This window comes from Klebsiella sp. CSG-1, from assembly GCF_056521145.1.
The window spans coordinates 286,419-344,089 of the sequence record NZ_JBWNLD010000004.1; the positions used below are offsets into that span (position 1 = coordinate 286,419).

The window sequence follows — 57,671 nt, forward strand, 5'->3', positions numbered from 1 at the left end:
TGGCGCAGGTATCTTTTTCGTACATCGCGCGCGCGTTGCGCCAGGCCTCATTGTTCATTACGCTGCTCCACAAGCGCTTTCTGGCGCAGTAAGGAACCGGGGCGATAACGCTCTTCGCCATAGTGCTGTTGCAGGTTTTCCAGCATGCGCAGCACGCGCTGCCAGCCCACCGATTCGCCCCACGCCAGCGGGCCATGCGGGTAGTTGACGCCCAGGCGCATCGCGGTATCGATATCTTCCGGGCTGGCGACCCCTTTTTGCACCGCGTCGAGCGCTTCATTAATCAGCATGGCGAGGGTACGCCAGACCAGCAGACCGGGATAATCGGCAATCAGCAGCACTTTCTTGCCCTGCTGCTGGAAATAGCGCACCGCTTTGTCGGTCGCCGACGCCGGGTTCGTCGCCGCCGTTGCCAGAACCACGGTGTCACCCGCGCAATAGTCATATACCACCACCGGGCAGCCATACTGCACGCTCAGCGCCTGGGCGGTTTCGCCTTCCGTTTCCAGCACACGAACGTCGTCCAGGGCGATCGTGACCCTGCCGGTGACACTGTCACCTGTTGTATGGACTGCTTTGGCCCCGCAGGTTTCAGCCACAGCGGCCAGCGCCGGCACGGATGCGCTCTCAAGGGGCCAGCGATAGACGCCCTGTCCGCTCTTCTTGCCCAGACGCCCGGCCAGCGCCAGCTCCTGCTGGACCAGCGACGGCAGAAAACGGCGGTCCTGCCAGAACGCGTTAAACACCGAACAGGTGACGGCGAAGTTGACGTCCTGACCAATCAGGTCGGTCAACGCCAGCGGCCCCATCGGGAAACCGCCGCCGTCGCGCAGCGCGGCATCAATCACCGCCGGGGGAGCCACCTGCTCCTCCAGCGCCCGCCACGCTTCGGCGTAGAACGGCCGCGCCACGCGGTTAACGATAAACCCCGGCGTCGAACGGCAGCGTACCGGCTGCTTTCCCCATGCCGTAACGCACCGGCACAGCTGTTCAACCACTTCCGGCGATGTCGCCAGACCACTCACCACCTCCACCAGTTTCATCACCGGCGCGGGGTTAAAGAAGTGCAGACCGGCCACCCGTTCAGGGTGCTTTACATCGGCGGCAATGGCGGTAATGGAGATCGATGAGGTATTGCTGGTCAGCAGCGTTGACGGGGAGCAGATCGCCGCCAGCTGGCTGAAAAGCGCTTTTTTGACATCCGGGCGCTCTGACGCCGCTTCAATCACCAGCCAGGCGTCGGCCAGCGCGGCTAACTCGGTGACCGGAACAAGGCGGGAGACCAGCGCATCCGCCTGGTCCGCCGTCAGCTTGCCTCGCGCCACGCGGGCGGCCAGACGCTGACGAATGCCTTCCACCGCGCGGGTCAGCGCCTCGGAGGCGATATCGTAGAGCAGGACAGGATGTCCGGCCGCGGCGGCCACTTCCGCAATGCCGGCCCCCATCGTGCCGGCGCCGATCACGGCGACGGTTTGCAGTGTTTGGCTCATGGTCTATTTCCCGCTGAACTGTGGAGGACGCTTCGCCAGGAAGGCACTGACGCCTTCCCGATAGTCATCGCTGCGTCCGGCCAGACGCTGATAGTCGCGCTCAAGATCCAGCTGCGCATCGAGGCCATTGGTCTCCGAGACCTGGAGCGCTTTTTTGATAAGCCCCAGCCCGAAGGTCGGCTGCGTCGCCAGATGGCGGGCCAGCTGACGACTGGTATCGGCCAGCTCGGCGTCCTCCACCAGCTGCCAGATCATCCCCCACTGAGCGGCCTGTTCGGCGCTGAGCTTCTCACCCAGCAGCGCCAGCCCCATTGCCCGGGCGCGCCCGGCCACCCGCGGCAGGAACCAGCTACCGCCGCAGTCGGGTACCAGCCCCAGCTTGCTGAAGGCCATCACAAAATTCGCCGACCGCGCGGCGAGAACAATATCGCAGCCCAGGGCGAGGGTGGCGCCCGCGCCGGCCGCCACGCCGTTCACCGCGGCAATCACCGGCTTCGGCAGCGCCGCCAGACGGCGCACCAGCGGGTTATAGAAACGCTCAACGGACAGGCCCAGATCCGGCGCCGGACCGCTGGGGTCGACGTTGCGATCATTTAAATCCTGGCCGGCGCAAAAACCGCGTCCGGCACCGGTTATCAGCAGGCAGCGCACGTTGTCATCGCGCTCGGCCTGAGTCAGACAGGCCGCCAGCTGCTGATGCATAAGATCGTTAAAGCTGTTAAGACGATCCGGGCGGTTAAGGGTAATCGTCATCACACCCTGTTCTACTTCGCTGAGAATAAAAGCGTCCACGATTAGCGTCCTTTAAATTCCGGGGTTCGTTTTTGTAAGAAGGCGTCAATACCTTCGCGGCGATCGTCGGTGGCGCTCAGCAATGTAAACAGCTGGCGCTCCTGTTGAAGACCGGCCTGAAGGCTCACTTCCTGCGCCTGGCGCAGCGACTGTTTCGCCGCACGCAGCGCCAGCGGCGAATGACCGGCGATGGTCGCCGCCAGCTTCAGGGCATATTCGTCGGTCAACAGCGCCGGGGTTATCTCACTCACCAGACCGGCCTGTTGCGCCCGCTGCGCATCAATACTTTCGCCGCTCAGCACCATCCGGCTGGCCAGCGCTTTCCCTACGCAGCGGATAAGACGCTGGGTGCCTCCGGCGCCAGGCATAATGCCGAGGGTGATCTCCGGCAGGCCGAAGCGCGCGTTATCGCCCGCCACCACCAGGTCGCAGAGCAGCGCCAGCTCGCAGCCCGCCCCAAGGGCGTAGCCGTTCACAGCGGCGATCAGCGGTTTCGGAAAGGCATCAATCCGCGCCCACAGACGCGGGCGAATATCGTCCATCGTGGCGGGCAGGTCTTTTTCCGCCATTTCGTTCAGGTCGGCGCCGGCGGCAAAGAAACGGCGGTTGCCGCCGATCACGCAGGCACGGATATCCGGGTCAGACGCCGCCGCGTCCAGCGCGTCGGCAATCTGCGTCAGCAGCGCGTTATTCAAGGCATTACGCGCCTGCGGACGATTCAGGGTCAGCAGCAGGACCCGCTGGTGACGGGCTATCAGCAGATCGCTCATGCCATTCCCCTTGCGTCAAAGTCGACCACCACGTCGCCGCTGGTCGGCAACGCCTGGCAGCTCAGCACATATCCGGCAGCCAGTTCGTCCGCTTCCAGGCTGTAGTTGGCCGCCATCGCCACTTCGCCGCGCAGCACTTTACATTTGCAGGTGGCGCAGACGCCGCCTTTACAGGCGAAGGGCAAATCCGCCCCCTGGCGCAGCGCCGCATCCAGAATGCTGTCATCTTCCGCGGTGAGGGCAATCTGCCGATCGCGGCCGTCCTGACGAATCGTGACGGTGCGGCCTTCAGCCTGCACGCCGGTGGCGCGTTTAGCGCGACTTCCGGGGGTATTAAAGCGCTCAAGATGAATCTGGTTTTCCGCCATCCCCAGCTCGCGCAGCGCCGCTTCAGCTTCATCCATCATCACCGCCGGACCGCAAATAAAGGCCTCGTCGAAGCGGCTGAAATCGAGCAGTCTGGCAGAGAGCGCGCGCAGTTTGTCGCCATCAATGCGCCCCTGCAGCAAATCACTGTCCATCGACTCCTGGCTGAACAGATGCACCACCTGCAGCCGCTGCGGGTAGCGGTCTTTTAAATCCGCCAGCGCCTGACGAAACATCATGCTTCTGCTACTGCGGTTGCCATAAATCAGGGTGAAGCGGCTATGCGCTTCGGTGGCGAGCGTGGCGCCAATAATCGCCATCATCGGCGTGATACCGGATCCGGCGGCAATCGCCAGATAGTCAGCCTCGCGCCCGGCCTGCGGCTGGTAGCCGAAATGCCCCTGCGGCACCATCACCTCCAGCACCATGCCCTGGCAGATATCGCTCTGCGCATAGCGGGAAAAACGTCCGCCGTCGATGGCTTTGACCGCCACGCTGATTTCCGCCGGCGAGCGGCTGCGACAGATGGAGTAGCAGCGGCGCAGCTCTTCCCCGCCGAGGCGGGCTTTCACGGTCAGATGCTGGCCCGGACGGAAGGCATATTCCGCCTGCAGCGCGTCGGGAATCGCAAAGGTAATGGTCACCGCATCGCGGGTTTCCGGCTCCACTTTCGCGACGGTAAGCGAATGAAACGTCGTCATGGCAACCTCAAATACATTTAAAGTAATCAAAGGGTTCACGGCAGCTGTCGCAGCGGTAAAGCGCTTTACAGGCCGTCGAACCGAATTCACTGATCGGCGTGGTGTGTACGCTGCCGCAACGCGGGCAAACCACCTCATCCGGAAGACCGGCATGGCAGGCGTGCCCCTGCGGCGGGCTGATGCCGTACTGGCGCAGACGCTCGCGGGCATCCTGGTTCATCCAGTCGGTGGTCCACGGCGGGTCAAGCTGCAGGACAATCTGCACCGGCGTATAGCCGTGGCGGGCCATCGTTGCGCGAATCTCCCCCAGCAGATGCTCGGTCGCCGGGCAGCCCGAGTAGGTCGGCGTAAAGCCAATCACCCAGCCTTCACCGTGCGGTGTCACGCTGCGCACCATGCCAAGGTCGGTAATGGTCAGCACCGGCACTTCCGGATCGGGGATCTCACTTAACAGTGCCCAGATAGCGTGGACTTCTGCGGGTGCGATAGCGGCGAGACGTTGCATAGCCACCTCCTGTTACCACTGCTGACCGGGATAAGCGCGTTGCAGATACTGCATTTCCGCCAGCAACGGCCCGAGATGTTCACTGTGCAGTCCCTGTTTGCCGCCGTGGCGAAACGCCGCCTCTTGCGGGATCTGCAGACCGGCATCAAGCAGCGCGGTGTGAACCGTGCTCTGCCACTCCGCCTGCAGGTCGCGGGGGTCAACGGCGATACCCTGCTCAACAAGGGCAATCTCCAGCGCGTCGGCGAGGAACAACTCCCCGGTAAAACGCCACAGATCGTCGACCGCCTGCTGCATTTTCTGCGCCGATACCTCAGTGCCATTGCCCAGACGTTCCAGCCAGCCGCGGCTAAAGCGCAGGTGATAGCGCACCTCCTTGAGCCCCTTGGCGGCGATGGCGGCAATTTGCGCGTCACGACTGTTTACCAGCCGGGTAAACAGCGCCACATGCCAGGCATCGATAAAGAACTGGCGGGCGATGGTATCGGCAAAGTTGCCGTTCGGCTGTTCCACCAGCAGGAGATTGCCGTACTGACGTTCATCCCGGCCGTAGGCCAGGGTATCTTCATCGCCGCTCCCCGCCAGCTCAGCCGCATAGCTGAGGAAGTTGCGCGCCTGGCCCAGCAGATCGAGGCCGATATTAGCCAGCGCGAGGTCAATTTCCAGCTCCGGGGCATGGCCGCACCACGCGCCCAAGCGCTGGGCCAGCACCAGGCCGTTATCACCGAGACGCAGCGCATAGGTTGCAACGGGATTGAGGTTGTTCATCGTTGCCTCACATATGTTCCATGCCGTCCGGCACGCTGTAGAAAGTCGGATGGCGATAGACTTTGCTCTCCGCCGGATCAAAAAACTCGCCGCGTTCTTCCGGCTGGGATGCGACTATCTGGCTGGCTTTCACCACCCACAGCGAGCAGCCTTCGCTGCGCCGGGTGTAGACATCGCGGGCATTTTCCAGCGCCATCTGGTCATCGGCGGCGTGCAGACTGCCGACGTGACGATGGGATAATCCCTGCTTGCTGCGGACAAATACTTCATATAACGGCCAGTAAACGTTGCTCATCATGCTTCTCCTTATGCCGCGTCGCGGGAGTGTTGTTTTTGCGCATGCGCCAGCGCGGCTTCCCGCACCCATGCCCCCTCTTCCCAGGCTTTACGCTTGGCGGCCAGGCGTTCGTGGTTACAAATGCCGCGCCCGTTGATCACTTCATTCAGTTCCTGCCAGTTGATTTCGCCAAAGCGGTAGTGCCCGGTCGCTTCATCCAGCTGCAAATCGGCGTCCGGCACGGTCATGCCGAGGATCGCGACCTGCGGTACGGTGTTATCGACAAAGCGCTGACGCAGTTCGTCGTTGGAGTGCAGTTTGATTTTCCACGCCATGCTGCGGGCGCTGTTCGGCGAGTTATCGTCGCTCGGGCCAAACATCATCAGGGCCGGCCACCAGAAGCGGTTAATCGCATCCTGCAACATCTGACGCTGCGCTTCGCTGCCCTCGGCCAGCGCCATACAGGCTTCAAACCCCTGACGCTGGTGAAAGCTCTCCTCTTTGCAGATTTTGACCATCGCCCGGGCGTAGGGACCGTAGGAAGTCCGGCACAGCGCCACCTGGTTGACGATAGCGGCGCCGTCGACCAGCCAGCCAATCACGCCGATATCCGCCCAGCTCAGCGTCGGGTAGTTAAAGATCGAGGAGTATTTCATCTGCCCGTCGAGCATCTTCTGATACAGATCTTCCCGGGCGCAGCCGAGCGTCTCCGCCGCGCTATACAGATACAGGCCGTGTCCGGCCTCATCCTGCACCTTCGCCAGCAGAATCGCCTTCCGACGCAGCGTCGGCGCGCGGGTAATCCAGTTGCCCTCCGGCAGCATGCCGACAATTTCCGAGTGCGCGTGCTGGCCAATCTGGCGGATCAGCGTCTTGCGGTAGGCATCCGGCATCCAGTCCTGCGGTTCGATGGCCGTATCCTGCGCGATACGCTGGTCAAAGCGTTGTTCTTCTGTCACGTCATCACCTTTATGATTCCGATAAATTCAACAAATGCGTATTTGTGAATCACTTTGTTTTATAAAAGTTACACTCAGGTTAAATAAAACCACAAATTTTGTTTGTGTTTTTTGTGATGATGACGACAAAAAATCGCCACCAGACCGCGACACCGCAGGCCGGAAGCGGCAGGGCACGACGCGCCCGCGATCACAATGTTAATAAATTATTAAATAGTCGCTTGCATTTCATGATTCATAAAATAACTATTTATAGAGATTTCACGTAACATATTGGAGATTCACCATGCAGCAGTTAGCCAGCTATTTATCCGGCACCTGGCAGAGCGGTCGGGGCCACGCCCGCCCGCTTCGCCACGCCATCAGCGGTGAGACATTATGGGAAGTCACCAGCGAAGGGCTGGATATGGCACAGGCGCGCCGTTTTGCCATCGACCGCGGCGCTAAGGCGTTACAGGCCATGACCTTTATCGAACGCAGCGCGATGCTGAAAGCGGTAGCGAAACACCTGCTGGCAGAAAAAGAGGCGTTTTATGCCATTTCAGCGCAAACCGGGGCGACCCGAGTCGATAGCTGGGTTGATATTGAAGGGGGGATCGGCACGCTGTTTACCTACGCCAGCCTCGGCAGTCGCGAGCTGCCGGACGATACGCTGTGGCCGGAAGATGAACTGATCCCGTTGTCGAAACAGGGGGGCTTTGCCGCCCGCCACGTCCTGACCTCAAAATCCGGCGTCGCGGTGCATATCAACGCCTTTAACTTCCCCTGCTGGGGCATGCTGGAAAAGCTGGCGCCAACCTGGCTTGCCGGCATGCCGGCCATCATCAAACCGGCAACCGCCACCGCTCAGCTGACCCAGGCGATGGTCAAGTCTATCGTCGAGAGCGGACTGGTACCGGACGGGGCCATCAGCCTGATTTGCGGCGGCGCGGGCGATCTGCTTGATCATCTGGATAGCCAGGATGTGGTGACCTTTACCGGCTCCGCCCATACCGGCCAGCAGCTGCGTGTTCACCCTAACCTGGTCGCGAAATCGATCCCCTTCACCATGGAGGCCGATTCGCTGAACTGCTGCGTGCTCGGAGAGGACATTACTCCCGGGCAGCCGGAATTTGCCCTGTTTATCCGCGAAGTGGTGCGCGAGATGACGACCAAAGCCGGGCAGAAATGTACCGCTATCCGCCGCATCATCGTTCCGCAGGCCCAGCTTCATGCGGTCAGCGAAGCGTTGATTGCCCGTCTGCAAAAAGTGACCGTCGGCGATCCGGCGCAGGAAGGGGTGAAAATGGGCGCGCTGGTCAGCCATGACCAGCGCCAGGATGTACAGGACAAGGTGAACGCGCTGATTCAGGCCGGGTGCGAAGTTCTGCTCGGCGGCAAGGCCGATCTTAACGCCGCCGGCGCCTTCTTCCCGCCGACGCTGCTGTTCTGCCCGCAGCCGGATGAAACGCCGGCGGTGCATGCCATCGAAGCCTTCGGCCCGGTTGCCACCCTGATGCCGTATCAACATCGTGAGCACGCGCTGTCGCTGGCGCGCGCCGGGGAAGGCAGTCTGGTCGGAACGCTGGTGACCGCCAGCGGCGAGCTGGCGCGTGAGTTTATCCTCGGCGCCGCCCGTTCACATGGCCGTATCCAGATCCTCAACGAGGCCTCTTCCGTCGAGTCCACCGGTCACGGTTCACCGCTGCCGCAGCTGGTTCATGGCGGACCGGGTCGTGCCGGCGGCGGCGAAGAACTCGGCGGTTTGCGCGCGGTAAAACACTATATGCAACGCACCGCGGTTCAGGGCAGCCCGACGATACTGGCCGCCATCGGTCAGCAGTGGGTTCGCGGCGCCGAAGTCAGCGAGGACCGTATTCATCCGTTCCGTAAATATTTTGAACAGATCCAGCCTGGCGATAGCCTGCTGACCCCGCGTCGCACGCTGACCGAAGCGGATATCGTCAATTTTGCCTGCCTCAGCGGCGATCACTTCTATGCCCATATGGACAAAATTGCCGCCGCGGACTCCATTTTTGGCGAGCGCGTGGTCCACGGTTACTTCCTGATCTCCGCGGCAGCCGGGCTGTTTGTCGATGCCGGCGTCGGGCCGGTCATCGCCAACTATGGCATGGAAAACCTGCGCTTTATCGAACCGGTGAAGCCGGGCGACACCATTCAGGTGCGTCTGACCTGCAAGCGTAAAACGGTGAAGCGCCAGCGTAGCGCCGAGGAGAAAGCGACCGGGGTGGTGGAGTGGGCGGTAGAGATATTCAACCAGCACCAGCAGCCGGTGGCGCTCTATTCCATCCTGACGCTGGTGGCCCGTCAGCACGGCGACTTCGCGGTTTAACCGATGCCTGTCCCCGCCGTTCCGGCTAACGCCGGGCGCGCCGGGCCGGTACCCGATGCCTCTGCGGAGGCATTTTTTGTGCCCCGCCCGCTTGCTCCGGGCATAACTGGCAAATCTGACAAACAACCTGGCAAGAGCACACAAACGCCAACCGACCAACCGCTGGTAGGTTAAAGCGAGTAAAGCCGGCATTTCGCAGCGGCAAGCGACAACACAACTCGCCGGAATCATTGGCGTTGCAGACAATCAGCAGGGACGCGTGGTCACCGTAGATGCAACCCAAAGCATGACGGGAATATAAATATAAGATGAGGTCACAATGGCAAATAACTCAATTCGTTCCCCGCGTAAAACAGCCTTAGCTCTGGCCGTTGCGCTGTTTTGTGCCTGGCAATCACCGGTGTTCGCGCACGGCGACGAAGCGCATATGGTCCCAATGGACAAAACGCTGCAGGCGTTTGGTGCCGACGTGCAGTGGGATGATTATGCCCAGATGTTTACCCTGATGAAGGATGGCGCCTACGTCAAAGTGAAGCCCGGTGCGAAAACGGCCATCGTCAACGGTAAGTCGCTGGATTTACAGGTTCCGGTGGTGATGAAAGACGGTAAGGCGTGGGTCTCCGATACCTTTATCAACGATGTCTTCCAGTCCGGTCTTGATCAGACCTTCCAGGTCGAGAAACGCCCGCATCCGCTCAACTCGTTATCCGCAGCGGAAATCAGCGAAGCGGTGACGATTGTCAAAGCCTCGCCGCAATTCCGCCCCAACACCCGTTTTACCGAAATCTCACTGCACGAGCCGGATAAAGCGGTGGTGTGGGCCTTCGCGTTAAAAGGAACCGCCGTTGAGGCGCCGCGGACCGCTGACGTGGTGATGCTCGATGGCAAACACGTCATCGAAAGCGTGGTGGATTTACAGAATAAGAAAATACTCTCCTGGCAGCCAATTAAAGACGCCCACGGCATGGTCCTGCTGGATGATTTCGTCAGCGTGCAGAACATTATTAACGCCAGTGACGAATTCGCCGCAGTGCTCAAAAAACACGGCATCACCGACAGCAAAAAAGTCATCACCACTCCGCTGACCGTCGGTTATTTTGACGGCAAAGATGGCCTGAAGCAGGATTCACGTCTGCTGAAAGTGGTGAGCTATCTGGATACCGGCGACGGCAACTACTGGGCGCACCCGATTGAAAACCTGGTCGCCGTGGTGGATCTTGAGCAGAAGAAAATCATCAAAATTGAAGAGGGTCCGGTGATCCCGGTGCCGATGGAATCGCGCCCTTATGATGGCCGCGACCGCGTGGCTGCCGCGGTTAAACCGCTGGATATCACCGAGCCGGAAGGCAAAAACTACACCATTACCGGCGACACGATTCACTGGCAGAACTGGGATTTCCACCTGCGGCTGAACTCCCGCGTCGGGCCGATTCTCTCCACCGTGACCTACAACGACAACGGGCAGAAACGTCAGGTAATGTATGAAGGCTCGCTGGGCGGGATGATCGTGCCTTATGGTGACCCGGACGTGGGTTGGTACTTCAAAGCCTATCTCGACTCCGGCGACTACGGCATGGGCACCCTGACCTCGCCAATCGTCCGCGGTAAAGATGCGCCGGCGAATTCGGTGCTGCTGGATGAAACCATTGCTGATTATACCGGCGCGCCAACCACTATCCCGCACGCTATCGCAATCTTCGAGCGTTATGCCGGTCCGGAATACAAACACCAGGAGATGGGGCAACCGAACGTCAGCACCGAGCGACGCGAGCTGGTGGTCCGCTGGATCAGTACCGTCGGCAACTACGACTATATCTTTGACTGGGTGTTCCACGAGAACGGCACCATCGGCATCGACGCCGGCGCCACCGGAATCGAAGCGGTCAAAGGCGTCATGGCGAAGACCATGCACGATCCGAGCGCGAAAGAAGATACCCGTTACGGGACGCTGATCGACCATAACATCGTCGGCACCACGCACCAGCATATCTACAATTTCCGCCTTGACCTTGACGTTGACGGCGAGAACAACTCGCTGGTGGCCATGGACCCGGAAGTGAAGCCCAATACCGCCGGTGGCCCGCGCACCAGCACCATGCAGATTAACCAGTACACCATCGACAGCGAACAAAAAGCGGCGCAGAAGTTCGACCCGGGCACCATTCGCCTGCTGAGTAATACCACCAAAGAGAACCGGATGGGTAACCCGGTGTCGTATCAGATTATCCCTTACGCGGGCGGCACTCACCCGGCGGCAACCGGCGCCAAATTCGCGCCGGATGAGTGGATTTATCACCGTCTGAGCTTTATGGATAAGCAGCTGTGGGTCACCCGCTATCATCAGTCGGAGCGTTATCCGGAAGGGAAATATCCGAACCGTTCGATCCATGACACTGGCCTTGGCGCCTATGCAAAGGATAACGAGTCGCTGACCAACCACGATGACGTGGTCTGGATAACCACCGGCACCACCCACGTGGCGCGCGCGGAGGAGTGGCCGATTATGCCGACCGAATGGGCGCATGCGCTGTTGAAACCGTGGAACTTCTTTGACGAAACCCCGACGCTGGGCGAAAAGAAAAAGTAGTTTGTCGCAAGGCCTGAGAGAGAAATCTGCCCGCCACCGGGGGTAACCTCGGTGGCGCTATCGCTTTTAGCACGCTTCTCAGTTCCAGAGCTGGACGTTAAAACGCAACGCCCCAGAGATCCCCGGCACCGAAGGCCGTTTATTGCCTTTGGTATCGATGGAGACACTTTCTACGGGAATCGTGACCTCACAGGCATTATCGGCGATTTGCTGCGGGTCCAGAATAATATCGGCGTTGGAAACCCCTGAGTCCTGCCAGGCATATTTTATCCGCCAGGGGCTGTCGTCATTTGCCGGAGGAACAATTTCAAGGATCAGAGAGTTGCGGAACAAATACCCCCCTTCATAGTGTTCGTTAAACCAGAATCGCTTTTCTATTTCGTAATCGGGAATTTTCACTCCCAGTACCAGGCTGTAGGCCAGAGAGCGCCGGGCTTTATTCACTCGCGCACGCCTGGACAAGAAGACGCTCGAGAGATATTGCGTAGCATGTCCCTGTGTATTCCACTCTTTTTGCGTCACACAGGCAACGGAATCTTCTTCGGCGACACGTCGGGTTAACGACCAGGGTTTACCCCGGGGAGAGGCAATAGCTTCTATCTGATAGATTGCGTCAATCTTATTCGCCTCTCCACCGGCCGCTTTTAGCGCCGCATCCGGAAGACGAATGTCCTTAAGTTCCAACCATATATCCACGCGGACATCGCCAAAAAGAAAGCGTGCCAGATTCTGGAAAGCTTCTTCGCTATTCACAATACCGAAATAGCCGGAATGGGCGCGATAGGTGAAGGCTTTCGCACAAGGCGCGCCGATTGAGCCATCATCATTAAGACCATTCAGCGTAGCATTCTCAATTTTTACCAGACCATCGCTGCCGTTCCCGACAAAGGTTCTCGAGAGTCCGGCGGCAACGTCATAATCAAGGCGATTGGTCCCTACCATAGTGAAAATGCGCGATGAGGGAAGTCGGGACTCAGGGATCAAATCGACCCGTTTATAACGCTGGTACGCATTCTCGAGGTCGAGATACTGCGCCATACGGTCACGACTAAAGTTAGCGACGCTACTTTGCCAGGGAAGATTCGGGATATTAATCTCCGCAAACTCAATCCCGTTATGTGGCGTAGCGTAGGTGAAAAATTTATCGACGCTTCTGGCCATCTGCTGCGGATCAAGCGCCTGATTTTGTAGAAAAGCCCGGCAAACAAGGCCTCCCATCGAGTGGGCCACCAGATAACAGCGAAAGTCGTCGGGCTCCTGCACGCCGCTGTTGGGGTTTGCCAGCAAAAGCTGCCTGATCGTGGCCAGCAGGCTTGACAGTCCAACTGCCGCCGTTGCTATGTCGGGCGTTTTACCCCTTCCCAGTAGCGTGGACGCATCGTCATAATAGCGATACACAATCACCGATTTATCATCCAGGATGTTTCCGGTAGGTTTACCCTCCGGATCCAGCGCCCAACCAGCGTCCGTGATATCCAGTCCCTGCTCAAAAACATCGCTATAACCAAACTCCGAGGCCAGACGAATAACGGGCGATTCAAAATAAAATTTCTTCGGGCGATCTTTCTGGCTCGCAGAGGCTCGCAGCATCGTTGAGCCAAGATTAAAACCATTAAAAGGATCGGCGGTAGTCTCATTAATATCGTGATTAGTCATCGCATAACCACGAACATAAATAATAGGGTAAAAAGGCATTTTCTTATTGGCCATTTTATTATCCTGTAGAATTTAAATATTATCAGGGATGGCGCGAGAGCCCATACAGTCCCTTAAACTTATCATTAGTTGCTGAAGCAACTAAAACTGACCATGAATAATGGAAGATATTCACTTTTGAGGGGTAAGCTCCACGATTACCTTCAATAGTCCACAAAATGCCATCGGCATAGCCTTGAACAATACCAACATGCCCCATCCAGGCAGTCTCTTGCTGCTTTTTAGGATCGACTCTCAACCAACAAATAATATCACCCGGCTGTGGTGGATTGCTCAATGAAGGGGTGTAAGAATAGCCTAATGACTTCATTTTATTATGCAATGCCTGAGCTGATGTTTGATAGCCGAATACCGCAGTTGCTCCCTGGTTAAAACAGTAACTGACAAAGGCCGCGCACCAGCTTTGCCCCTGGTTTCCGTACCCGGCGAAATATTTTTTAATATCAGGACCGTGATTATCCGAACCTTCTTCACCATGGCCGATCTCCGCCTGAGCGACTTTCAGCGCGGCCAGGCCCGCATGGCTTCCCCCTGACGGGGTGAACGTCGGGAGAGTCGGGTGTTGAAGCACAAGGCTGTGTTTACCCAAAGCAGCATCGAGAGCCCAACGGGTGTGTGGTCCTACTTTACCATCGACAATTAACGGTTGGCCTGAGGCATCCACGTTGGCCACCTGGAAAGCTTCTACTGACTTTTTTACTACCTGATCAAATTTATCCGTTGGCGCAAGACCGAATGATAGCTTGCGGAGATCGTCAACCAATTGTGCTACCGCCTTACCTTCATCACCGATTTTTAACATAGAGCCCCCGTAGCATTCAGGTGATTTAATAAATTCAGGTTTGTACAACGCATACAATAATTAGCAGCAACATTAATACTCACCAAAAATAAAATCTGGCCTCTCGATTACCTGCTGAGTCAGACTGTTATTTACAATGTTTGCCCGGAGTCATTTTTAATAAATATAAACAGGTTATCTTTAAAATAAGAGGCAGGTCTTGTCATGTGATACCTCGCTCAACGACACGATGAGTTACAGGCATAAATACCCCGGGCAACAACCAGGTCAGAGAATGAAATGAATATCCAGCATCAGAATGGTGCTACGCAAGAATTGCATTTAAACGCAGCGCTACTTTTTATGGTAGACAGCTCTAACAAGAGATCAAGTTTCTATGCTTCTCTTCGCCAAATATATTGGCAGCTTGCACATAGCAGGCTGAGATCAAACACAATTTTGGTGCGACGGTGGGACAGTGAGCAAGCAGATCTCCGCTTGTCAGCGCTCAAGGGGATAACATACACAGACGGCAACCGCGTTGCCAGTCACAGCGGCCAGACCTCGCGGAATGCCGCCTGCTATCCGGCGGCTGCAAGCGCCGCCGCTTTATCCCGTCAGCCCGGCCCGTCGCTGGCAGCTGCCAGCAGCGGAACGATAAGATCGCTCAGCGGCGTCGGAATGCCGTGCCGACGCCCGCGGCGCTGTACCACGCCGTTACGAATCTCCCACTCCAGCGGCCGCCCGCTTTCGCGGTCAATCTGAATCGAGGTACTGAGATCGGGTGGCGCACGATGAAATCCGTCGATAATTTCCTGCGGTACGCTGTCGCTCAGCCTTGCGCCTTCCGCGCGCGCGACAAGCAGGCATTCACGTAAATAGGCCAGCGCAATGTCGTTGATATCGCCACGGGCGAACATACCGGCACGGCGGCCCGTCAGCACCATCAGGCCAGCCACCGCATTTTGCAGCAGCTTGCGCCAGGCGACGGTGGTGAAATCATCGGCGAGATCCACGGCGCAGCGGGTCCCTTGCAGCGTTTGCTGTACCAGCCGGGCCTGCGGCAGATCCGGCAAGGTCAACCGGGGTGTCGCTCGCAGCCAGACGGAGGCATCGGGTTCGCGCTGCGCCGGAAACCACACCACCGCAGGCAACACCGTCGCCCCGGCAACGCGGTCGGCAAACTGCGCCTGCTGTTCGACGCCGTTCTGCAACACACACACCGCCGTTTTTTCATCGCACAATGCGCTCAGCCACGCGGAAATCGTAGGGTTCTGGGTGGCCTTGACCGCGACGAAAACCAGCGAAAATGGCCGCACAATGGCCGCCGGGTCGGTCAGTACCGGTCCGGGAAGCGTAATCTCTCCGCCATCGAATCTGAGCAACAGCTGTGCATGAGACGTTCGCCCGCACACCACCGGCGTGCGCCCCACTTCATGCAGCGCCGCGGCTATCGTGGTCCCAATCGCGCCGGGCCCGATAAGGGCAACGGTAGGCCCCTCCGACATCATATCCGCCTCCTGATGATAAGCTCCGCCACGATGGCGGGAAGGCATTAACAGTAGCGATAAATACTGTGATTCAGCAAGTCCTGTTCGTGGATAACGATAGGCACGGCGTTCAATGGCGCTTAGCGGGAAATCGTCAGGGAGACGCTGCCACGATTGTTATCATACATTTGCCACGCATCGTTGGCGTAAGCGTAAAAATAGCCGCTTTTGGCCGGTGTGAACCGGCATCCGCTGCCGATAACCACAATCTCATGCCGCGGCTCAGGCGCGTCGGGTGCGGGATCTGCGTGATTGGCAACTACACCAATCAGAGCGAACCACGGTGCCGTACCGACGCGTCGACTCAGCCAAAAATCCACATCCTGGTTTTTAGTCGCCCCCTTCCATAACGCTTCCAGTTTGTCGGAAACGGAGGCCATAATCTGCGCGGCCTCGCCGGGATAAAACTTACCGTCATCAGTCCCGCCCGCCTCGCAGGGCACCGAGCCATCCAGCCATTTCCCCGTGGCCGTAAAGCGATACTCCACTCCCGCTTCCAGCCAGATCCCCGTTGCATTCCAGCGCTCGCGCGCAAAAACGTCAAAGGTCGCCGGGTGTTCTGCCGTCACATCGGTGACCGGTCGGTAGCGACCGTGGAGCAGCATCGGCTGACTTTGCCGCTGTATCACGCTGGCATCAACATCGGGGCTTCCGGCGACAATCCGCGGTACGCTGCGCGGGCAGGTATGCAGCAGTTTAAAAATACCGGTGACCGAATCATGCAGCAGTCCATGGGGATCGGGGGCCAGCTGGGCATCGATACCCGGCAGCAGCATCAGTCCCAGTCCGGCTGCCTCTGTCATCATCCATTGCAGGGTGATATCCGATAATCCGCACTGCGCGTAGCCGCCGCCGACATCAGCATGCACGCCAGCAAACCAGCGCTGTTTCACCTGCGGGTTACCCGCCACATTGTCCCACAGCGTGGGAATGAAACTTTGCCGCTGCTCGTCCAGCGCCAGCGCATGGCGGGCATGTTCGACAATCGGGCTGAGTGACGTATCGTGGAAGGCATACTTTTTGGGATCATCCAGCAGATTGGCTAACGCCATATCGTCGGGAATACCCAGCGCCCCCACCGTTTCCCAGACGCCAATAAAATATATAGGGATGCTCTCCCTGGTCGGACGCCCCGTCGCCACCGAATAAAAAGGTCTACCCACGCTGGCAACGATCGCCGGCGCGCTGCCTGCAGGCTGGCGGTAATAGCTGAAGAGATCGTTGATATCCTCCCAGACTTTATCGTCGCCGGTTCCTGCCTGGCTGGCATTCAATAATCCGCAGCGCGAAATCATTCCGCCTAAACTCCTGACGGTATAAGCTCCGCGGCTAAAGCCAAACAGCCATATTTTATCGCCGGGCTGATAGCGGGTCGCCAGCCAGTAATAGGCGCTGATAATATTCTTATCAAGGCCTTCGCCGATGCCGCCGCCGATATAGCGATCGACCACCCCGCCATCGGTACCGACGCCGGAGTGGTAATAGACTCGCTGCTGGGTGTTTTCCGCCACGGCATTCCTGAGTTTGACCACATTGGTCGGCGCGGGTTTTCCATCATCAAGCTGTTGGGGCGTATTCCAGGTACCGTCGCAAAACACCAGTAAGTTCATAGGAACCTCATCGCAGGCTGCGTGAAAAGCGGTCAGGATTGACAAAGTAAAAATAGCAGACGGCAATCACCTCAGGAGGGCAATCGTCAAACGTGACTGCCATCATCGGTGCAGAGACTGACAGGTAGTGGTCGGCATGAAGGGAGATGATTGTTGATTTCTGGACTACCCACGAGGATACGTCACCAGGCATCATACCGATGCCCGCACTGCTGTTTCTCGTACTCTTCACGATAAACCGCGGCTAACTCAGGCATATGGCAAAAAGAATGAGAAGCGGGAGAGCGCCCGGCCCGGAGTTCGAACTCCGGGCGTCAGGCGCTGAGGCGAGAGTCAGTAACGCACGCAGACCGATTTCGTTTCGCACCAGTCGTCCAGCCAGTCCGGGCCAAAGTCGCGCCCGGTTCCGGACTGCTTCATACCGCCAAACGGCAGGTTGGCATCGATAAGCGTATGGCTGTTGACCCACACCGTCCCGGCCTGCAGGCGCTCGGTGTAGCTGAGTGCCTGTGTTAAATCGCCGGTCCAGACGCTGGCGGTCAGACCAAAATCACTGTCGTTAGCCAGACGCAGCGCCTCTTCGCCATCGGCGACGCGCACCAGGTTGACCACCGGACCAAAGACCTCTTCCCGGCTGAGTCGCAGCCCGGCGTCCGGATTAATCACCAGCGTCGGCGCGATATAATAGCCGTGCGTATCCGGCCCGGCCTGTCCGCTAATCAGTTCCGCATGCTGCTTGCGCGCCTCATCGAGGTAAGCCGCCACTTTCTCGCAGTGCCCTTTTGACACCACCGGGTTAATCTGAGTCGTTTCCAGCATCCCCGGTCCCACCTGCAGCGACTTCACCGCCTGTTCAAAACCGCTCACCAGGTTATCGAACAGCGGGGCTTCAATATAGATACGCGAGCTGGCGGCGCAGACCTGGCCCTGATTGAGGAAACTGCCGGTCATCAGCCCTTCGATTACCCACTCCGGGTTGGCGTCTTTCAGCACGATCGCCGGGTTTTTCCCCCCCAGTTCCAGCGTTACGCGGGTCAGGCGGTCGGCGGCCGTCCTGGCGATATGCTTACCGGTTGCGGTGGAACCGGTGAAGCTGACCTTCGCCACCTGCGGATGAGAGGTTAACGCCGAACCGCATCCGGCGCCGCTGCCGGTCACGACGTTAAATACTCCGTCCGGGATCCCGGCCTCGGTGGCCAGCTCGGCAACCCGCAGCAGGGTCAGCGGCGTGGTCTCCGACGGCTTGATGACGATAGAGCACCCTGCCGCCAGCGCCGGCATCACTTTCCACATCCCGATCATCAGCGGGAAATTCCACGGCACGATCCCGGCGACAACGCCGACCGGCTCTTTTCGCGTCCACGCCTGGTAGCGTGCTCCCTGCGGGAACGGAATCGACACATCGAGCGTACGTCCGCTGATTTTGGTCGTCAGTCCGGCGGTATAACGCATCCAGTTCAGCGTACAGCCCACTTCAAATGCGCGAGAAATCTGGATGGATTTCCCCTGCTCCAGCGTTTCCAGCTGCGCCAGTTCTTCGCCGTGCTGTTCGACCAGATCGGCAAAACGCAGCAGAATACGTTCGCGGTCGGCCGGCGTGCGCCCTGCCCAGCTGCGGGCGACGAAGGCGCGCCATGCCGACATCACCGCGCGATCGACATCGGCCGCGTTGGCATCCGCGGTACTGGCGATGGCCTGCCCGGTTGCCGGGTTCCAGACGGTCAGGCGCTGTTCGCTCTGCGACGCCTGCTGGGTGCCGTCGATATATAAGCCATGCTGGCGGTCTAAAAACTGTTGAACGCTGGCAAGCAGCGCTACCTGTGCTGTGGACATATCGCTTCCTTATTGCTCACGGATCGTGAATTCAGTCTACGACGAGGCTGACGATCGCGCTTTTTTCTCTGTGACATTCGTTTGTGCCGCTGTGACAGCCGCCGCAATTCAACATATTGCGGACGCAGAAATGTGCCTCAGGTAATAGTTCTTTCATATACTCCGCGCCTCGCTCTTGTATGCCACCGTGTAAATGCAACAATGCAAAAACATTATGTTTACATGAGACAGACTATGGCGACGGCGGAGCACGGACAGGACTACCAGCGCTGGTTGGCGAAAATCAATCAGGTCTGCGGCCATTTTGCCGCTCGTCCGCTGGAAGGTCGCTTTCATGGGGAGATTGACGCCAGCTATGCCGGCACTCTGAAAGTCAGCACCGTCACCGCCAGCGGCGTCAATCTGTTCCGCACCCGCAACGAAATTAAGCGCAGCAATGACGACTGGTTTTATACCGTTTTCCAGCTCTCCGGCCAGGCGGCTATCGAGCAGGACGATCGCCAGGTGGTCCTCGACGCCGGCGACATCACCCTGATTGACGCATCACGCCCCTGCTCTATTTTCTGGCAGCAGACATCGCGCCAGGCCTCCCTGCTACTCCCCCGACAGCTGCTTGAACAACAGCTGCGCGGCAGTGAGATAAGCATCGCCACGCGGCTGGAAAAATCGCTACCGATGGTCCAGCTCAGCCAGCGGCTGTTGCAGGAGAGCATGTGCAGCCCGGAGCTGTCGGAAAGTGAGAGCGCCGCGGCGCTGGAGGCCATCGTCTGTCTGCTGCGTCCGATGCTGCATCATCACGACCCCCGGCCATCGCGCAGGGAGAAGCAGTTTCAGAAGATTATGGATTTAATTGATGAGTCCATTCAGGCGGAACATCTGCGTCCGGAGTGGCTGGCCAGCGAGACCGGGATGTCGGTTCGCAGTCTGTACCGGTTGTTTGCCGACAAGGGGCTGGTGGTCGCGCAATATATTAAGAACCGGCGTCTCGATCTCTGCGCGCAGGCGCTGCACAGTGCCCGTGATGACGAAAAGCTGGCGGGAATTGGCTATAGCTGGGGATTCAGCGACCACAGCCACTTCTCGACCGCTTTCAAACAGCGTTTTGGCGTGTCGCCTGGGGAATACCGTAAGCGCTGCCGCTGATTTATACGCCAATGGGCCGTAGACTTGCGTTCCCCCCCGGCGCTATCCGGCCGCCGCTCTCCCTGTTGCCCTCTGGTTCGTCTATCCGTCGCCGGGTGCCCGCCTGACGTCTGCTGTGTTCTCCCGGCTGGCCTCGTCCCGCGCGTTTCGCCCCGGTTCCCGCCTGACCAGGCTGTGACCCGGAAAAAAAACAAAAGCGTATAAAAAATATAAAATGGAATTTTAATTTCACCAATAATCGTATGGATTTAAAAGCGTGACTCGTATCAAAAATTTAACTTTTAATTCAATAGCTTATTTTTAACACCCTCACAAACCCTATCAAAATTTAACCTTAATTATCAATGATATAAAAACATTATCTTTTCTCACAAAGAGAAATTTGTTTCATCTCAAACAAAATTAAATGAAATAAAATTTTCAATTTGTGATCTATTTGTGATTTTATTTCATTAGCGAATGTCATATTACCCTTCGATAAAACGCAATCTGTCCACTCTCGGCGGTATGCAAACCCGCAAGCACGGAGGAGACCATGAAGGAAACAGCAAGAAGATTGACCTCGTCGGACGGCAGGGAGCGTTGTCATGCCATTGACTATGTACTGGTCGCGATGGTTTTCCCATTGAAAGGAACGCCGGTGACAAAGAACAACGGGGCGTCGGCAAAACACCTCGTACCGCAGATTGGCTTTCATCGCTGCATAAACGACGGCCACACGCGGTGGCGGATCCGCACAGTCTGTTCTGTGCAAAAGCGCTGTCGGGTAAGCGTGTGAATGTCGACAGCAAGCATCACAGATGCCACACACAATCCAGAGACACTGATAACACACCGTCAATCAAAAACACGCCTCATCGCCCGCTGCTCCTCAGCATAGTGTGATGAAGACGAATAATCGCACCACCCATCTCGTCTCCCTCCGTCATCGTTCGACAGGATAAACCTGTCGCCGCGGGCGAAGAGAAACAGAATGACCGGTGCTGTTAATGAAAATAAAAGGTATGAAAATGTCAGCTATCATGAAACTGAACGTACAGCAAAGAAAGCGGCTTCACCAAATAACGCTGGTGGCAACATTTGGCGGCCTGCTATTCGGCTATGACACTGGGGTTATTAATGGTGCATTTTCTTCACTGAAGCAATATATGGGCCTGACGCCGACGACGGAAGGTCTGGTCATGAGCGTATTGCTGGTGGGCGCCGCTATTGGCAGCGTTTTTGGCGGAACCCTCGCCGATTATTTTGGCAGACGAAAATATCTGCTCTGCCTGTCATTTATTTTCCTTGTCGGGGCATTAATGTCAGCCCTCGCGCCGGATATCACCGTATTACTGATATCCCGTTTTCTGCTCGGATACGCCGTTGGCGGCGCTTCCGTCACAGCACCAACGTTCATTTCCGAAGTCGCCCCCACTGAAATGCGCGGTAAACTCACGGGGTTGAATGAAGTCGCCATTGTTATCGGGCAGCTTGCCGCATTCGCCGTCAACGCCGTGATAGGCATCATCTGGGGCCACCTCCCCGATGTCTGGCGATATATGTTAATGGTCCAGGCTCTCCCGGCCATCTGTTTATTTGTCGGGATGTTGCGCTCTCCGGAAAGCCCGCGCTGGCTGGTGAGCAAAAACCGACATCAGGAAGCGCTGGAAGTATTAAAGCAGATCCGCTCACCGGAACGCGCGGCGCAAGAGTTCGCCGATATTTCTACCCTCATCAAAGTCGAAGCCGATCGTAAATTCAGTACGCAAAACGCGTTTGTCACCATTCTCAGTACGCCGTGGATTTTTAAATTACTGCTGGTGGGCATCATCTGGGCCGCGTTACAGCAGACCACCGGGGTCAATGTCATTATGTACTATGGCACCGAAATCCTGAGTACGGCCGGCTTCTCTGAAAGAACCTCCTTAATATGCAATGTGCTCAACGGGGTCTTCTCCGTGGGGGGGATGCTGGTTGGGGTGTTCTTCCTTGTTGATCGCTTTAAACGCAAAACCATCATTATTTACGGTTTTGCCATTATGGCGACGCTGCACCTGATCATTGCCGGCGTCGATTACACGCTGGTTGGCGATATCAAAGCGACGGCCATCTGGCTACTCGGCGCGCTGTTTGTCGGGGTCATGCAGGGGACGATGGGCTTTATTACCTGGGTGGTGCTGGCCGAACTGTTCCCGCTGAAATTCCGCGGCCTGTCCATGGGGATTTCCGTGTTTTTCATGTGGATCATGAATGCCGTTGTCAGCTACCTGTTTCCGCTGCTCCAGGCCAAGCTCGGCCTTGGCCCCGTATTCCTGATTTTTGCGGCTATCAACTATATCGCGATTATCTTTGTGGTCACGGCGCTCCCGGAAACCTCGAACAAATCGCTGGAACAATTAGAAGAAGAGTTATCGTCGAATAAATATGATGCGCGGGTGAATAACGGCGCGGAGGTCGCTCACAATGATCGCTAATATTACGCAAGAGAATCTTCACCTTGGTTACAAGGCGAAAAATAAGACCGAAGTCTTGACCCTGCTTGGTGAGGAATTTAAAAAGAAAGGCTACGTTAGCGAAGACTGCATCGCTTTTCTTGCTGAAAGGGAGCGTCAGGTGTCCACCTTTTTAGGCAATGGCATTACGCTTCCGCACCTGCCGAAATCCGCGACCAATATCATTCTGAAAACCGGGATAGAAATATTTCAGTTCCCGGACGGTGTCATCTGGGACAGAAGCAACGTCATGTTTATCGCCATTGGCGTGATTGCCAAAGAGAAGGAGCATATTGATGTTCTGAAGGACATCGCCTCTATTTTCAGCGATGAAATCATTGCCAATGCGCTGTCATTGATCTCCAGTAAACAGGACTTCTTGACGATTTTACAACAACACCGCTAACCCTGACGCTAATCGCCGTCCGGCCCCGCCGCCGCTGATGAAAGTGAGTCTCATCAGCGGCCGTTTCTGCGAGGCAAAAGCGGCGGCGCTATTTCCGCAGCCATTTGCCATTCAGTCCCTGAACATACTCCCCCGGCTGCGCCCGGGAGACCAGTTTTTGCCCGGCCATTTTCGCCACCTCATCCACCGGCAGGTTATTATCATCCGCCAGCTGCTGATAGCTTTCGCTCCTGGCCGCGTTGATCTGTTTGACCAGCTCCAGCGTTTCTTTGTCCTGACGCAGCGGCGCCAGATAGCCATTCAGCGTTTCCCCGACCCGCCCTTGCTCCCGGGCCTCCCCCAGCGTCAGCGCCAGCGCCGATGAGCTGAAGAGGCCAAGCGCTAACGCCGCCGTTAACAGTCGTTTTCTCATCGCCACCTCAGAATAGATCGCTACGCGACTTCAGTAACTCTTCAACATCTTTATCCACTTTGATATGAATCTCATGCTCAATTTTGACATTCATATTGATGGTGATCGGCTCTTTTGACGCCGCGATTTCAATTCGTGGCGTACAGCCCGCCAGCAGCATCGTCATCAGCACCGGCGTTAGCAATTTCATCATTGTTGTTCCTTACACTTTTTACTGTCCGTACAGCTGCGCACGGGGAGCACCGCATTTTGCTCAAACCATGCCTGCAAATTGTCGCCAAAACGTAAACTGCGCCACAGGTCAAAAATATTCTCTTCATGAGAATAGTTTAAATGCACCGTATTACTCTGCTCCCCGACGCGGCTGGTTCCGCTGATGGTCGCCTTCAGCGTCAGCATGCCCAGATTATCGAGATCGATGCGCGTCCATGAACGGGAGATCTCCATATAGCGCAGCCAGTTAATCGCCGCACCGGCGGAAATATTGTCGTTGACCATCGCATCCGCCATATCCTTATCAAGACGTAAGGTCATCGGCCCCGGGTTACCCAGCCAGCCATCTTTAATGATCCATTTGTCATTGTTCAGCCACAGCGGCAGCGCGCCGTTGAATGCGCCGGACATGGCAAACTGCTTAATATTTATCGCGCTCACCAGCTCGCTGCTGGAAATTTGCTGCAGACGCAGTAGCGCCGGGTCATGCTGCGGCATCCGCAGCTGCTGCATGGTCACCTTACCACCGAGAATATCCACGCTGACGTTGCTCAGCTGAAGCGGTTCGCTCTCGCTCCACGGCCAGGAGCCCTGCAGATCCGCCGAGAGGTTTTTCGCCGTCACCTGGTTGACGACTTCGCCAATACGCAGCGACACCGGTCGGCGGGTTCCCAGCTGCCAGGTCCCCTGACTAAAACGGAAAGGCAGAACAAAATCTACGCCATTAATCTGATTGTCAGGCATCCAGGCGCTGCCGCCTTTTAAGACGCCGTGGCCGCCGGCTTCAAACCCCTGATCTGTCGCCGCGGAGAAGGCGACCTGCGCATACAGCATTCCTTCACGCAGATTCATTTTCCAGTCTGGCGGCACCAGCGGCTGAAACACGGTTAACGACTGTTTCGGCCACCAGGCCTGGCCCCGCAGACGTTCACCATCCCAACGCCCGGTGACCCGCACGGGACCGATCTTCCTGGCGTGGAGCGCCCCGTTGAACTGAAACCAGGTGGGATCCCGTCCGTCGATCTTGAACTTTAACGTGGAGGGGGGAAGTTCGCTGCCGCTGCTAAAGCTGGTTTTACCCGCGTCCAGCGACAGCGCGCCGGTCAGTTTAGGGTGCTGCTCGCCGCGCAGCCAGTGCACCGGTTCGTCCAGGGTTAACCGCGGCGTGCTGACCAGCATCGTGCCGTACTGCAGCTTATCGAAGCCCGTCGACAGGCTGTTCAGCACAATCGAATTGTCTATCCACGCCCCCGCCCCTTTGACGTCCCACTTCGCCTGCATCGGTGTGAAGCGGCCCTCGCCCCAGTAACGCCACTGCCAACGGCCGCTGTCGGGCATAAAGTTGTCGGCCTGGCCGTCAAGATGCAGCGAGAAGTCGCCCATTTGCTGTTCGTGCGCGCGCAAAATAGCCTGCAGACGGCCGTCCACGCCCTGCTGAGTCACCTTCACGCCAGCCAGCGGCAGACGGACTTCATCAATATTGAGCGAGTCAATGACCCGGCCGCGGGAACGCAGCAGCGCGCCGGGATGGAATGCCAGCGCCGGCGCGGTCAGCGGGCCAGTCAGGTTCGCCGGCAGCACGGCATAAACAATCAGATCGCCGAGCTTGGCCTCGCCGGTTAACTGCAACGGCATGTCGCTGTTGTCCATGCTCAGTTTGCCAGGACCTATCGTCAGTACGGCGTTCCCCTTCCCGCCTTCCCCGTGGGTGAGAACGTTGAGACGACCGCTGACCCGCATCTGCTCGGTGCCCTGTTGCCAGTTGCCAACCGACAAGGCCACGCGGCCGCTCAGCGGATACCCGGCATACTCGGTACTCCAGCGACCATCGCTGATGGCAATACGCTCCGGGGTGATCTCCCAGGGTAAGTCGAGCATCGGCTGCACATCGCCGCGCGGCGTCACCAGCAGCTGCCCACGGTTTTTCTGCCACTCCAGCTCCGCATCAACCAGTCCTGCCGTCTGCGGGAACGCGAGCGTGGCGATCAGATGCCCATCTACCGGCAAACCATCCGGCACCAGCGGCATATGAAATTCGCCCACCAGCTTCACCGGCGCCTGTCCTTCGACCAGTTGCGCGGAGAAGTCGCTCACCGTCAGCGCCTGCCCGCGCAGGCGCGCCTGCAGCGTCACCTCTTTACCGCTGTAGCCGATATCCTGCTGCTGCGGAGTCAATGACATAACCAGTCGTCCCTGCCACTTTTCCCACGGAGAGAGACGCAGGTTCTCAATCGTCAACCAGCTATAGGGAAGCATGGACTGCCATTCCGCCAGCGTACGCGGCGCGCCGGATGCCGGCTCACTTTCCGGCAGCTTGCTCAGGCAGGCGCTGTTGATATCAAGTTCGTCAACCTGCAGCCGCCAGCGGCTGGGATGTGAGAGTCGGGCATCGGTTATCCGCGCCAGTTCGCAGTCGCCGACCAGATAACGTAAATCGGGTATACGCAGCGCAGAACGCGTCAGGCGCGGACTGTCATGCAGCGAAATGCGGGTTCCCTCTGGCAGCCAGATCCCTGCCAGCGTAGGTACCCAATGGGTAAGCGTCGACAACAAGGCCAGCGGTAGCAGAATAAGTGCTAACAATAGCGCGATGGCGGCTTTATATTTACCCTTCATGGGCAGTTAATATCCTGATTAAACAAAAGTAAAAGCCGAAAGTAGCGCGTATTGTGGCACGTTCGACCAGTGAGTTAAAGTTTCTGTCCCGCTTAAGAGCCTATCTCAGCAGGACTATTTTGCTTGTCATTTTGCCCCGGGCAGTGCGCGCAACGATTTATCTTTGAGCGCCCTTCAGAGCGGCCACAGGGTGAGCGAAGCGAATCAAATTCTCACCGACTCCCTCCACGCTCCGCTTTCTCCGCGCTGTTTCGCGCGCAAATTGCCTGTGCCGATAGCCCTGCCGGGATAGATTCTAAGAATAGTTGCTGTGACATCATCGTTATGGTGAATTGTTGCCATTCGCTTATTTAACCGCCATTTAGCCAGCGCCTGTCACACTCGCGGGAATTGTTCAAATAAGTGGGTGGATCCCGTGGAGTTTTTTGTTTCGCTAATTGAGTATGCACAGCGCCACTATTCATTCCTGCTGCTGCTGGTCTTTCTGCTGACGTTCAGCAAATCCTGTGCCCTGATTTCTCTGCTGGTGCCGGGCACCTCCGGGCTGCTGCTGCTCGGCCCGCTCGCCTCCGGCAGCCTGAATCACTTCTTATTTATGTGGCTCAGCGCCAGTCTGGGGGCAATCGGCGGATTCTGGATCTCCTGGTGGCTGGGACGGCGGCATCAGCATCGTCTGCTACGGCTGCGTTGGCTGCGCGGCGATCGGCTGGCCCGTAGCCTGACCTTTCTCCATCGCCACGGCGAATGGGCGGTGTTTTTCGGCCGTTTTCTCTCTCCGCTTCGCGCCACCCTCCCGCTGGCCAGCGGCGTCAGCGGCACTCCGTTCTGGCGTTTTCAACTGGCCAATGTCAGCTCGGGACTTCTCTGGCCGCTGCTCCTGCTGGCTCCCGGTGCCTTCAGCTTCAGTTTTTGGTAAAATACATTGTGTTTTAAAGAGATACCTCAACTCAGTGATATGCTCTAGAATTAATATTATATCCGCCAGGCTAAACTAATTTTTAATATTTGTACGATTATTTTAAATATGCTACCGTGACGGTATAATCACTGGAGAAAAGTCTTATGAAAATCGCTGTGTATAGTACGAAGCAGTACGATAAAAAGTACCTTCAGCATGTTAATGATACATATGGCTTTGAACTCGAATTTTTCGACTTCCTGTTAACCGAAAAAACCGCGAAAACGGCCAACGGCTGTGAAGCCGTGTGCATATTTGTCAACGATGACGGCAGCCGTCCGGTGCTGGAAGAGCTGAAAGCATACGGGGTGAAGTACATCGCCCTGCGCTGCGCCGGGTTTAACAACGTCGATCTGGATGCGGCAAAAGAGCTGGGTCTGCGCGTTGTCCGCGTTCCCGCCTATTCGCCGGAAGCCGTGGCTGAACATGCCGTCGGCATGATGATGTCGTTGAACCGCCGCATCCACCGCGCTTACCAGCGTACCCGCGATGCTAACTTCTCGCTGGAAGGCTTAACCGGCTTTACCATGCACGGTAAAACCGCCGGGGTGATCGGGACCGGCAAAATCGGCGTCGCCACGCTGCGTATTCTGAAAGGGTTTGGCATGCGCCTGCTGGCGTTCGATCCCTATCCAAGCGCCGCAGCGCTGGATCTCGGCGTCGAGTATGTTGATTTGCCGACGCTGTATGCACAGTCCGATGTGATCTCCCTGCACTGTCCGCTGACGGAAGAGAACTACCATCTGCTGAATCATGCGGCGTTTGAGCAAATGAAAGACGGCGTGATGGTGATCAACACCAGCCGCGGGGCGCTGATTGATTCTCAGGCGGCGATCGATGCGCTGAAACACCAGAAAATCGGGGCGCTGGGCATGGACGTGTATGAGAACGAACGCGACCTGTTCTTCGAAGATAAGTCCAATGACGTGATTCAGGATGACGTCTTCCGTCGCCTGTCTGCCTGTCATAACGTGTTGTTCACCGGGCATCAGGCTTTCCTGACCGCCGAAGCGCTGATCAGCATTTCACAAACGACCCTGGATAACCTGCGCCAGGTCGATGCTGGCGAAACCTGCCCGAACGCGCTGGTCTGAAAGTCCTTTCCCTTTTGTGCCCTCCTTGCGCGGGGGGCACATTCAGATAACCCCCACAGAAATTGCCTGCAGTAAAGTTAAACTGTGCGTATTTAACAGATGTGATAAATGTTTTTGGAGGAAAAATGAACAAGTTTGCTGCACTGCTGGCGGCAGGAATGCTGTTATCTGGCTGTGTCTACAACAGCAAAGTTTCCACCGGCGCGGAGCAACTTCAGCACCATCGTTTCGTCCTGACCAGCGTGAATGGCCAGGCGCTGGCGGCAGGAGCCAAACCGCTGGAGCTGAGTTTTGGCGAAGAGATGTATGTTTCAGGAAATATGTGCAACCGCTTTAGCGGTAAAGGCAAAATCAGCGGCGGCGAGCTGAAGGTCAAAACGCTGGCGATGACCCGTATGCTGTGCACCGATCCTCAGCTGAATACGCTGGATAATACGCTGAGCAAAATGCTGCGTGATGGCGCACAGGTTGACCTGACGGAAATTCAGCTGACGCTGGCCACGGCCGATCAGACCCTGGTCTATAAACTCGCCGACCTGGTCAACTAGTAGTTACCGCAGCTTCCGCCCGCTAACGCCTGCTCGCTGCAGCGCTTGCCGTTAGGTAACGCGCACATGCCGATCGCCGAACCATCAAGCTGTCGTGCCACGGACAATGAGCCACCGATCATCGCGCAGTTCGCCTGCCCTGAGCTGCTCATCGCGGCACGCATTCCCGGCGACACGTGTGCCGCTGTCGCCTGTTGAACAGGTTCGCTACTACAGGCCGACAATAATAACGCGGCACACCCTACTAAAAACGCTGCTCGCATCGTCTCTCCCCTCAGAAACTTCCCAAAATAAACAAACCCCAGAATAATAGGCAGCGCAGCGCCTGACGTCGAGAGGCGAAAACCGTATTTATGCGCTCCATTAACATTTCTTAGCAAATTTTCCGCCGATCGTTATCCTGGCAAGGAAAATGATGGACATTCAGCGGGCCATCCATACCCGCGACGAGCGCCGTTGGCCGCTATGGCGGATTGTCACTTTCGCCGTCACAGGGTTGTACGTCTGATGAGGGAAGAGCATCTGCTAATACGCCCGTCGCTCTCACGACCAGGCTGATACCATCCATAACGTTAAAACCCCGCCTGGTGGCAGGGTTGTAATGGCATCCATTTTCCCGGCACTTATCTCCGGAGCGCGGGTCTGCTATGAAGGTTATCCCGATCGGCTATTTGTCCACCCGCCGACGCCGTCATAGTGTTAAGGCTATTAACAGATCGCAATCCCGCGATCGGGTAACCTTTTTTCATTTAAAATCCGGCGTTTTTAGATATACCTTAAAGTCTATTTTCAGCCATCAAAGGGAACGTATAATTTAAGTCCCGGGGGAGACTGCCTCCTTAATTTTCATACAGGAGGCAGGAACCTAATCAAATATCACTCACAGCTCAGGGGGGAGTTTTTACCGCACAAAGTTGAGCCCGCTTTTTTCCACTCTTTTTTACGGCAACGGCTGTCTTTATGCTCTGACCAAATTTGATCAAACCGATCTTTTTGCAGGTCCTGTGATTCTGGCGTCCGTGACCATCGCTTTGTACAAAGGGCTTTTCGGGTAGATTTTTGCATAAAAACTCTCCAGGTTGACTTTTGCTAACCATTCCGTAGTTAATCCAGCAAGCTGAGCTGATATTAGCATCATCAGAAGAGAGTTTATTTCAACCTTTGTTTATCTTTGTAAAGGCAGAATATTAAAATCATATTTACCATTTCAGACCTGGGCAGTGCGCACAATCCTCGCACACAACCTGTACGCTCCGGTTATTCCGCGCGGTCCGTGTCCAGACTGGCTGGACTAATTTACCCCTACCTGAACAGACTCTAACCCGTTCAGAGATCTCAAAAACAGAATGACCGTTCTCATCTGCGATACCTTCAGCAGATGGGCTGTCACCGCGGGGAGCCTGACCGTTATGACGCCTCCCGCCCCATATAAATTTATAATAATCAGTAAGATAAATTCGATGTCGTTGGTAAAATCTGCCTCTCGGGGGAGAATTCGTGGATCAATTTGTGCACTCGAAAGCCTCACAACTTCAAGGGTATAGATAATGCCCTTATACTAGCCACTATAATTACAGGACCTGTAGCCGTTTGTCGGGTCTCTTCTTTTGCGCAATGTTAGGGTGTCTTCTTATGATTACTATCGACGGTAATGGCGCGGCCGCTTCAGTCGCGTTTCGCACCAGTGAGGTTATCGCCATCTACCCGATTACGCCCAGTTCAACGATGGCGGAACAGGCGGATGCCTGGGCGGGTAACGGGCTAAAAAACGTGTGGGGGGATGTGCCTCGCGTCGTCGAAATGCAGTCGGAAGCCGGGGCCATCGGTGCCGTACACGGCGCGCTGCAAACCGGGGCGCTCTCGACCTCCTTTACCTCATCGCAGGGGTTGCTGCTGATGATCCCCACGCTGTACAAACTGGCCGGTCAGCTGATGCCGTTTGTCCTGCACGTTGCCGCTCGTACCGTCGCTACCCACGCGCTCTCGATCTTCGGCGACCATTCCGACGTCATGGCCGTGCGCCAGACCGGTTGCGCCATGCTGTGCGCCAGCAGCGTCCAGGAAGCCCAGGACTTTGCGCTGATTTCCCATATCGCCACGCTTAAGAGCCGGGTGCCGTTTATTCATTTCTTCGACGGTTTTCGGACTTCGCATGAAATCAATAAAATCACCCCGCTTGCGGACGACACCATTCGCAGCCTGCTGCCTCAGGACGAGATTGACGCGCACCGTCTACGCGCGCTGAATCCGGAACATCCGGTGATCCGCGGTACTTCGGCGAACCCGGATACTTATTTCCAGTCCCGCGAAGCCACGAACCCCTGGTACGACGCGGTTTATGACCACGTTGAAACGGCGATGAACGATTTCGCCGCCGCGACCGGGCGTCAGTATAAACCGTTCGAGTTTTATGGCCATCCGCAGGCAGAACGGGTGATTGTGATTATGGGCTCGGCGATCGGCACCTGCGAAGAAGTCGTGGACGAGCTGCTGAGCCCTGGCGAAAAAGTCGGTGTCCTGAAAGTTCGCCTCTATCGTCCCTTCTCGGCCGCCCATCTGCTGGAGGCGCTGCCGGAAAGCGCCCGCGCTATCGCCGTTCTCGACCGCACCAAAGAACCGGGCGCCCATGCCGAGCCGCTGTACCTCGATATCATGACCGCGCTGGCGGAAGCCTTTAACCGCGGCGAGCGTGAAACCCTGCCCCGCACCATCGGCGGTCGCTACGGCCTTTCATCCAAGGAGTTCGGCCCGGAGTGCGTGCTGGCTATCTTCAATGAATTACGCGAAGCCCGGCCCAAACCGCGATTCACCGTCGGCATTTATGATGATGTAACCAATCTCTCCCTGCCTCTGGGGGAGAACACCCTGCCATCAGAAGCCAAACTGGAGGCGCTGTTCTACGGCCTCGGCAGCGATGGCAGCGTCTCGGCGACGAAAAACAATATCAAAATTATCGGCAACTCCACGCCGTGGTTCTCGCAGGGCTATTTTGTCTATGACTCGAAAAAAGCCGGCGGGTTGACCGTTTCGCATTTACGGGTCAGTGAAAAACCGATTCGCTCCTCCTATTTGATCTCACAGGCCGATTTTGTTGGCTGCCATCAGCTACAGTTTATCGACAAATATGAAATGGTTGAGCGGTTAAAACCCGGCGGAATCTTCTTGCTCAATACGCCTTATGGCGTCGATGAAGTGTGGTCGCGCCTGCCGCAGGAAGTGCAGGCGACGCTGAACCAGAAAAAAGCGCGCTTTTATATTGTCAACGCCGCGAAGATCGCCCGCGAGTGCAGCCTTGGCGCCCGTATCAACACCGTCATGCAGATGGCATTCTTCCATTTAACGCAAATTCTGCCGGGCGACAGCGCGCTGGCCGAACTGCAGGGCGCCATTGCTAAAAGCTACAGCAGCAAAGGTCAGGACCTGGTTGAACGCAACTGGCAGGCGCTGGCGCTGGCGCGCGAATCGTTGGCCGAAGTGCCGCTGCGCCCGGTCGATGCCTCCAGCCCGAACCGCCCGCCGGTGGTCTCCGACGCCGCGCCGGATTTTGTTAAAACCGTCACCGCCGCCATGCTGGCCGGGCTCGGCGATGCGCTACCGGTCTCCGCTCTACCGCCGGATGGCACCTGGCCAATGGGCACCACCCGTTGGGAAAAACGCAATATCGCCGAAGAGATCCCCATCTGGAAGGAGGAGCTGTGCACCCAGTGTAACCACTGCGTGGCCGCCTGCCCGCATTCAGCGATTCGCGCCAAAGTGGTCCCTCCGCAGGCAATGGACGCGGCACCGGCCAGCCTGCACTCCCTGGATGTGAAATCGCGCGATATGCGCGGGCAGAAATATGTACTGCAGGTGGCGCCGGAAGATTGCACCGGCTGTAACCTGTGCGTGGAAGTGTGTCCGGCAAAAGACCGACAGAATCCTGAAATCAAGGCCATCAACATGATGTCGCGCCTTGAACATGTGGAAGAAGAGAAAGTGAACTACGACTTCTTCCTCAACCTGCCGGAAATCGACCGCAGCACTCTGGAACGTATTGATATCCGCACCTCGCAGCTGATCAGCCCGCTGTTTGAATATTCCGGCGCCTGCTCAGGCTGCGGCGAAACGCCGTATATCAAACTGCTGACCCAGCTGTACGGGGATCGGATGCTGATCGCTAACGCCACCGGCTGCTCGTCGATTTACGGCGGTAATCTGCCATCCACTCCGTATACCACCGACGCCAACGGCCGCGGCCCGGCGTGGGCAAACTCGCTGTTCGAAGACAACGCCGAATTTGGCCTCGGCTTCCGCTTAACCGTCGACCAGCACCGTCAGCGCGTAATGCGCCTGCTGTCAACGTTTGCCGACAAACTGCCAGCAGCGTTGTACGACGCGCTGCAGGCCGACGCCACGCCGGAGGTGCGGCGTGAACAGGTGGCTGAGCTACGCCAGGTTCTGGCTAATGAAGCAGGCGCGAAGGAGCTCTTAACCGATGCCGATGCGCTGGTTGAGAAATCCATCTGGCTTATCGGCGGCGATGGCTGGGCCTATGACATTGGCTTTGGCGGTCTCGACCACGTCCTGAGCCTGACTGAAAACGTCAACATTCTGGTTCTCGACACGCAGTGTTACTCCAATACCGGCGGCCAGGCGTCGAAGGCGACCCCGCTCGGCGCGGTCACCAAGTTTGGTGAGCACGGCAAGCGCAAAGCGCGTAAGGACCTCGGCGTCAGCATGATGATGTACGGGCATGTTTACGTCGCGCAAATTTCGCTGGGCGCGCAGCTGAATCAGACGGTGAAAGCGATTCAGGAAGCGGAGGCCTACCCTGGCCCGTCGCTGATTATCGCCTACAGCCCCTGCGAAGAGCACGGTTACGATCTGGCGCTCAGCCACGATCAGATGCGTCAGCTGACCGCCACCGGCTTCTGGCCGCTGTACCGCTTCGACCCTCGTCGTGCGGATGAAGGTAAACTGCCGCTGGCGCTGGACTCTCGCCCACCTTCAGACGCGCTGGCCGAAACGCTGCTTAATGAGCAACGTTTCCGTCGCCTCAATGCCCAGCAGCCCGAAGTGGCGGAGCAGCTGTGGAAAGATGCGGCGGCGGATTTGCAAAAACGCTATGACTTCCTGGCCCAGATGGCCGGCAAAGCGGAGAAACCGGCCACCGAGAGTTAATCGGCTCTGTTTTTAAGTTTCACCATAAAAAAAGCCCGAATATTCATTCGGGCTTGTCATTTTTATCGTCAAAATAATATCATGCGTGAATATAATATGTGACGATCATAATAAAACCTGACAATAATAAAGGGCATGTAACGCCCACAGAATACGCCCACCGCGTCACGAAGTATAATTTTTATTTAACATACTTCCGTTTAATACATTCATAAAGACTATAACCATCACGGAAGAATTTATTACTCCACACCGATTCGCCCGTATTGCCTTCTTTTACATCCTCAATGCGCTAAGTTAAAAATATCGGCATAATAAACGCCGTTGGTGTGACGCCCCCACCATTAGCCCCCGGCCCATTACCCCGGCAATCATCATAATAACCGTCGACAATTCCCCACGACCGCCAGCAATAAAATTCTCAGCGCGAGCGATGACGATAATCGTTGCATTAAATAGACGGGCATCGCTCTGATTTATTCGCTCACGCCGAATAGTATTCCCGGCGTCTGTGCGCAAGCCAGTTTGCAGCGCGAAGATGACAACATTGATATAAAGTCACTGCGCCTCTGGCATTACTTATCGCCTTGACCGGACCGACCCGTGCCGATACCGGGTTCACCAGCAACCGTCAATCAAATCAAAACAATATCCCTGGAGTATTAAAACCGTTACCCGATAAATGATATATTGCCGGTAAAGCCTGCCGTAAAGGACGCCAGCCATGGATCATCACCCCGTAAAGTCATCCCGAATCGCCTCCATCGCCTATGACGAGGCCTCTGGCATCCTCGAAATCCGGTTTCACGACGATAGCACGCTTCGCTATGAGAAGGTGCCCGAACGCATCTACCGCCTTTTTTTGCAGGTGGTGTCCAAGGGACGTTTTTATGATGGCGTCATCAAAGGGAAATTTACCGAACTCCGGGGTAACTCACGCTAAAATGTGACCCGTCATGGTACATCGCGCCGCCAAATGGCGTACACTTTAAGCGGTTACTTAAACAGGAGGTTTTATGGCCAGAATAATTCTTGTACCTATTGATATTTCTGATAAAGAATTAACTCAACGCGTTGTCTGTCACGTTGAGGCGGAAGCGCGCATTGACGATGCCGAAGTACACTTTCTGACCGTGATTCCATCCCTTCCCTATTACGCCTCGCTGGGGATGGCCTATACCACCGAACTACCGCCGATGGATGAGTTTAAAGCGGAATCGGAAACGCGTCTGAAAGAGATCGTCGCTCAGTTCGCCATTCCTGAAGACCGGGTGCATTTCCATGTTAAGGAAGGTTCGCCGAAGGATAACATTCTGGAGCTGGCGAAAACGCTGCCGGCCGATCTGGTGATTATCGCCTCTCACCGCCCGGATATTACGACCTATCTGCTCGGCTCCAACGCTGCGGCCGTCGTTCGTCATGCCGACTGTTCCGTACTGGTTGTGCGTTAACCCCTTCAGCCCGCCCTCTGGGCGGGCTTTTTATGTTCATCGCCTCACCGGGATTAACGTTCAATCAAAAATATGATTCCCCACGCAAAAACGAATCAGCTCCTGATTGCTCTCGACGTTCAGTTTACGCATCGCGGAGTTCTTTTGCAGACTGACGGTCTTAGCGCTACGGTTTAGTTTTTCCGCGATCTGGGAAATCGATTCGCCGGCGACAAAATAACGTAGAACTTCATATTCCCTGGGGGAAAGGCTATTGACCCGCTCGTGCAAGAAAATCTCCCGTTTATCGCGGCGGATATCGTTTTGAAATGACGGAGCGTAATAGCGGCTGTTAGCGCGTACCGCAAGCAGTGCCAGCAAGACTTCGTTAAGCGGATCCTGCTTCAGGACCACGCCTGAAACGCCTGCGTCATATAATGCCGAGACAATCATGGGGTTCGAGATCATCGTCAGCACCAGCAGTTTTACCTCCGGAAAAGTCCGCAGCAGATAATCGATAAATTTCAGTCCGTCCTGGTGGACCTCATCCTTGGGCATGTTGTAATCGCTAATAATGACATCAGGTGGGTTCTGGCGAACGTGATCGATGAGCGCAGCCGAGGTCGCAAAGGTCCCCTCGACACAAATTCCCGGGGTCTGTTCGAGAAAGTCTTTCATTCCTGCCAGTACAACCTGATGATCGTCCAGAAGGACAACGCGTAGTGTTTTCATGGGTTTTCTCATGCAATTGAGTCTGTTTCTATCCGAACAATCAACCGGTATATTTCCTTCGCCATCGCCAGCACGTCAGCGATACAGTCCCCATCCATCCCGGATGCCTGAATCTGTTGTTCAAGCCGCTCCATCCGTGACGCCAGCTCCCGCTGTTGCGCCAGCACCAGTGCGCTGCGCATACGGTGCAGAATCATCGCGACCGTTTCCGCATCGCGCTGCGTTATTCCCGCATCTAGCTGGTGCCAATCATCCCACATACTTTGCAAAAAGAGGTGGCGATGCTTATCAAGTACGTCAGGTTCCAGCCGTGCCAGACAATTATTCTCCCCGCGTTCGGTTATCCGACCCACGGGCGTATACGTACGCAGCAGAGCGACCAGCTCGCGCAGGTCAATGGGCTTTACCAACCAGCCATTCATGCCCGCCGCTACACAGCGCTGCTCTTCATCCCGCATCGCGTTTGCGGTCACCCCCACTATCGGTACGCTGACGCCTTCTGCTCTCAGCTTGCGGGCAAGCTCATAACCGTTGAGATATGGCATATTCACATCGGTCAACACCATGTCATACGGACTCATATCCCATAGTGCCAGCGCCTCTTCGCCGTCATCCGCTAGCGTCACCTCACAGCCCAGACGTTCCAGCTGTTCCCGTAGGGTCACCTGATTAAGCGGATGGTCTTCCGCCACCAGTATGCGCAGATGAAAAGAAGGCAATGCCACTTCCGAAGGCCCGTAATAGGGTTGAGCATGTATCAGGCGTTCGATGCCAAAGCCGATACTGGTAACGCTGTTGGCATCGATACCCGGTATCCCGGTCTCCCCTGATAAAGAAAGCCCCAGATACTGCCCCGGCCAGTCGGCGGGTCGATCCTGCGGCTGCCGCATGATCTCCAGGAGTATCGATGCGGTCCCGGCCGATGTAAGCATGTCATCGACGCTACCCGCCTGGGCTCCCCAGAGCCGCAGCCAGTCGCAGATATTTGCCGTTAGCTCCGGGTGAGGAGTCCGTACCCCGATGATCGTTCCGCTGAGCTGCGGGTCGGTGGGTAAAGCGTCATCGGCCAGGTCAGACTCCAGCTCGAAAAAAAACTTACTGCCCATCATGGCTTCGCTTCTGAGCTGAATAGCGGTGTTCATTAACTCGGCCAGGCGCGCGCAGATAGAGAGCCCAAGCCCCGCCCCCCCGGAAATATTGCGTTCGGCATCGGCCAGGTAGAACGGGGTAAAGAGTTTCTCCTGGCGAGGTTTGCTGATGCCTACCCCACTGTCGCACACTTCGAGTAATAAGCGGACGGCGGTGGAGGATCTGCCGGATGCGCTCATGCGTACAATGACATATCCCGACTCGGTAAACTTGATAGCGTTGCTGATGAGATTATTAAGGATCTGCCGCAGCCTTGTCGGGTCGCCCTTCACCCACGGCGGCACGTCTGTCGTAACGGATGAGAACAGCAGTAACCCTTTACGGTGAGCCATCCCCGCATAAGTGCCGGTGCAGCTCTGCACCAGCTCCCGTGGGTTAAAGCTGGTTTCTTCCAGCTGCAGCTGACCCGCTTCTATCTTACTGATATCCAGAATATCGCTGATAATCTGCAACAGCATTTGCGAGGCGTCTTCAATCCGGCTGACATACTGGCGCTGCTGGCTGTTCAGCTCGGTCAGCGAGAGCAGTTCCAGAGTACCAAGCGCACCGTACAACGGCGTTCGAATCTCATGACTCATCGTTGCCAGAAAGGTGGATTTTGCCTCATTAGCTTCATCCGCCGCTTTTCTGGCGCGCATCAGATGGCGTTCCATTTCCGCATGCGAGCTGACGTCAGCAAAGGCGCACAGAATCACATCCTGCTGCATATAGCGTGTAGGGGCATAAGCAACGTACAGCGTCCGCTCCCCGGAGACCGCCAGTTGCGCAATCGTTCCCGCCTGCACAACGTGCAGCACCTGGCTAAGAAGTAAATCCATCGCATCCGAGTGGGGTAACGGCTGTCCCAGACTCGCCCCCAACCAGTCCAGCGCCAGCTCGTTGGCAAAGACAAGTCGGCCATCATCACGATCGATAAGACAGAGCGCCACGGGCGCGGTCTGAATCAGCGTCCGGTTGAAGGCATCGCTTTCAAGTATTTCTCGCTGCGCTTCCTGCGCGGGCAGGATCACCCGACGGTTATACCAGCGCATATAGAAAACGCAGCTCACGATACTGATCAATAGCAGCAATACCGTACTGGACGGCAGCCAGAGGTTATCCCTGAAGAAGCTGGAGTAGTTCATCCGATAGACCCCGGTCCAGTGTCCCGTTTTATCGCTGACCTTCAGTACCAGCCCGTTAAGGGTGTAGTGCAAACCGGGGTGTCGCAGCGCCGGCAGCTCACCCTCGCCGATCAGTACGCCATGGTCCCGATGCGCCATCCAGGTATTATCCCGATACTGCAGCCAGAACAGATGATTCGGCGCCGGGTCAACATTGCGCTCCATTACGCCAATGCGCGAACGATTCAGTAACGTCGCCGCGTAGATGCAGGTGGGCCGGCGCGGCGTGCCGCCCCAGATACCGGGCGGAAAGCCGGCCGGAATCAGACCGATCAAACGGTCGGGGAGCGCCTGGGTCCGGAACCAGGTAATATCACCTCGATTTTCGGAGATCTGGCAACCATTATGGGGATGGTTTTGCAACTGCTGGCGTACCGCGTCGGTGGTGGCCCGATAGGTCTGAATACTAATGGGTTCGTAACCGGCATTGACGTTAACCGCGGGCACGCCGATGCTGATGCCATCATTCTCGTTGACAAAAAAAACGGCGGCCGCGGGAAAATAGGAAGAGGCCCAGAACGAGGAGTAAAAATCAGCCAGATAGCTCCCCAGAGCGAAGAGCTTGCCCGGAACGTTAGGACAATCGGCCCGGGCTTTACAGGCCAATGAAAATGGCATATCCACCACGGACTCGCGCCCTTCAAACAGCCGGCTTCCCCAGTCGGGGGGAACATTCACCTCGTGAAAACTGGCGACCCGGAGTAAAGGTAATACGGCCAGCTGTTCATTCTGCCCATGTAGCTGGCGCAGAAAGGACTCCTGTTCGTTGACGTAGCCCACCAGCGTCGAAAAATCCAGCGTAAACCGCCGTTGTTCCTGCTCTATTGCCCGCTGCGTACCCCAGTACATACCGACTGCAAGCAGTATGGCGACCGGTATTAAAGCAAAAAATACCCAATGTTGCCTGCGCGAACTGTCGGTAATTTTACTGAACGGCGTATGCGGCATAGACGTGATCACCTATCGGGTGGGTGAAGCCAGCACAAACCTGTCGCTAACCTCGGAGGCTAAAAGCATCCCAAACCTCTCTGCGCCGATCGCTGCTGAGATTAAAAAACCCTGCGCGTAATCGCAGCCGATATGGCGAAGAAACTGTAAATCACGCATCGTCTCCACGCCTTCGGCCGTTACGGTCAGCCCCAGCTGCCTGCCCAGCTGTACCACCGCGTTCAGCGCCGTTTTACGGATATCATCATCGGCGACGCCATGAACAAAGGACCGATCCACCTTCAGTTCGGTAAACGGAGTAGAAATCAGGCGATACATCGAACTGTACCCGCGCCCGAAATCATCCTGAGCTAAGCCAAACCGCTTCAGGCGTAATCGACTACTACCTGTATGATAATTCACCACATGAGAAATTGCTTCATCCTCAAGCAGTTCAAAACTCACATTCGCCGTGTCTACGCCTCGGGCGGTGACCTGACGAAACAATTCATCAGGGAGCTGTGGGTCGTCCAGCAGCGAAACGGGGAGATTAACCGACACCGGAATCTGATATCCGCATCGTTGCCACAACAGGTGGGCCTCCATAGCATCCTCTAATATCCGCAGTAACAGCGGCTTTTGCAGCCCGTAATGATGAATGGCATCCAGGAACGAACCGGCCAGCATAAATCCATACTCCGGGTGGTCCCAGCGGGCAAGGGCTTCGGCGCCGATAATCCGACCGCTGCCTAAGGCTATTTTGGGTTGGAACCACGCTTGTATACCCCGCGATTGCAGGGCGTTTTCTATCGCGCGTCGTTCAAAGGTGCAAGGCGCGCGATCATGACTTTGGGGCGTTGTCTCCGCCCCCTGCTGCATGCGCTGCAGCAACTGGCGCAACGCATCCTCGCTAAACGGTTTCTGAAACGCCCCCATCACTGTCAGCCCACTTTTTTGAGCAACCAGGCTGACGCTGTTCATCAAACTTTGTGAGCAAGCGCTAACCAATACCAGCATGGTATTCACCCGCCGTTGGCACAGTTCGCTGATAAACCGCAGACTATCCATATCGGGCATATTCATATCAATAATTACCAGCTGGAAATGGCGACTCTCCAGCAGAGATAGCGCCTCGGCTGCGGTGCGGGCAACCTGCACCTCAAAAAGCCCGGTGCCCTTCAGCATGGCCTGCATATGGGAAACACTCTGGGGATGCTCATCCACAACCAGTACGTGGCGTTTTGACAACATAACCTCAGTTCCTGCTTATTATTATCGTGCGCAACATCGCACGTAACTGTGATAACGACAGCGGTTTACGTAGCAGCGCGTTCATTCCCGCCCGATGCCCTGTTGTCTTCTCTTGCTGATAGGCATTCCCCGTCAGGCCAACGATCTGCCCCTCATATCCTTGTTCACGGAGCTTTCTCGCCACTTCATAGCCGTCCAGATCGGGCATATGCAAATCCGTCAGCACCGCGTCAAAGGTCAAAATGTCCGAGAGGTTCAGCGCATCGCGCCCGTTCGTTGCCAGGACGACATCGCAGCCCAGCAGCTCCAACTGCTCACGTAAAATAATGTGGCTTATCGGACTGTCATCCACCACCAGTAAGCGCAAACCAAACGTTTCGCCAATAAAATCAGAGGCGGCCGCCGGAAGCGGAGCGGCATCCAGCTGCATAGACTGCACAACACGTCCGATCCCCGTGACGCTATAGGCGCCGGTAATGACGGTAGTATCGCTCTCAGTGGTTTGTTCATGCCCTAAGGTAGGCGGTAGCGCGATGATCCGTTTCCCGTACCAGTGGGTCGTATGGATTGATGGCGGCCAGGTTTGAACCAGTATTCCTCGCGAGTCGTTGCTGAGCGTGACATTGCGAAAAGGGAGCGCCTGGGCTCCCCAGTGGCGCAGCCAGTCACACAGATTGTTGACGATCTCGGGTACCGCGCCATCGACATAAACCGGCTCTGGCAACAGCTGCGGCACTGGCGGCATATTACTGTCCTCCGCCAACGGCAAAGTAACCTCAAAGGTGAAGCGGGTGCCGAGGTTGTGCTCACTGATAGCCCACAGCCGCCCCTCCATCAGCTGAGCCAGCCGTGAGCAGATAGACAGTCCCAATCCGGAGCCAGAATCCTGTCCGGTCAGCTTATTTGCGGAACGAAAGTAGGGTTCGAAAAGCCGGGGTAAATGCTCGGATGTAATACCGACCCCGGTATCGACCACCTGGAAGATCAGGCTAACGGTATCGCCATACTGCTGGCCCGCCTCCAGCCTCAATACCACGTGCCCGGAAAGGGTGAATTTGACCGCATTGTTGATCAAATTATCCAGTACCTGACGTACCCGGGTAGCATCCCCCTGGACTAATGGCGGGACGTTGACATCAGAAAGCGTGTAAATATGCAGTCCTTTATTTTCCGCTTTCGCCGCATAGGTCTCCACTACCAGCTCGGCAAGCTCCATCGGTGAAAACGGCGCGCGCTCCAGCGTGAGCTGGCCGGCCTCAATGCTGGAGAGATCCAGACTGTCGTTCACGATGCGGAGCAGACTGGAAGATGAGTGCAACAGCGTCCTCATATACTCGCGCTGCTGTCCGCTCAATCCGCTGAGGGCAAATAGCTCAAGCGTCCCGAGAATGCCATACAGTGGCGTACGTATTTCGTGACTCATGGTGGTAAGAAACAAAGTCTTCGCCTGATTCGCCGATTCGGCCATACTTTTAGCCTCAACCAACGAGCGCTCCACCGCTTTCAAGCCGGAAACATCGCTAAGCACGCACAGAATGGCCGCCTCGCCGCCCCACGAAGTGGCGGTACAACTCAGCTGAATGGTCCGCCCGTCATAAAGCGTGAGCTCGCGGGCGCCGGTGGCATCATCAACGGCTGAAATGCGCGTAAACCATTGCCGATCGCTCTGGACCCAGGAATACGCCAGCTCATTGGAGAACAACAGCTCGGCGTCCCGACCGCGCACTAAAGCTAATCCTATTGGCGCCGTCTCAACCAGTTTACGGTTCAGGGCCGCACTATCCATCAGCGCGGAAAACTGGCTAAGCGCCGGCTGCAATACCCGACGAGACAAGTACCAGAGACTGAGGATGACAAACATGATCAATGCAGTGGCCACCAGCACTACCGCATGCAACACCGGCAGATTCTTTTTTACCAGTTGCGAAACCGGGACCGAATAGGCGAGGCTCCAGCCGCCATGCCCCACCGATTTACGTAATACCAGGAACTCGGGGAACAGCCGTCCGCCGGTGACGCCAAACGTGTCCACAAGAAAGCGCCCTACCCAGTAACTCTTTTGCCCGTGCATAGAGTTGCCATGCAACGCCAGCAATCCCTGCGGATCGATGAGATCATATTTCCCCCCGCTCAGCGTGGAGAGGTCGATACTGGACGCCAGTTCGCAAAAGGTCAGCCCTAACCAGCCGGATTGCGGATCGTCCACATCTACAGGGGTGTAGAGGTAAAGTCGGTCTTCTTCATCCCCTGGCGGATTAAACCATGCGATCGGCAGGCTGCCATCCTCCCCCATCTGCCATACCTGACTGGAGAGAAACGTCATAATTTGCCGTTCACTTTCCGAAGAGAGTCCGGGTTTAGGGTTCGGTGCCGGCAGGACGGTGGTCGTTCTCCCGGTCCGGGCAGAGGTATAGATCAATTGCGTCTTGCTACGGTCAAACCCGGCAATATCCCGACGGCTCATGATGACGCCATGGCGCTGTTGATTATCGCTGTCCCTGAGCGGGTATACCGTGATTTCCGGGAACGGAACCGCTTCGGAGACCTGGCCCGAGGAGAAACGCCCGGGTAAATGCACAATGGCTGCCGCCATTGATTGCAACATCGCCTCCCGCTCATCGAAGAAGTATTGTGCGTTGTAGGCCGCAGCGTTCATTTGCCGACGATAGTCCGAAATCGTGTTATTCACTGAGTAGTAAATGTAAAAAAAAGAAGCAACGGCGATACAACTTAAAAACGCCATTGCAAATGAACACAGTAATGCCTTTGGCAGACGAGGAGCCTGCCGTGAAGAATAAAACAGAACATCATATTTGCTTTTTAACATCTGCCTATAATAAGAACCCTGCCCACAACAATATATAAGGAAAGCCTTATTTTACTATCCTCGTCTGTTGACCTGCCTGATAACCAGCACCTTACCTCTTTTAAGGTATTCCTTATATACTCTCAAAATAAATCACGCATAATAGGCCGCATGATTGATGACGACGCAGACTGCCGTCTCATCACATCACACCCCGTATATTTACGTTTTTAAAATACACTAGATTAGCAACGCGTATAACACTCGTTAATTAGCATGTGTTCATTGCGCTCGCCTTTTATACCGGTTTATAAAAATAAACCAAGCAATCACTCAGAGGAAATATCATGAACAGATTTACATTAATCGCCACTGCCGCGGCATTATTTTCAGCGCAATACGCAAATGCTGCCGACGGTACGATTAATTTCACTGGGAGTATTACCGACACTGCCTGTACCGTTAATACGTCCTCCACCAACCAGACGGTTGCGCTGGGTACCGTATCAAGCACTTCTTTTAGCGGCGCTGGCTCTACAGCCTCATCCTCTCGTTTTACCATTGAGCTGACGACCTGCCCGTCTGCGGTGAATACGGCCAAAGTTCGCTTTGACGGCCCAACGGCAACCGGCAACTCCTCAATCCTCCGCCTCAACGCCGGGCAGTCCGCCACCAACGTAGGGGTCGCTATTTATGAGCAAAACAGCACAACGCTAATCCCGGTTGGCACGGCTTCTGCGGGCGTCACCCTGTCTTCTACCGGTACCAATGAAATGGTGTATATCGCCAAATATATGGCCACGGATACCACCGTCGGCGCCGGCAGCGCCAACGCAACCACCACATTTACTATCACCTATTCGTAATATCGCAGGGCCGATTCCGGCCCTGTTTTTTCCAAAAGGATTCACAAATGTTCCGCTTTTTTCGCCACCCGCTGATATCGCTCCTGTTTTTTCTACCGGCAATTGCCTCCGCCGGCGTGGAAATCGGCGGTACCCGCCTGATTTATGACGGTAGCAGTAAGCAAGCTTCTATTAGCGTCAGCAATCCGGATGACCGACCTTTTCTGATCCAGTCCTGGGTGAATAAACAAGAGGATGGCGATGATAATGACACCACCTTTATCACCACCCCGCCGCTGTTTCGTCTCGATCCGCATTCACAAAACTCTGTTCGCGTCGCGTTAAGTCAGGATCGGTTGCCGCAGGATAAAGAGTCTGTTTATTGGCTGAATATTAAAAGTATTCCGGCCAACAGTGGCCATGCGACTAACGAACTGCTGATTGCCGTAAAAACCCGAATGAAATTAATTTACCGCCCGGCGGGTTTGCAAGGCGATCCCACAATTGCATGGCAAAAACTCACCTTCAGCCGAAAAAACGGGACACTTTTCGTTTCCAATCCAACGCCCTTCAGCGTGTCATTTTACGATTTAAAAGTGAATGGTAAGGAAATTAAAAGTGTTCCGATGATACTGCCTGGCCAGGAGGTCTCTCTGGAACCACGAGCTGAGGCAGGCATGAAAATACGCTGGCGCGCAATTAATGATTTCGGCGGCATTACGTCAGAGCAAGAAATAACTTTATAATTAACTAAAAGATAGTCCCATGAGACAATTTAACCATAGCGAAAAATGCCTGAAGCCGGAATATATCCTGGTTGCTGTAGTTACGTTATTCAGTCTTTCTGTATCAGAGACCATGGCCGATGATTATTTTTCCCCGGATTCTATTGAAATTCGAGGTAATGTGTCACGGGATATCGACCTTTCACAATTTAGCCATACGGGTGGTCAGGCCCCCGGTATTTACCGGGTAGCCATCTACCTTAACGGAACCTATGTTACCGAGCGGGAAGTCACTTTTAGTCGCCAGGCCGGGAAACTGGCCCCGGAGCTCACCCCTGAAGATCTGCTGCTTTGGGGCGTTGCCCACAATGCCACCGCCGAATTTATGCAAGCGGATGTCCACCAAAAAATAACCGATCCCGGCTTACTGCTGCCTGAAAGTCATTTTGCTTTTGATTTCCCCCAGAGCCGGCTCAATATTTCTGTGCCGCAGCAGTATGTGCTCCGTAATCCGCAGGGATATATCCCGGAACAAGAGTGGGATGACGGTGTAAACATGGCGTTTCTGAACTACAGCTATTCCGGGGCGACAACGCGAAGAGATGGCGCTGCAGGCGTGGATAATAGCGCTTACCTGAACCTTCGCAGCGGTGTAAACCTGGGCGCATGGCGTCTACGTCATTACGGCACCTACACCCACAGTGATGAGGGTAACCAGTGGGACAATATTAATACCTATCTGCAGCGGGACGTCAAATCGTTGAAAAGCCAGTTTGTTGTCGGCGAAGGCCAGACGCAGTCGGAGATATTCGACAGTTTTGCCTTTCGCGGAGCGCAGCTCTATTCCGATGACAATATGCTGCCAGAAAGCTTGCGTGGATTTGCGCCGATCGTTCGGGGGATCGCCCACAGCAACGCTCAGGTCACGATACGCCAGAATGGCAGCACTATCTGGCAGTCGTATGTGCCCCCTGGCCCTTTTGCAATCAGTGATTTATACCCAACTTCTTCATCCGGTGAGCTGGAGATCGTTATTCTCGAATCTGACGGTACGCAGCGACGCTCGGTGCAGCCGTTCTCTGCGGTTCCGGTCATGCAACGCGAGGGGCGCTTCAAATATTCCGTCGCAGCGGGCAACTATCGTTCGTCCGATACGACAGGCCGGGAACCCACTTTTTTTCAGGGTACGGGAATTTATGGTCTCCCGTGGACCGCGACGGTCTATGGCGGCAGTATCATTTCCGATCGCTACTTCGCCGCGGCTGTAGGCCTGGGCAAAAGCCTGGGAGATATCGGCTCGGTCTCGCTGGATGGCACCTTTTCTCGCACGCAGTTTGCCGATGAAAACGATACGGGCGGGGCTTTCCGTTTTCAGTATTCAAAAGATATCGCCACCAGCGGGACCACTTTCACGGTGCTGGGATATCGCTACTCGACTTCCGGTTACCATGATTTTAGCGAGGCCAACGGCGATGGATATAGCAACTGGTCAAAGGGCCATCAGGACAAAGAAGAGCGACGGGCCTATGAGGCATGGCGTGGTAAATATACCAAACGCAGCAGAACGCAGGCCAACATCAACCAAAGCTTAGGTGATTATGGCAGTCTGTACCTCTCAGTTTATGAGCAGCAGTACTGGGGAGGCGATAGAGATCGCAACGTTAACGCCGGGTTTAACACCAGCCATAATGATATCAATTATTCCCTGAGCTACGGCTATGCGCAGACCTCCCATTTCAGCAGTAGCGACCAGACCGTCTCACTGTCAGTGCAGATTCCGTTAAGCCGGTTCCTGCCGGGAAGCTGGCTTAGCGCTTCAGCCACCAGCAATAAACGCGGCGATACTACCCTGATGACAGGCCTTTCCGGGACTGCCCTCGCCGACAATAACCTTTCATGGAGCGTAATGCAGGGCTATAACAGCCAGAATGCCAACACCACAGGCTCCGCGGCGGCGGACTATAAAAGCCGAACCGGTGAATATCAGGCCGGCTACAACTATTCCCGACAGAACCAGCAGTTCACCTATGGTGCCCAGGGTGGCGTTGTTCTTCATCCCTACGGGCTGACCCTGACACAACCGCTGGGCGAGACAATGGCGCTGGTTAAGGCGCAAGATGCAGCCGAGGTAAAAGTCCTCAATAATTCAGGCCTCTATACCAACCGTCATGGCTACGCGGTGGTGCCTTATGTCACGCCATACCATCGTACCCATCTGACGCTGGATACTACAGACCTCGGACAGAACGTCGATTTACTTGGCGATACCCGTACCATCGTACCCACTAATGGCGCGCTGGCGCTGGCTGACTTCCCAACGGCATCCGGACAGAAGGTGATGTTTACGCTGCAAGGTGCCAACGTTCCCTTTGGTGCGACAGCCAGTGTACAAAACGATAATCGTACGACAGAAGGCATTGTGGATGATCAGAAACGGGTCTGGCTCACCGGCGTACCTGATAAGGGAAGCCTGCAGGTTCGCTGGCAAGGCGGCCGCTGTACGGCGCCTTATCAGATCACGGCCAGTTCGTCTTCTGTGCTTAACGTGACAGCTGCCTGTCATTAACCGGAGAAATTATGCGTATTATTTTAGGTCTGCTTTTACTGTTGTCGTTTTCAAAAATGGCGGCCGCATACAGCTGTACCACGTCCGTCCCGACAAGTATCAGGAGCATACCGGATATGAACATCCCCAGAGACGCCCCTGTCGGCTCAATTCTGGGCGCAGCTTTTCAGGAAATCACCCCCTTTAACTGCGTTAACGACTCGCCCGGCCTGACCTATCAGGAATTTGGCGTCAAAGCCTATGGCACATACGTGATGATGATTAGTAATCGGCGGGTATACAGCACCAATCTTCCGGGTATTGGCTATTCTGTCTACAGCCTGACGCCTGCCTGTACTGGCACCGTAGGGGTTAGCGTGGATGGAACAAATACGCTTGCCGGTAATCAGGATACCCGACTATTGTGCAAAGCCAATGGACCGGTTTCATCAACCGACATGTCCAGTACCCCGGGGGTTGTATTTTACAAAACAGGTCCCATCACTCCCGGAGTGGTAACCGGAAAAATAGTCGGTTCTTTTATTATGCGAAATAATCAATCCACCTGGCAGGTACCGGAATCGACCTTCCAGTTTATAAATTTTTCTGTCAGGTCGACCGGGTGTTCGGTGAATAACAGCGCAATCAGCGTCAACATGGGCAGTATTAAGAAGAGCGCTTTTAGCGGTATTGACAGCTGGCCTGCCAGCACGAATACCAAAGATATTGATATTGCCTTAAGTTGCACTGCCGGCACCAAAGTCAGTTTACGGGTGGATGGGACAGCCGAGAATAGCGCGAAAGGGATATTAAAATTAAGCGCGGTCCCCGGAGCGGCCTCCGGGGTTGGTATACAGTTGCTCTATAATAACTCGCCGCTGGCGTTAGCGTCATTGTTGCCGATAGGCACTGCCGGAACGACGATGACGATTCCATTACAGGCGCGCTATTATCAGACGCAAAGCACGGTGACGCCGGGCGCAGCCAATAGTTACGCCACTTTTACCATGACCTATCAGTGATAGCGCACCATTGGCGCCGGCGATGAGCACCCTGCCGCCCTCTACGGATGAATATTGTGCTACGTGGATAAATAATGAAAGGGTTACAGGGGTGTACCCGATCGAAATTCACGTAGCACACCCGCTGCCGGATAAAAGACAGCGGCGCCGGGAATAACCGCCATGCTGCCCGTATCACCGTAACCGGGGCTACAGATTTGTCACGTCGATATACAATGACTTATCAATGTTGGTGGATGAAATTGTTGCTTCGTTAAACGCGTATTCTTCTCTCTCGCCAATACGCTCTAAAGGAAGATTAACAAAATCAAAAAGCTCGCGATCAGCCAGCTGACTTGGACTGACGTTTTGCATAGATTTAAAGACACTTTCTACACGGCCGGGATCTTTCTTATCCCACTCGCCTAACATGGCCTTGATCGCCTGGCGTTGTAAATTTTCCTGTGAGCCGCATAAATTACAGGGAATGATCGGGAAGTTTTTATGATCGGCATATTTGATCAGATCTTTTTCCCGGCAGTAGGAAAGCGGACGAATAACCACATTGCGGCCATCATCGGAACGTAACTTCGGCGGCATCCCTTTCATACGCGCGCCATGGAAAATATTTAAGAATAACGTTTCAACGATATCATCCATATGGTGACCGAGGGCTATCTTTGTTGCGCCAATTTTTTCAGCAAAAGAATAGAGCGTCCCTCTGCGCAGACGTGAACATAAACCACAGGTGGTTTTTCCTTCCGGAACCTTCTCTTTAACCACGGAATAGGTATCTTTATCCACGATGTAGTATGGAATATTCAGGTTATCCAGATATGCAGGTAAAATATGTTCAGGGAATCCCGGCTGTTTCTGATCCAGATTGACCGCAATGACCTCGAACTTAACCGGCGCGACTTTCTGTAACCCGAGCAGAATGTCCAGCATCGCAAACGAATCTTTGCCGCCGCTCATGCATGCCATCACAACATCGTTTTCTTCGATCATGCTGTAATCGGCGATCGCATTGCCCACATTTCTCCTGAGTCGCTTCTGGAGTTTGTTGAACTCTAACGTTTCTTTTCTTACATCTACTTGATTCATAAATACTTCTCAGAGAACTGGCGTCGATTCAGGCGGCCAGCTTTGGGTTACAGATTAAAAAAGCATTATACGTAACTTTAAACCGTCTTGAAACACTGCCGAAGATGGCATCACCTTCACGCGAAGATGCAATAAATATCTTTAATTTCATTAAGATAGTCAGAAAACACTCGACCATTACCGGTCGATTGCGTTCGTGCGCAGCGGGAAGAAGCACACATACGGCGGAATGAACGGTGCCTGAACAGAGAGGGAAGCGAAGTCAGCAACCGGCGTCTCAGAGTCACCTCTGAGACGCGTTATCATCGCTTATTTCAGCAGGCGGACGCGGCAGTTTTTGCCTTTAATCTTGCCGTTCTGCAGCTGCTTATAGGCTTTCTGCGCCACGCTCTGGCGAATGGCCACATAGACATGCGCAGGATGGACGTTAATCTTGCCGATGTCGGCGCCGTCAAAGCCCATATCTCCGGTCAACGCGCCGAGCACATCGCCAGCGCGCATTTTTGCTTTCTTCCCGCCATCGATACACAGCGTCGCCATCTCTGCGTGAAGCGGTTTGATATTGCCGTTCGTTGGCGCGCTCACCCAGTTCAGCTTCAGCTGCAGCATCTCGGCCAGGATGTTGGCGCGCTGCGCCTCTTCCGGCGCGCAGAGGCTGATAGCCAGACCGCTCTCGCCGGCGCGGGCGGTACGGCCGATGCGATGCACGTGAACTTCCGGATCCCAGGCCAGCTCGTAGTTAACCACCAGCTCCAGCGATTTAATATCGAGGCCGCGCGCGGCGACGTCGGTGGCGACCAGCACGCGAGAGCTCCCGTTGGCAAAACGCACCAGCGTCTGATCGCGATCGCGTTGTTCAAGATCGCCGTGCAGCGACAGCGCGCTCTGCCCTGCGGCATTCAGTGAATCGCAAACCGCCTGACAATCTTTTTTGGTGTTGCAAAACACCACGCAGGAGGCCGGCTGATGCTGGCTGAGCAGCGTTTGCAGCAGCGGGATTTTTCCGCGCTGGGAGGTTTCGAAAAACTGCTGCTCGATTGCCGGCAACGCGTCGACGGAATCGGTCTCAATGGTTAACGGATGGTTTTGCACGCGCCCGCTGATCGCCGCGATCGCTTCCGGCCAGGTGGCGGAGAACAGCAGCGTCTGACGTTCGGCCGGGGCAAAGCGGATCACCTCATCGATAGCCTCGCTGAAGCCCATATCCAGCATCCGATCGGCTTCATCCATCACCAGCGTCTGCAGCGCATCCAGCGACACGGTGCCCTTCTGCAGGTGATCCAGCAAACGACCCGGCGTGGCGACGATGATATGCGGCGCATGCTGCAGCGAATCGCGCTGCGCACCGAAAGGCTGCCCGCCGCAAAGGGTCAAAATTTTAATATTTGGTAAAAAGCGCGCCAGACGACGCAGCTCGCCCGCGACCTGATCGGCCAGTTCGCGGGTCGGGCACAAGACCAAAGATTGTGTCTGGAACAGGGTAGCATCGACGTGTTGAAGCAGCCCCAGACCAAATGCCGCAGTTTTACCGCTACCGGTTTTGGCCTGCACGCGCACATCTTTACCCGCCAGAATCGCGGGCAAGGCGGCGGCCTGCACAGGGGTCATCGTGAGATAACCCAGCTCATTGAGATTGGCGAGCTGGGCAGCGGGTAAAACGTTCAGTGTTGAAAAAGCGGTCACAATTTTTTCTCGAATTAACAGGCACACAAAGGGCAGGCGCGTATCCTCGCAGATCTGCGCCTGCGATGCGACAATTTAATCGGCTCATCATCCGGCGGCGGATCGGGCAGTGGATGCGGGCGCGGCCGGGGATCGGGCACCGGTATGGGATCGTTAGGTTCTGGCGAGACAGGGATGGATGTCAGGGGTTGATAGCGCATGTTGGTTCTCCCGGGAATGAGCGGGTACACCCATTAAGCGTAGAAGCTGCTAACCAGAGAGCAAAAAAAAGCCGACTTAATCAAGTCGGCGTCGTACGAATCAATTGTGCTATGCAGTAATTCAAAAAAGGAAGTAAGACAATATGGAGCGCAACGCCCATCGCTTGACGTTGCATTCACCTGCGAGAGAGATATTGCCCCGAATGGGTGGACGGTTTATTGATTTCGCTCAAACATTACCGGGTTTTCGCCCGATGGACGGCGATGAAAAGCGATTATTTACAGCCATTTACTACGATGTAACCACCATGTAACACCGCCAATGAGAACGACTAACATTATACAGAAGATAGAAAAGCCTAAATGCCACTCATTGCCGGGGATCCCGCCCAGGTTGACGCCAAACAGCCCGGTCAAAAAGGTGCTGGGCAGAAACACCATCGCCATCAGCGACATCGTATAGGTCCGGCGCGACAGCCCCTCTTGCATAATCTGGGCAATCTCATCGCTCATAATCGCCGTCCGGGAAATACAGCTGTCAATCTCATCCAGGCCCCGCCCCAACCGGTCGGCAATATCCTGCATTCTGCGGCGGTGATCGTCATTCATCCACGGCAGGCGCTCGCTGGCAAGGCGGGAGTAAACATCGCGCTGCGGCGACATATAGCGGCGCATGACAATCAGCTGTTTGCGCAGCAGCGCCAGAAAACCACGCGGCGGTACCTGCTGATCCAGCAGGTTATCTTCGAGGTCGATAATCCGGTCATGCAGCTGCTCGATAAATTCGCTGGCGTGGTCGGTCAGCGCATCGCAAATATCCACCAGCCAGCCGCCGCAATCCACCGGCCCGGTTCCCTCGCGCAGATCGCCGAGCACATCATCCAGCGCCAGCACCCGACGCTGGCGGGTGGAGACGATTAAGCGCTCGTCCATATACAGGCGCATCGCCACCAGCTGGTCCGGGCGCTCATCGGTACTGCCGTTGATGCAGCGCAGCGTAATTAACGTCCCGTCCCCCACCCGGGTGACCCGGGGACGGGTACTTTCCCCGGCTAAAGCATCGCGGACGCTGTTGGGTAACAGCGGAGTGGATGCCAGCCATTCGGCGCTATCGGCGTGGGTATAGTTCAGATGCAACCAACAGGGGCGATCCTTATCGATAGCGTCACTGTCAGTCAGCGGCTTCACTCCGCCCTGCCCGTCGAATTGCCATGCAAAAACCGCATCCGGCACGTTCAATTCCGATCCCTTAATGGCGTCCACCAGACCTCCGTCAGTCAGTACTTATTTTTGCTAGTCTAGCCTGACACATCGGTTAATCAAGGGGTAAAGTCAGCAGGGTGCTGAATTCGCTGATGAAAAGCGGGCGAGGAGGAGAATAAAAAAAGAACCCGCCGGCGGCGGGTTATGAGTGCGTTTCATAAGAGTATGTCCAGCCCGCTGAATTAACCACCGCCAGAATGAATACCGGCGGGACGGCAGGCTAGCAGGAGCCGTTCATTTTTTCTCTTCTGCGTACTGACGAGCGTTATCGTGCAAATTTGTACACATGTTGTTATCTCCTTCATGGTTATGAGCAGGATAAGGGTAGACCGCTGTTGCCGTTTTGCAAACCCGCCGCGTAAAAAAGTGTCGCCCCGCCCCGCCGCGCCTCCGCTTCTCTCCTGAACCGGGTGCAAGGAAGATTTCTTTTCCTGCAAAATGCTGTATTATGCGAGTTATTGCAGCATTTTGCAGGATTTCGTCACCATGCATAAAACCGCCAGACAAAAGTACCTGGTTGATCTTATTAGTGAGAATGGGCAAGTCAGCATCAGCGAACTGGTTGAAAAGCTGCAGGTTTCTGCAGACACCCTGCGTCGCGATCTGGCCGATCTTGAAAAGCAGGGACTGGCGCAGAAGAACCACGGCGGCGCAATCGCGCTCGACATTTCCGCGATGAATCGCCAGGGCAGAAACGCCCTGCTGCCGCAGACTAAACAGCGTTTAGGCCGCATGGTCTCCAGCAAAATACCCGCCGGTTCGACCCTCTTTTTAGATGCCGGCAGTACCGTTCTGGCCGTCGCTACCCAGATTCAAGGCCCGATGACGGTCATCACCACTTCCTTAGATATTGCCGCGCATTTCAGCACCCGCCCGGATATCCAGCTGATCATGCTGGGAGGAACATGGGATGTGCGGCAGCGGCTGTTTGCCGGCAGCGCCACCCTGGCATTGCTGGCGCGCTATCGCGCCGATATCGCCATCCTCGGCGCCTGCGCTATCCATGCGCAACTCGGTTTAAGCGCCAGCCAGGAGGCCGATGCCGAAATCAAACGCGCCATGCTGGCGGCAAGCACCGAGCACTGGCTGGTCGCCGATCATATGAAGCTGAACCACTGCGAGCCGCATCTGGTGGCCGAATTAACAGACATACATCAGTTATTTTTAGACAAGCCCTGGGAAGAGCTCGGGGATACTAGCGCGCTGCAGGTCAACATTGCTGACGCTCAATAACGTGGAGAGGGTAATGAATAAAGTCATCGCTCGTGAAGGTAAAAACATTAATATTGCGCTGATCGGCTATGGGTTCGTCGGCAAAACGTTTCACGCCCCGCTGATTCAGTCAGTGGAAGGCCTCACGCTGGCGGTCGTTGCGTCCGGCGACGAAGAGAAGGTGAAGCGCGATCTGCCGGATGTCACCGTCATCGGCTCACCCGAACAGGCCGTTCAACACCCGGATATTGACCTGGTGGTGATCGCCTCCCCCAACGCCACGCACGCCCCGTTAGCCAAACTGGCGCTGAATGCCGGGAAACATGTGGTAGTGGATAAGCCCTTTACGCTGGATATGCAGGAAGCCCGCGAGCTGATTGCGCTGGCGGAAGAGAAGCAGCTGCTGCTTTCGGTCTTCCACAACCGCCGCTGGGACAGCGATTTCCTCGGCATTAAACAGGTTATCGAACAAGGGCTTATCGGCAATGTTAAGCACTTTGAGTCGCATTTTGACCGTTTCCGCCCGGAAGTTCGCGTGCGCTGGAGAGAACAAAATGTCCCCGGCAGCGGATTATGGTTCGATTTGGGGCCGCACCTGATCGATCAGGCGCTACAGCTGTTCGGCCTGCCGCAGTCGGTGCAGGGCAATATCGCCACCCTGCGTCAGGGCGCGGAGATTAATGACTGGGCGCATGTGGTCTTAAACTACCCGCAGCATAAGGTGATTTTGCACTGTAGCATGCTGGTGGCCGGCGGCGTATCGCGCTTTACCGTCCACGGAGATAAAGGCAGCGTGGTGAAACAGAAAGCCGATCGGCAGGAAAGTCAGCTGCTGGCCGGAGTGGTTCCCGGCAGCGAAAGCTGGGGGCATGATGACGATAGCCTCGTGGCGTTTGATGCCAGCTCGCAGCCGCGCGAAATCCCTTCCCCACAGGGCGACCAGCGCCAGTACTATATTAACGTGCGCGATGCGTTAACCGGCAAGATTGAGAACCCGGTCCAGCCGCTACAGGCGCTGGCGGTGATGGCAGTATTAGAAGCGGCGGTACAGTCGGCGGAATCAGGGACGGTGCAAAGCGTTGCGCTGACCGCAGATGAGCTGGCGGCATTGCAATAATTCGCGTTCCCCCGTGACCTGCGGTTTTGCGCAGGTCACGCCCCGCCGCCCGCGGCTGGTCGCGGCACGCACCGTGCCAGCCCACTTATCTGATAGCGCAGCTTGCCCACCGTTCAGCGACAGTGATGTCAGGCGGATACCCTCGCCCACAGCCAGGTATCGTTTTCGGGTAAATTCTTATCTTTATTCTCCTGCTGACGGCGCTCCCTGAAGCCAGCAGTACCTTTTCTGGTAGTTTTTCCCCCGCCTGTATCGCTAAAAAAGCGCGAGAGACCAGCATTATTTAATAAAATACAATAAGTTATATTCATATTATTTCTCACGCCTCCCGGCGGGAACGTTCTCTTTTTCGGAATAAACCTGATTTCCTTTCCTTGACGATAACTGAACAATTTTACATAAATTCACAGTTGTTCATTTATTAACATTGCAAGGATGCCAATGAGCCGCAAAGCTACCATTTGCAAAGCGATCGCCTCAGCGTCAGGCCTGTTTTTTCTGCTCCCGGCCCACGCCGCGAGCCCTGACGATCAGTTTATTATTCAGCAGCAGCGTCAGAAGGCGCTGGAACAGCAGCTGACGCCGCCGACGCCGGACGTGCGCCTTTCTGAGCCCTCTTCCAGCTTCGGACGTATCCCTTTCCCGACGGAATCCCCCTGCTTTCCCATCCAGCGCGTGGCGTTGAGCGGCCAGCAGGCGCTCCCCCGCTGGCTGCCGCTGCAGCGCATCGCCGACCAGGCACAGGGGCATTGTCTGGGGGGCAAAGGGATTAACCTGCTGATGAGCACCCTGCAAAACCGGCTGGTCGATCATGGCTGGATCACCACCCGCGTGCTGGCCCCCTCGCAGGATTTAAAAAGCGGCACGCTGAAGCTGACGATTGTGCCGGGTTACGTGCGCCACGTACGCCTGACGGAACAGAGCGACCGCTATATCCAGCTGTATAGCGCCTTTCCGGCGCACGAGGGCAATTTGCTCGACCTGCGCGATATCGAACAGGGGCTGGAAAACCTCCAGCGCCTGCCTGGCGTTGAGGCCAGTATGGAAATTGTCCCCGGCGACAATCCCGGCGAGAGCGATATCGTCATTACCCGCAAGCAGGAGAAGATGTGGCGCCTGGGGCTGTCGCTGGACGACTCGGGCACGGAAACCACCGGCCGCTATCAGGGCGGTGTGACGCTGTCTCTGGATAACCCCTTCTCGCTCAGCGATTTACTCTATTTCTCCGCCAGCCACGATCTCGACGACAACGGCGGCAAGAAAAGCCGCAACTACATCGCCCACTACTCGGTACCGTACGGCTACTGGATGCTGGGGATCACCGGCAGCGACTACGACTATCACCAGACGGTCGCAGGTCTGAACGGCGATTATCGCTACAGCGGCAAAAGTAAAAATCTCGACGTGCAGCTCAGCCGGGTCCTGCACCGCAGCGGAACGCAGAAGACGACCTTCACCTATGACGTACTGGCGCGCGAGAGCCGCAACTACATTGACGACACCGAAGTGGGCGTACAGCGTCGCCAGACGGCGGCCTGGCGCGTGGGGCTACAGCATCGTCATTATATCGGCCAGGCCACTCTCGACCTCGGCGCCAGCTACCAGCGCGGCACCCGCTGGTTTGGCGCGCAGCCGGCGCCGGAAGAGTACGTCGGCGATGCCACCGCGCTGAGCAAAATCACTCAGCTCAACGCCCAACTCGACCTGCCTTTCACCCTCGGTAGCCAAAATTTCCGCTACAACGTGCAGTACCTGCGCCAGATCAGCAACACCCCGCTAACCCCGCAGGATCAGTTCGCCATTGGCAACCGCTGGACGGTACGCGGATTCGACGGCGAACGCACCCTCAATGCCAGCCACGGCTGGTACGTCCGCAACGATCTGGCCTGGCGCACGCCGCTGGAGAACCAGGAACTCTACCTCGGCGCGGACTACGGTGAAGTCGGCGGCTACAGCTCTGATTACCTGATCGGCCAACACCTGGCGGGCGGCGTTGTCGGCGTGCGCGGCAACGCCTTCCGCACCGGGTATGACCTGTTTGCCGGAACGCCATTCTCCAAGCCGGATGGGTTCCACACCAGCGCCGTGACTCTTGGCTTCAACCTGAACTGGAGCTGGTGATGCGCGTAGGACAATACGAGATCAAAGCGCCGCTGATATTCGGCGGCGAGGACAACGAAGCCGAAGTGCTGGGGGCCAGCGTGTGGCTATGGATGCATTCGCCGATGCACCGGGACGCCCCGCTGCACGCCCTCCCCACGCTGCTGTTGCCGATTATCAAGCGTCGTCAGTATGTGCTGATTATGGAAAACGAACGGCCGGTCTTTTTTCTTAGCTGGGCGTGGCTCAACCCGGAGTCCGAAGCCCGCTACCTCACCCGCCCGGCGATTGAAATGGCAGAGGCCGACTGGAACAGCGGCGACCGGATGTGGTTTTGCGACTGGATCGCGCCATTCG

General features: G+C 56.0%; 45 protein-coding genes and 1 pseudogene (2 of these 46 cut by a window edge). 19 read left to right on the forward strand and 27 right to left on the reverse strand.

Annotation, left to right across the window (positions count from 1 at the left end):
• The 9 genes in view from paaI to paaA are tightly spaced (at most 12 nt apart) and all read right to left on the reverse strand, a layout consistent with a single transcriptional unit that may run on beyond the window.
• Positions 1–58 carry the 5' portion of a hydroxyphenylacetyl-CoA thioesterase PaaI gene (gene paaI / locus AC007G_RS12315; protein WP_032687967.1) on the reverse strand. The gene continues 365 nt to the left of window position 1, outside the view, so the window shows 58 of its 423 coding nt (coding positions 1–58); the start codon lies at positions 56–58; its stop codon lies off the left edge, out of view.
• The gene (gene paaH / locus AC007G_RS12320) at positions 48–1,490 is read right to left on the reverse strand and encodes a 3-hydroxyacyl-CoA dehydrogenase PaaH (RefSeq protein ID WP_064793367.1); all 1,443 of its coding nucleotides are present in this window, start codon (positions 1,488–1,490) and stop codon (positions 48–50) included. Before paaH ends, paaI begins: the two co-directional genes overlap by 11 nt.
• Before the next feature lie 3 nt (positions 1,491–1,493).
• Positions 1,494–2,282 (reverse strand): 2-(1,2-epoxy-1,2-dihydrophenyl)acetyl-CoA isomerase PaaG, encoded by a 789-nt coding sequence (gene paaG / locus AC007G_RS12325; RefSeq protein WP_032700035.1) that lies wholly within the window; start codon positions 2,280–2,282, stop codon positions 1,494–1,496.
• Between the two features lie 2 nt (positions 2,283–2,284).
• Positions 2,285–3,052: a 2,3-dehydroadipyl-CoA hydratase PaaF gene (gene paaF / locus AC007G_RS12330; protein WP_032687971.1), complete on the reverse strand. Its 768-nt coding sequence runs from the start codon at positions 3,050–3,052 to the stop codon at positions 2,285–2,287.
• A complete protein-coding gene (gene paaE, locus AC007G_RS12335; protein ID WP_142630999.1) occupies positions 3,049–4,119 on the reverse strand; it encodes a 1,2-phenylacetyl-CoA epoxidase subunit PaaE in 1,071 nt (356 codons plus the stop codon). Before paaE ends, paaF begins: the two co-directional genes overlap by 4 nt.
• 7 nt (positions 4,120–4,126) lie before the next feature.
• Positions 4,127–4,624, reverse strand: coding sequence for a 1,2-phenylacetyl-CoA epoxidase subunit PaaD (paaD, locus tag AC007G_RS12340; RefSeq protein ID WP_032700038.1), 498 nt, complete (start codon positions 4,622–4,624; stop codon positions 4,127–4,129).
• Positions 4,625–4,636: 12 nt separating this feature from the next.
• Positions 4,637–5,392, reverse strand: a complete 756-nt coding sequence (gene paaC, locus AC007G_RS12345) for a 1,2-phenylacetyl-CoA epoxidase subunit PaaC (protein ID WP_032696329.1) — start codon at positions 5,390–5,392, stop codon at positions 4,637–4,639.
• A gap of 7 nt (positions 5,393–5,399) precedes the next feature.
• Positions 5,400–5,687, reverse strand: coding sequence for a 1,2-phenylacetyl-CoA epoxidase subunit PaaB (paaB, locus tag AC007G_RS12350; RefSeq protein WP_004861295.1), 288 nt, complete (start codon positions 5,685–5,687; stop codon positions 5,400–5,402).
• An 11-nt stretch (positions 5,688–5,698) separates the two neighbouring features.
• A complete protein-coding gene (gene paaA / locus AC007G_RS12355; protein WP_032696330.1) occupies positions 5,699–6,628 on the reverse strand; it encodes a 1,2-phenylacetyl-CoA epoxidase subunit PaaA in 930 nt (309 codons plus the stop codon).
• A gap of 286 nt (positions 6,629–6,914) precedes the next feature.
• Between paaA and paaZ the strand changes: the two genes are divergently transcribed.
• On the forward strand, positions 6,915–8,960 hold the full coding sequence (gene paaZ, locus AC007G_RS12360) for a phenylacetic acid degradation bifunctional protein PaaZ (protein ID WP_142630998.1): 2,046 nt from the start codon (positions 6,915–6,917) through the stop codon (positions 8,958–8,960).
• A gap of 319 nt (positions 8,961–9,279) precedes the next feature.
• Positions 9,280–11,547, forward strand: a complete 2,268-nt coding sequence (gene tynA / locus AC007G_RS12365) for a primary-amine oxidase (protein ID WP_085397201.1) — start codon at positions 9,280–9,282, stop codon at positions 11,545–11,547.
• Between the two features lie 78 nt (positions 11,548–11,625).
• Here the strand turns inward: tynA and AC007G_RS12370 are convergent, their stop codons facing one another.
• From AC007G_RS12370 to AC007G_RS12390, 5 genes are all read right to left on the reverse strand, one after another.
• On the reverse strand, positions 11,626–13,257 hold the full coding sequence (locus AC007G_RS12370) for an esterase/lipase family protein (protein ID WP_142630997.1): 1,632 nt from the start codon (positions 13,255–13,257) through the stop codon (positions 11,626–11,628).
• A gap of 28 nt (positions 13,258–13,285) precedes the next feature.
• Entirely contained in the window at positions 13,286–14,065 is a 780-nt protein-coding gene (locus tag AC007G_RS12375) for an NlpC/P60 family protein (RefSeq protein WP_085397199.1), read from the reverse strand.
• A gap of 596 nt (positions 14,066–14,661) precedes the next feature.
• A complete protein-coding gene (locus AC007G_RS12380; protein WP_142631010.1) occupies positions 14,662–15,552 on the reverse strand; it encodes an oxidoreductase in 891 nt (296 codons plus the stop codon).
• A gap of 122 nt (positions 15,553–15,674) precedes the next feature.
• Positions 15,675–17,204: a DUF2235 domain-containing protein gene (locus tag AC007G_RS12385; RefSeq protein WP_142630996.1), complete on the reverse strand. Its 1,530-nt coding sequence runs from the start codon at positions 17,202–17,204 to the stop codon at positions 15,675–15,677.
• Between the two features lie 333 nt (positions 17,205–17,537).
• On the reverse strand, positions 17,538–19,037 hold the full coding sequence (locus tag AC007G_RS12390; RefSeq protein WP_085397197.1) for an aldehyde dehydrogenase family protein: 1,500 nt from the start codon (positions 19,035–19,037) through the stop codon (positions 17,538–17,540).
• 234 nt (positions 19,038–19,271) lie between these two features.
• On the opposite strand from AC007G_RS12390, the gene feaR reads away from it, so the two are divergent.
• From feaR to AC007G_RS12405, 3 genes are all read left to right on the forward strand, one after another.
• The gene (gene feaR, locus AC007G_RS12395) at positions 19,272–20,180 is read left to right on the forward strand and encodes a transcriptional regulator FeaR (protein ID WP_032687981.1); all 909 of its coding nucleotides are present in this window, start codon (positions 19,272–19,274) and stop codon (positions 20,178–20,180) included.
• 1,010 nt (positions 20,181–21,190) lie between these two features.
• Positions 21,191–22,636 carry a sugar porter family MFS transporter gene (locus tag AC007G_RS12400; protein ID WP_032688017.1) on the forward strand — a complete coding sequence of 482 codons (1,446 nt, stop codon included), beginning with the start codon at positions 21,191–21,193 and terminating at the stop codon, positions 22,634–22,636.
• Positions 22,626–23,060 (forward strand): PTS mannitol transporter subunit IIA, encoded by a 435-nt coding sequence (locus AC007G_RS12405; RefSeq protein ID WP_032687982.1) that lies wholly within the window; start codon positions 22,626–22,628, stop codon positions 23,058–23,060. The genes AC007G_RS12400 and AC007G_RS12405 overlap by 11 nt, the downstream gene beginning before the upstream one ends.
• Positions 23,061–23,148: 88 nt before the next feature.
• On the opposite strand, the gene AC007G_RS12410 is transcribed toward AC007G_RS12405, so the two are convergent.
• The 3 genes from AC007G_RS12410 to AC007G_RS12420 are packed head-to-tail and all read right to left on the reverse strand — an operon-like array spanning position 23,149 to position 26,301.
• Complete coding sequence (locus AC007G_RS12410; RefSeq protein WP_032687984.1) at positions 23,149–23,472, reverse strand: YdbL family probable chaperone protein; 324 nt, start codon at positions 23,470–23,472, stop codon at positions 23,149–23,151.
• Between the two features lie 7 nt (positions 23,473–23,479).
• Positions 23,480–23,665: a YnbE family lipoprotein gene (locus AC007G_RS12415; protein ID WP_004861256.1), complete on the reverse strand. Its 186-nt coding sequence runs from the start codon at positions 23,663–23,665 to the stop codon at positions 23,480–23,482.
• The gene (locus AC007G_RS12420; protein ID WP_142630994.1) at positions 23,662–26,301 is read right to left on the reverse strand and encodes a YdbH family protein; all 2,640 of its coding nucleotides are present in this window, start codon (positions 26,299–26,301) and stop codon (positions 23,662–23,664) included. Before AC007G_RS12420 ends, AC007G_RS12415 begins: the two co-directional genes overlap by 4 nt.
• Positions 26,302–26,716: 415 nt before the next feature.
• Between AC007G_RS12420 and AC007G_RS12425 the strand changes: the two genes are divergently transcribed.
• From AC007G_RS12425 to hslJ, 3 genes are all read left to right on the forward strand, one after another.
• On the forward strand, positions 26,717–27,217 hold the full coding sequence (locus tag AC007G_RS12425; RefSeq protein WP_032687987.1) for a DedA family protein: 501 nt from the start codon (positions 26,717–26,719) through the stop codon (positions 27,215–27,217).
• Positions 27,218–27,363: 146 nt separating this feature from the next.
• Entirely contained in the window at positions 27,364–28,353 is a 990-nt protein-coding gene (locus AC007G_RS12430; protein ID WP_032687988.1) for a 2-hydroxyacid dehydrogenase, read from the forward strand.
• Between the two features lie 125 nt (positions 28,354–28,478).
• Positions 28,479–28,901 (forward strand): heat shock protein HslJ, encoded by a 423-nt coding sequence (hslJ, locus tag AC007G_RS12435; RefSeq protein ID WP_142630993.1) that lies wholly within the window; start codon positions 28,479–28,481, stop codon positions 28,899–28,901.
• Here hslJ and AC007G_RS12440 read toward each other — a convergent pair.
• A complete protein-coding gene (locus AC007G_RS12440; protein WP_004861238.1) occupies positions 28,898–29,164 on the reverse strand; it encodes a putative hemolysin in 267 nt (88 codons plus the stop codon). The two genes, hslJ and AC007G_RS12440, sit on opposite strands and share 4 nt — an antisense overlap.
• A gap of 1,369 nt (positions 29,165–30,533) precedes the next feature.
• On the opposite strand from AC007G_RS12440, the gene nifJ reads away from it, so the two are divergent.
• The 3 genes from nifJ (at position 30,534) to uspF (ending at position 35,512) form a co-directional block, all read left to right on the forward strand.
• Entirely contained in the window at positions 30,534–34,061 is a 3,528-nt protein-coding gene (gene nifJ / locus AC007G_RS12445) for a pyruvate:ferredoxin (flavodoxin) oxidoreductase (RefSeq protein WP_142630992.1), read from the forward strand.
• Between the two features lie 724 nt (positions 34,062–34,785).
• Positions 34,786–35,004: a KTSC domain-containing protein gene (locus tag AC007G_RS12450; RefSeq protein WP_032687991.1), complete on the forward strand. Its 219-nt coding sequence runs from the start codon at positions 34,786–34,788 to the stop codon at positions 35,002–35,004.
• Positions 35,005–35,077: 73 nt separating this feature from the next.
• Positions 35,078–35,512 (forward strand): universal stress protein UspF, encoded by a 435-nt coding sequence (uspF, locus tag AC007G_RS12455; RefSeq protein ID WP_032687993.1) that lies wholly within the window; start codon positions 35,078–35,080, stop codon positions 35,510–35,512.
• 60 nt (positions 35,513–35,572) lie between these two features.
• Here uspF and AC007G_RS12460 read toward each other — a convergent pair whose 3' ends face one another.
• The 4 genes from AC007G_RS12460 to AC007G_RS12475 all read right to left on the reverse strand — a co-directional run bounded on the left by AC007G_RS12460 (position 35,573) and on the right by AC007G_RS12475 (position 43,402).
• Complete coding sequence (locus tag AC007G_RS12460) at positions 35,573–36,223, reverse strand: response regulator (protein WP_032687994.1); 651 nt, start codon at positions 36,221–36,223, stop codon at positions 35,573–35,575.
• Between the two features lie 8 nt (positions 36,224–36,231).
• The gene (locus tag AC007G_RS12465) at positions 36,232–39,384 is read right to left on the reverse strand and encodes a response regulator (protein WP_219637342.1); all 3,153 of its coding nucleotides are present in this window, start codon (positions 39,382–39,384) and stop codon (positions 36,232–36,234) included.
• 111 nt (positions 39,385–39,495) lie between these two features.
• Positions 39,496–40,713 (reverse strand): EAL domain-containing response regulator, encoded by a 1,218-nt coding sequence (locus AC007G_RS12470; protein WP_142630990.1) that lies wholly within the window; start codon positions 40,711–40,713, stop codon positions 39,496–39,498.
• Positions 40,714–40,717: 4 nt separating this feature from the next.
• On the reverse strand, positions 40,718–43,402 hold the full coding sequence (locus AC007G_RS12475; RefSeq protein WP_158491141.1) for an ATP-binding protein: 2,685 nt from the start codon (positions 43,400–43,402) through the stop codon (positions 40,718–40,720).
• Positions 43,403–43,866: 464 nt separating this feature from the next.
• Between AC007G_RS12475 and AC007G_RS12480 the strand changes: the two genes are divergently transcribed.
• Genes AC007G_RS12480 through AC007G_RS12495 form a run of 4 tightly spaced genes read left to right on the forward strand, consistent with a single transcriptional unit; the run spans position 43,867 to position 48,656 of the window.
• On the forward strand, positions 43,867–44,385 hold the full coding sequence (locus tag AC007G_RS12480) for a fimbrial protein (RefSeq protein ID WP_032687998.1): 519 nt from the start codon (positions 43,867–43,869) through the stop codon (positions 44,383–44,385).
• A gap of 47 nt (positions 44,386–44,432) precedes the next feature.
• Positions 44,433–45,110 carry a fimbrial biogenesis chaperone gene (locus AC007G_RS12485; RefSeq protein ID WP_032687999.1) on the forward strand — a complete coding sequence of 226 codons (678 nt, stop codon included), beginning with the start codon at positions 44,433–44,435 and terminating at the stop codon, positions 45,108–45,110.
• 19 nt (positions 45,111–45,129) lie between these two features.
• Positions 45,130–47,655, forward strand: coding sequence for a fimbria/pilus outer membrane usher protein (locus tag AC007G_RS12490; RefSeq protein ID WP_142630989.1), 2,526 nt, complete (start codon positions 45,130–45,132; stop codon positions 47,653–47,655).
• An 11-nt stretch (positions 47,656–47,666) separates the two neighbouring features.
• Positions 47,667–48,656 (forward strand): fimbrial protein, encoded by a 990-nt coding sequence (locus AC007G_RS12495; RefSeq protein WP_099973561.1) that lies wholly within the window; start codon positions 47,667–47,669, stop codon positions 48,654–48,656.
• A gap of 240 nt (positions 48,657–48,896) precedes the next feature.
• On the opposite strand, the pseudogene ttcA reads toward AC007G_RS12495, so the two are convergent.
• The 4 genes and pseudogenes from ttcA to zntB form a co-directional block, all read right to left on the reverse strand.
• Positions 48,897–49,739: pseudogene (gene ttcA, locus AC007G_RS12500) on the reverse strand (tRNA 2-thiocytidine(32) synthetase TtcA); the annotation flags it as partial.
• Between the two features lie 309 nt (positions 49,740–50,048).
• Positions 50,049–51,422 (reverse strand): ATP-dependent RNA helicase DbpA, encoded by a 1,374-nt coding sequence (gene dbpA / locus AC007G_RS12505; RefSeq protein WP_004861223.1) that lies wholly within the window; start codon positions 51,420–51,422, stop codon positions 50,049–50,051.
• A gap of 14 nt (positions 51,423–51,436) precedes the next feature.
• Complete coding sequence (gene ynaL / locus AC007G_RS12510; protein WP_071824622.1) at positions 51,437–51,622, reverse strand: proline-rich small protein YnaL; 186 nt, start codon at positions 51,620–51,622, stop codon at positions 51,437–51,439.
• Positions 51,623–51,901: 279 nt separating this feature from the next.
• The gene (gene zntB / locus AC007G_RS12515; RefSeq protein ID WP_032688003.1) at positions 51,902–52,885 is read right to left on the reverse strand and encodes a zinc transporter ZntB; all 984 of its coding nucleotides are present in this window, start codon (positions 52,883–52,885) and stop codon (positions 51,902–51,904) included.
• 486 nt (positions 52,886–53,371) lie between these two features.
• Here zntB and AC007G_RS12520 point away from each other — a divergent pair, with 486 nt between their 5' ends.
• Both AC007G_RS12520 and AC007G_RS12525 read left to right on the forward strand, forming a co-directional pair.
• On the forward strand, positions 53,372–54,118 hold the full coding sequence (locus tag AC007G_RS12520; protein WP_180888536.1) for a DeoR/GlpR family DNA-binding transcription regulator: 747 nt from the start codon (positions 53,372–53,374) through the stop codon (positions 54,116–54,118).
• A gap of 13 nt (positions 54,119–54,131) precedes the next feature.
• Positions 54,132–55,214 carry an oxidoreductase gene (locus AC007G_RS12525; protein WP_479466604.1) on the forward strand — a complete coding sequence of 361 codons (1,083 nt, stop codon included), beginning with the start codon at positions 54,132–54,134 and terminating at the stop codon, positions 55,212–55,214.
• Positions 55,215–55,342: 128 nt separating this feature from the next.
• Here AC007G_RS12525 and AC007G_RS12530 read toward each other — a convergent pair whose 3' ends face one another.
• A complete protein-coding gene (locus tag AC007G_RS12530) occupies positions 55,343–55,525 on the reverse strand; it encodes a hypothetical protein (protein WP_163922567.1) in 183 nt (60 codons plus the stop codon).
• 130 nt (positions 55,526–55,655) lie between these two features.
• Here AC007G_RS12530 and AC007G_RS12535 point away from each other — a divergent pair, with 130 nt between their 5' ends.
• Both AC007G_RS12535 and AC007G_RS12540 read left to right on the forward strand, forming a co-directional pair.
• A complete protein-coding gene (locus AC007G_RS12535; RefSeq protein ID WP_180888537.1) occupies positions 55,656–57,335 on the forward strand; it encodes a ShlB/FhaC/HecB family hemolysin secretion/activation protein in 1,680 nt (559 codons plus the stop codon).
• Positions 57,335–57,671: the 5' portion of a toxin-activating lysine-acyltransferase gene (locus AC007G_RS12540; protein WP_032700060.1), read on the forward strand. Its footprint extends 212 nt past the window's final position; the window shows 337 of its 549 coding nt (coding positions 1–337); the start codon lies at positions 57,335–57,337; the stop codon falls past the right edge of the window. Before AC007G_RS12535 ends, AC007G_RS12540 begins: the two co-directional genes overlap by 1 nt.

Coding starts and splice junctions, on each gene's coding strand:
- paaF (WP_032687971.1), bottom strand. CDS start 3,052: ATGAGCGATCTGCTGATAGCCCGTCACCAGCGGGTCCTGCTGCTGACC.
- tynA (WP_085397201.1), top strand. CDS start 9,280: ATGGCAAATAACTCAATTCGTTCCCCGCGTAAAACAGCCTTAGCTCTG.
- paaD (WP_032700038.1), bottom strand. CDS start 4,624: ATGCAACGTCTCGCCGCTATCGCACCCGCAGAAGTCCACGCTATCTGG.
- ynaL (WP_071824622.1), bottom strand. CDS start 51,622: ATGCGCTATCAACCCCTGACATCCATCCCTGTCTCGCCAGAACCTAAC.
- paaZ (WP_142630998.1), top strand. CDS start 6,915: ATGCAGCAGTTAGCCAGCTATTTATCCGGCACCTGGCAGAGCGGTCGG.
- AC007G_RS12485 (WP_032687999.1), top strand. CDS start 44,433: ATGTTCCGCTTTTTTCGCCACCCGCTGATATCGCTCCTGTTTTTTCTA.
- AC007G_RS12430 (WP_032687988.1), top strand. CDS start 27,364: ATGAAAATCGCTGTGTATAGTACGAAGCAGTACGATAAAAAGTACCTT.
- paaH (WP_064793367.1), bottom strand. CDS start 1,490: ATGAGCCAAACACTGCAAACCGTCGCCGTGATCGGCGCCGGCACGATG.
- paaB (WP_004861295.1), bottom strand. CDS start 5,687: ATGAGCAACGTTTACTGGCCGTTATATGAAGTATTTGTCCGCAGCAAG.
- AC007G_RS12370 (WP_142630997.1), bottom strand. CDS start 13,257: ATGGCCAATAAGAAAATGCCTTTTTACCCTATTATTTATGTTCGTGGT.
- AC007G_RS12460 (WP_032687994.1), bottom strand. CDS start 36,223: ATGAAAACACTACGCGTTGTCCTTCTGGACGATCATCAGGTTGTACTG.
- AC007G_RS12535 (WP_180888537.1), top strand. CDS start 55,656: ATGAGCCGCAAAGCTACCATTTGCAAAGCGATCGCCTCAGCGTCAGGC.
- uspF (WP_032687993.1), top strand. CDS start 35,078: ATGGCCAGAATAATTCTTGTACCTATTGATATTTCTGATAAAGAATTA.
- AC007G_RS12380 (WP_142631010.1), bottom strand. CDS start 15,552: ATGTCGGAGGGGCCTACCGTTGCCCTTATCGGGCCCGGCGCGATTGGG.
- AC007G_RS12450 (WP_032687991.1), top strand. CDS start 34,786: ATGGATCATCACCCCGTAAAGTCATCCCGAATCGCCTCCATCGCCTAT.
- AC007G_RS12530 (WP_163922567.1), bottom strand. CDS start 55,525: ATGAATATAACTTATTGTATTTTATTAAATAATGCTGGTCTCTCGCGC.
- nifJ (WP_142630992.1), top strand. CDS start 30,534: ATGATTACTATCGACGGTAATGGCGCGGCCGCTTCAGTCGCGTTTCGC.
- AC007G_RS12420 (WP_142630994.1), bottom strand. CDS start 26,301: ATGAAGGGTAAATATAAAGCCGCCATCGCGCTATTGTTAGCACTTATT.
- AC007G_RS12385 (WP_142630996.1), bottom strand. CDS start 17,204: ATGAACTTACTGGTGTTTTGCGACGGTACCTGGAATACGCCCCAACAG.
- AC007G_RS12390 (WP_085397197.1), bottom strand. CDS start 19,037: ATGTCCACAGCACAGGTAGCGCTGCTTGCCAGCGTTCAACAGTTTTTA.
- AC007G_RS12375 (WP_085397199.1), bottom strand. CDS start 14,065: ATGTTAAAAATCGGTGATGAAGGTAAGGCGGTAGCACAATTGGTTGAC.
- AC007G_RS12520 (WP_180888536.1), top strand. CDS start 53,372: ATGCATAAAACCGCCAGACAAAAGTACCTGGTTGATCTTATTAGTGAG.
- hslJ (WP_142630993.1), top strand. CDS start 28,479: ATGAACAAGTTTGCTGCACTGCTGGCGGCAGGAATGCTGTTATCTGGC.
- paaC (WP_032696329.1), bottom strand. CDS start 5,392: ATGAACAACCTCAATCCCGTTGCAACCTATGCGCTGCGTCTCGGTGAT.
- AC007G_RS12490 (WP_142630989.1), top strand. CDS start 45,130: ATGAGACAATTTAACCATAGCGAAAAATGCCTGAAGCCGGAATATATC.
- AC007G_RS12410 (WP_032687984.1), bottom strand. CDS start 23,472: ATGAGAAAACGACTGTTAACGGCGGCGTTAGCGCTTGGCCTCTTCAGC.
- AC007G_RS12415 (WP_004861256.1), bottom strand. CDS start 23,665: ATGATGAAATTGCTAACGCCGGTGCTGATGACGATGCTGCTGGCGGGC.
- AC007G_RS12480 (WP_032687998.1), top strand. CDS start 43,867: ATGAACAGATTTACATTAATCGCCACTGCCGCGGCATTATTTTCAGCG.
- AC007G_RS12440 (WP_004861238.1), bottom strand. CDS start 29,164: ATGCGAGCAGCGTTTTTAGTAGGGTGTGCCGCGTTATTATTGTCGGCC.
- AC007G_RS12405 (WP_032687982.1), top strand. CDS start 22,626: ATGATCGCTAATATTACGCAAGAGAATCTTCACCTTGGTTACAAGGCG.
- paaE (WP_142630999.1), bottom strand. CDS start 4,119: ATGACGACGTTTCATTCGCTTACCGTCGCGAAAGTGGAGCCGGAAACC.
- AC007G_RS12465 (WP_219637342.1), bottom strand. CDS start 39,384: ATGTACTGGGGTACGCAGCGGGCAATAGAGCAGGAACAACGGCGGTTT.
- AC007G_RS12470 (WP_142630990.1), bottom strand. CDS start 40,713: ATGTTGTCAAAACGCCACGTACTGGTTGTGGATGAGCATCCCCAGAGT.
- AC007G_RS12495 (WP_099973561.1), top strand. CDS start 47,667: ATGCGTATTATTTTAGGTCTGCTTTTACTGTTGTCGTTTTCAAAAATG.
- feaR (WP_032687981.1), top strand. CDS start 19,272: ATGGCGACGGCGGAGCACGGACAGGACTACCAGCGCTGGTTGGCGAAA.
- AC007G_RS12400 (WP_032688017.1), top strand. CDS start 21,191: ATGTCAGCTATCATGAAACTGAACGTACAGCAAAGAAAGCGGCTTCAC.
- AC007G_RS12525 (WP_479466604.1), top strand. CDS start 54,132: ATGAATAAAGTCATCGCTCGTGAAGGTAAAAACATTAATATTGCGCTG.